Annotated in this window: 43 protein-coding genes and 1 riboswitch; of the genes, 28 read left to right on the plus strand and 15 right to left on the minus strand. The window is 71.8% G+C overall.

Features of this window, described 5'->3' with window-relative positions:
- The first annotated feature begins 100 nt into the window (after positions 1–100).
- A complete protein-coding gene (locus EUA98_RS14000; protein ID WP_130103310.1) occupies positions 101–358 on the plus strand; it encodes a hypothetical protein in 258 nt (85 codons plus the stop codon).
- 41 nt (positions 359–399) lie between these two features.
- Here EUA98_RS14000 and EUA98_RS14005 read toward each other — a convergent pair whose 3' ends face one another.
- Positions 400–2,220 (minus strand): AMP-dependent synthetase/ligase, encoded by a 1,821-nt coding sequence (locus EUA98_RS14005; protein ID WP_130103311.1) that lies wholly within the window; start codon positions 2,218–2,220, stop codon positions 400–402.
- A 146-nt stretch (positions 2,221–2,366) separates the two neighbouring features.
- Here EUA98_RS14005 and EUA98_RS14010 point away from each other — a divergent pair, with 146 nt between their 5' ends.
- The gene (locus EUA98_RS14010) at positions 2,367–3,311 is read left to right on the plus strand and encodes an ROK family glucokinase (protein ID WP_130103312.1); all 945 of its coding nucleotides are present in this window, start codon (positions 2,367–2,369) and stop codon (positions 3,309–3,311) included.
- A gap of 18 nt (positions 3,312–3,329) precedes the next feature.
- Here EUA98_RS14010 and EUA98_RS14015 read toward each other — a convergent pair whose 3' ends face one another.
- Complete coding sequence (locus EUA98_RS14015; protein WP_130103313.1) at positions 3,330–3,866, minus strand: hypothetical protein; 537 nt, start codon at positions 3,864–3,866, stop codon at positions 3,330–3,332.
- Positions 3,867–3,933: 67 nt separating this feature from the next.
- On the opposite strand from EUA98_RS14015, the gene EUA98_RS14020 reads away from it, so the two are divergent.
- The 3 genes from EUA98_RS14020 to EUA98_RS14030 all read left to right on the plus strand — a co-directional run bounded on the left by EUA98_RS14020 (position 3,934) and on the right by EUA98_RS14030 (position 7,403).
- Positions 3,934–4,731 (plus strand): lysophospholipid acyltransferase family protein, encoded by a 798-nt coding sequence (locus EUA98_RS14020; RefSeq protein ID WP_130103314.1) that lies wholly within the window; start codon positions 3,934–3,936, stop codon positions 4,729–4,731.
- A gap of 87 nt (positions 4,732–4,818) precedes the next feature.
- On the plus strand, positions 4,819–6,036 hold the full coding sequence (locus tag EUA98_RS14025; protein WP_130103315.1) for a pyrophosphate--fructose-6-phosphate 1-phosphotransferase: 1,218 nt from the start codon (positions 4,819–4,821) through the stop codon (positions 6,034–6,036).
- Positions 6,033–7,403, plus strand: a complete 1,371-nt coding sequence (locus EUA98_RS14030) for a class II 3-deoxy-7-phosphoheptulonate synthase (RefSeq protein WP_130103316.1) — start codon at positions 6,033–6,035, stop codon at positions 7,401–7,403. The genes EUA98_RS14025 and EUA98_RS14030 overlap by 4 nt, the downstream gene beginning before the upstream one ends.
- An 88-nt stretch (positions 7,404–7,491) precedes the next feature.
- Here the strand turns inward: EUA98_RS14030 and pknB are convergent, their stop codons facing one another.
- Together pknB and EUA98_RS14040 are read right to left on the minus strand one after the other, a co-directional pair.
- Positions 7,492–9,498, minus strand: coding sequence for a Stk1 family PASTA domain-containing Ser/Thr kinase (gene pknB / locus EUA98_RS14035; RefSeq protein WP_130103317.1), 2,007 nt, complete (start codon positions 9,496–9,498; stop codon positions 7,492–7,494).
- Between the two features lie 36 nt (positions 9,499–9,534).
- The gene (locus EUA98_RS14040) at positions 9,535–10,965 is read right to left on the minus strand and encodes a LysM peptidoglycan-binding domain-containing protein (protein ID WP_130103318.1); all 1,431 of its coding nucleotides are present in this window, start codon (positions 10,963–10,965) and stop codon (positions 9,535–9,537) included.
- Positions 10,966–11,145: 180 nt separating this feature from the next.
- On the opposite strand from EUA98_RS14040, the gene EUA98_RS14045 reads away from it, so the two are divergent.
- Entirely contained in the window at positions 11,146–11,586 is a 441-nt protein-coding gene (locus EUA98_RS14045; RefSeq protein WP_130103319.1) for an Rv2175c family DNA-binding protein, read from the plus strand.
- 28 nt (positions 11,587–11,614) lie between these two features.
- Here the strand turns inward: EUA98_RS14045 and EUA98_RS14050 are convergent, their stop codons facing one another.
- A complete protein-coding gene (locus EUA98_RS14050) occupies positions 11,615–12,724 on the minus strand; it encodes a polyprenyl synthetase family protein (RefSeq protein ID WP_350339504.1) in 1,110 nt (369 codons plus the stop codon).
- A 19-nt stretch (positions 12,725–12,743) separates the two neighbouring features.
- A complete protein-coding gene (locus tag EUA98_RS14055) occupies positions 12,744–13,376 on the minus strand; it encodes a hypothetical protein (RefSeq protein WP_130103320.1) in 633 nt (210 codons plus the stop codon).
- 143 nt (positions 13,377–13,519) lie between these two features.
- Between EUA98_RS14055 and EUA98_RS14060 the strand changes: the two genes are divergently transcribed.
- The 4 genes from EUA98_RS14060 to EUA98_RS14080 all read left to right on the plus strand — a co-directional run bounded on the left by EUA98_RS14060 (position 13,520) and on the right by EUA98_RS14080 (position 17,656).
- Positions 13,520–14,698 (plus strand): DUF4192 domain-containing protein, encoded by a 1,179-nt coding sequence (locus tag EUA98_RS14060; protein WP_130103321.1) that lies wholly within the window; start codon positions 13,520–13,522, stop codon positions 14,696–14,698.
- Between the two features lie 100 nt (positions 14,699–14,798).
- Entirely contained in the window at positions 14,799–15,218 is a 420-nt protein-coding gene (locus EUA98_RS14065) for a universal stress protein (protein WP_130103322.1), read from the plus strand.
- A gap of 134 nt (positions 15,219–15,352) precedes the next feature.
- Positions 15,353–16,939 (plus strand): RNA polymerase sigma factor, encoded by a 1,587-nt coding sequence (locus EUA98_RS14070; RefSeq protein WP_207219096.1) that lies wholly within the window; start codon positions 15,353–15,355, stop codon positions 16,937–16,939.
- 429 nt (positions 16,940–17,368) lie between these two features.
- Positions 17,369–17,444, plus strand: a riboswitch (cyclic di-GMP riboswitch).
- Positions 17,445–17,458: 14 nt separating this feature from the next.
- Positions 17,459–17,656 (plus strand): hypothetical protein, encoded by a 198-nt coding sequence (locus tag EUA98_RS14080; RefSeq protein ID WP_130103324.1) that lies wholly within the window; start codon positions 17,459–17,461, stop codon positions 17,654–17,656.
- 131 nt (positions 17,657–17,787) lie between these two features.
- Here the strand turns inward: EUA98_RS14080 and EUA98_RS14085 are convergent, their stop codons facing one another.
- Positions 17,788–17,997, minus strand: a complete 210-nt coding sequence (locus EUA98_RS14085; protein WP_207219097.1) for a DUF7455 domain-containing protein — start codon at positions 17,995–17,997, stop codon at positions 17,788–17,790.
- Positions 17,998–18,161: 164 nt separating this feature from the next.
- On the opposite strand from EUA98_RS14085, the gene EUA98_RS14090 reads away from it, so the two are divergent.
- From EUA98_RS14090 to EUA98_RS14100, 3 genes are all read left to right on the plus strand, one after another.
- On the plus strand, positions 18,162–20,291 hold the full coding sequence (locus tag EUA98_RS14090) for a DNA gyrase/topoisomerase IV subunit B (protein ID WP_130103326.1): 2,130 nt from the start codon (positions 18,162–18,164) through the stop codon (positions 20,289–20,291).
- Positions 20,292–20,363: 72 nt separating this feature from the next.
- Entirely contained in the window at positions 20,364–21,479 is a 1,116-nt protein-coding gene (locus EUA98_RS14095) for a GNAT family N-acetyltransferase (protein ID WP_130103327.1), read from the plus strand.
- 83 nt (positions 21,480–21,562) lie between these two features.
- Positions 21,563–22,294 (plus strand): lysoplasmalogenase family protein, encoded by a 732-nt coding sequence (locus EUA98_RS14100; protein ID WP_207219098.1) that lies wholly within the window; start codon positions 21,563–21,565, stop codon positions 22,292–22,294.
- On the opposite strand, the gene EUA98_RS14105 is transcribed toward EUA98_RS14100, so the two are convergent.
- On the minus strand, positions 22,260–24,758 hold the full coding sequence (locus EUA98_RS14105) for a DNA gyrase/topoisomerase IV subunit A (RefSeq protein ID WP_130103328.1): 2,499 nt from the start codon (positions 24,756–24,758) through the stop codon (positions 22,260–22,262). The two genes, EUA98_RS14100 and EUA98_RS14105, sit on opposite strands and share 35 nt — an antisense overlap.
- Positions 24,759–24,902: 144 nt before the next feature.
- Between EUA98_RS14105 and EUA98_RS14110 the strand changes: the two genes are divergently transcribed.
- The 4 genes from EUA98_RS14110 to EUA98_RS14125 are packed head-to-tail and all read left to right on the plus strand — an operon-like array spanning position 24,903 to position 30,303.
- Positions 24,903–27,794: a GNAT family N-acetyltransferase gene (locus EUA98_RS14110; RefSeq protein ID WP_130103329.1), complete on the plus strand. Its 2,892-nt coding sequence runs from the start codon at positions 24,903–24,905 to the stop codon at positions 27,792–27,794.
- A 40-nt stretch (positions 27,795–27,834) separates the two neighbouring features.
- A complete protein-coding gene (locus EUA98_RS14115; RefSeq protein ID WP_130103330.1) occupies positions 27,835–28,410 on the plus strand; it encodes a DUF5998 family protein in 576 nt (191 codons plus the stop codon).
- On the plus strand, positions 28,407–29,642 hold the full coding sequence (locus EUA98_RS14120; protein ID WP_130103331.1) for an alkaline phosphatase family protein: 1,236 nt from the start codon (positions 28,407–28,409) through the stop codon (positions 29,640–29,642). The genes EUA98_RS14115 and EUA98_RS14120 overlap by 4 nt, the downstream gene beginning before the upstream one ends.
- Positions 29,643–29,658: 16 nt before the next feature.
- Positions 29,659–30,303, plus strand: a complete 645-nt coding sequence (locus EUA98_RS14125; protein WP_130103332.1) for a thymidine kinase — start codon at positions 29,659–29,661, stop codon at positions 30,301–30,303.
- A gap of 7 nt (positions 30,304–30,310) precedes the next feature.
- On the opposite strand, the gene sepH is transcribed toward EUA98_RS14125, so the two are convergent.
- Positions 30,311–31,417: a septation protein SepH gene (gene sepH, locus EUA98_RS14130; protein WP_130103333.1), complete on the minus strand. Its 1,107-nt coding sequence runs from the start codon at positions 31,415–31,417 to the stop codon at positions 30,311–30,313.
- A gap of 129 nt (positions 31,418–31,546) precedes the next feature.
- Here sepH and EUA98_RS14135 point away from each other — a divergent pair, with 129 nt between their 5' ends.
- The 3 genes from EUA98_RS14135 to EUA98_RS14145 all read left to right on the plus strand — a co-directional run bounded on the left by EUA98_RS14135 (position 31,547) and on the right by EUA98_RS14145 (position 33,597).
- Complete coding sequence (locus EUA98_RS14135) at positions 31,547–32,230, plus strand: trimeric intracellular cation channel family protein (RefSeq protein ID WP_130103334.1); 684 nt, start codon at positions 31,547–31,549, stop codon at positions 32,228–32,230.
- Positions 32,231–32,319: 89 nt separating this feature from the next.
- The gene (locus EUA98_RS14140) at positions 32,320–33,114 is read left to right on the plus strand and encodes an inositol monophosphatase family protein (protein ID WP_130103349.1); all 795 of its coding nucleotides are present in this window, start codon (positions 32,320–32,322) and stop codon (positions 33,112–33,114) included.
- A gap of 183 nt (positions 33,115–33,297) precedes the next feature.
- Positions 33,298–33,597, plus strand: a complete 300-nt coding sequence (locus EUA98_RS14145) for a DUF4193 domain-containing protein (RefSeq protein WP_130103335.1) — start codon at positions 33,298–33,300, stop codon at positions 33,595–33,597.
- A gap of 38 nt (positions 33,598–33,635) precedes the next feature.
- Here EUA98_RS14145 and EUA98_RS14150 read toward each other — a convergent pair whose 3' ends face one another.
- Positions 33,636–34,121 carry a DUF3093 domain-containing protein gene (locus EUA98_RS14150; RefSeq protein ID WP_130103336.1) on the minus strand — a complete coding sequence of 162 codons (486 nt, stop codon included), beginning with the start codon at positions 34,119–34,121 and terminating at the stop codon, positions 33,636–33,638.
- Between the two features lie 40 nt (positions 34,122–34,161).
- Between EUA98_RS14150 and dut the strand changes: the two genes are divergently transcribed.
- The 4 genes from dut (at position 34,162) to EUA98_RS14170 (ending at position 36,743) form a co-directional block, all read left to right on the plus strand.
- A complete protein-coding gene (gene dut / locus EUA98_RS14155; protein WP_130103337.1) occupies positions 34,162–34,632 on the plus strand; it encodes a dUTP diphosphatase in 471 nt (156 codons plus the stop codon).
- 115 nt (positions 34,633–34,747) lie between these two features.
- Positions 34,748–35,560 carry a DUF3710 domain-containing protein gene (locus tag EUA98_RS14160; protein ID WP_165372842.1) on the plus strand — a complete coding sequence of 271 codons (813 nt, stop codon included), beginning with the start codon at positions 34,748–34,750 and terminating at the stop codon, positions 35,558–35,560.
- 87 nt (positions 35,561–35,647) lie between these two features.
- Complete coding sequence (locus EUA98_RS14165; RefSeq protein WP_130103338.1) at positions 35,648–36,013, plus strand: OB-fold nucleic acid binding domain-containing protein; 366 nt, start codon at positions 35,648–35,650, stop codon at positions 36,011–36,013.
- The gene (locus EUA98_RS14170; RefSeq protein ID WP_242511532.1) at positions 36,006–36,743 is read left to right on the plus strand and encodes a DUF3159 domain-containing protein; all 738 of its coding nucleotides are present in this window, start codon (positions 36,006–36,008) and stop codon (positions 36,741–36,743) included. Before EUA98_RS14165 ends, EUA98_RS14170 begins: the two co-directional genes overlap by 8 nt.
- Here the strand turns inward: EUA98_RS14170 and EUA98_RS14175 are convergent.
- Both EUA98_RS14175 and EUA98_RS14180 read right to left on the minus strand, forming a co-directional pair.
- Positions 36,676–37,350 (minus strand): potassium channel family protein, encoded by a 675-nt coding sequence (locus EUA98_RS14175; RefSeq protein ID WP_130103340.1) that lies wholly within the window; start codon positions 37,348–37,350, stop codon positions 36,676–36,678. The two genes, EUA98_RS14170 and EUA98_RS14175, sit on opposite strands and share 68 nt — an antisense overlap.
- Positions 37,350–37,997 (minus strand): potassium channel family protein, encoded by a 648-nt coding sequence (locus tag EUA98_RS14180; RefSeq protein WP_130103351.1) that lies wholly within the window; start codon positions 37,995–37,997, stop codon positions 37,350–37,352. Before EUA98_RS14180 ends, EUA98_RS14175 begins: the two co-directional genes overlap by 1 nt.
- A gap of 141 nt (positions 37,998–38,138) precedes the next feature.
- Between EUA98_RS14180 and EUA98_RS14185 the strand changes: the two genes are divergently transcribed.
- The 4 genes from EUA98_RS14185 to EUA98_RS14200 all read left to right on the plus strand — a co-directional run bounded on the left by EUA98_RS14185 (position 38,139) and on the right by EUA98_RS14200 (position 44,836).
- Positions 38,139–40,139: an APC family permease gene (locus EUA98_RS14185; protein WP_130103341.1), complete on the plus strand. Its 2,001-nt coding sequence runs from the start codon at positions 38,139–38,141 to the stop codon at positions 40,137–40,139.
- A 40-nt stretch (positions 40,140–40,179) separates the two neighbouring features.
- Positions 40,180–41,496 (plus strand): class I SAM-dependent RNA methyltransferase, encoded by a 1,317-nt coding sequence (locus EUA98_RS14190; RefSeq protein ID WP_242511533.1) that lies wholly within the window; start codon positions 40,180–40,182, stop codon positions 41,494–41,496.
- A gap of 112 nt (positions 41,497–41,608) precedes the next feature.
- Complete coding sequence (locus EUA98_RS14195) at positions 41,609–41,779, plus strand: translation initiation factor 2 (protein ID WP_242511534.1); 171 nt, start codon at positions 41,609–41,611, stop codon at positions 41,777–41,779.
- Between the two features lie 225 nt (positions 41,780–42,004).
- The gene (locus EUA98_RS14200; RefSeq protein ID WP_130103343.1) at positions 42,005–44,836 is read left to right on the plus strand and encodes an aconitate hydratase; all 2,832 of its coding nucleotides are present in this window, start codon (positions 42,005–42,007) and stop codon (positions 44,834–44,836) included.
- Between the two features lie 96 nt (positions 44,837–44,932).
- Here the strand turns inward: EUA98_RS14200 and EUA98_RS14205 are convergent, their stop codons facing one another.
- From EUA98_RS14205 to EUA98_RS14215, 3 genes are all read right to left on the minus strand, one after another.
- The gene (locus EUA98_RS14205; RefSeq protein WP_130103344.1) at positions 44,933–46,111 is read right to left on the minus strand and encodes an acetyl-CoA C-acetyltransferase; all 1,179 of its coding nucleotides are present in this window, start codon (positions 46,109–46,111) and stop codon (positions 44,933–44,935) included.
- Positions 46,112–46,136: 25 nt separating this feature from the next.
- The gene (gene fabG, locus EUA98_RS14210; protein ID WP_130103345.1) at positions 46,137–46,883 is read right to left on the minus strand and encodes a 3-oxoacyl-ACP reductase FabG; all 747 of its coding nucleotides are present in this window, start codon (positions 46,881–46,883) and stop codon (positions 46,137–46,139) included.
- A gap of 35 nt (positions 46,884–46,918) precedes the next feature.
- A partial coding sequence (locus EUA98_RS14215; RefSeq protein WP_242511535.1) for an FGGY family carbohydrate kinase occupies positions 46,919–47,845 on the minus strand: 927 nt, incomplete at its 5' end.

Consider the following 47,845-nt stretch of genomic DNA (forward strand, 5'->3'; position numbering starts at 1 on the left):
GCACAAGACAGTCCACAAGAACGTCAGTGGGTGGCTGAGTCACACCTTGAACGAGGTGTTGCCATCATCACCGTGGGTGGGTCTGGCTAGCGTGGCGCGCATGATCATCGACTGTGGAAGGTGCGCCGTCCGCGGCGCTGCCTGTGCCGACTGCGTGGTGACGTTCCTGACGATCGAGGTCCGCGAGCCGATCGAGGTGGACCGCGACTGCGTTGTCGTGGACCTCGACGCCGCCGTCGCGGGCCTCGACGGCGCTGCCGTGGATCTCGACGGCGCCGAGCAGGCGGCGCTCGAGGTGCTCGCTTCCTCGGGGCTCGTGCCGCCGCTCCGGCTGGCGATCCTGGGTCAGACCGGATAGCCGCGGGCCGACCCCGAAGGGCCGGCCCACCCGGATGCGAGCTACTCCTTCGGCCCACTGGACGGCGGTCCGCCGTAGAGCGCGTCGATCTCCCCGGCGAAGTCCTTGAGGACCTCCATCCGGCGCACGCTCAGCTTCGGCGTGAGGTAGCCGTTGGCGATCGTCAGGTCCTCGGGGAGGATCCGGTACTTGCGGATCGACTCGGCGCGCGACACGGCACGGTTGGTCCGCTCGACCGCCTTGTCGAGCGACGCCAGGACGGCCGGGTCCTTCGCCGCCTCCGCGGGACTCATCTCGGGGTGCCCGTGCGCGGTCAGCCACCCGGGCAGGCTCTCGACGTCGAGCGTGAGCAGCGCCCCGATGAACGGGCGCTGGTCGCCGACGACGACGACCTGGCTCACCAGCGGGTGCCCGCGCAGCCGGTCCTCGAGCACGGCCGGTGCGACGTTCTTGCCGCCGGCGGTCACGATGATCTCCTTCTTGCGACCGGTGATCCGCAGGCAGCCGTCCTCGTCGAGCGTCCCGAGGTCTCCGGTGCGCAGCCAGCCGTCGTGGAACGTGTCGATGTTCGCCTGGGCGTTGTTGTGGTAGCCCTTGAACACCTGCGGGCCCTGCACCTCGACCTCGCCGTCCGTGGCGATGCGCACGGCCGCGCCGGGGAGCGGCTGGCCGACGGTGCCGATCTTGGTCAGCCGCGGCGTGTTCACCGTGGCCGGTGCGGTCGTCTCGGTCAGCCCGTAGCCCTCGAGCACGTGCAGGCCGAGGCCGCGGTAGAAGTGGCCGAGGCGCTCCCCGAGCGGTGCGCCGCCCGAGACGGCCCACACGGCCTGCCCGCCGAGAAGCTTGCGCATCTTGGACAGCACGAGCACGTCGGCGACCTTGTGCTGCAGCCGCAGCCACAGGCTCGGGCCGTGCGGGTTGTCCAGCGCCCGTGAGTACACGATCGCCGTCTTGGCCGCGCGCTCGAAGATGCCCTGCTTGCCACCCGACACGGCCTTCTGCTCGGCCGAGTTGTAGATCTTCTCGAAGACCCGGGGGACCGAGAGGATGAACGTCGGCTGGAACGTCGCCAGGTCCGCGATCAGGTTCTTGGGGTCCGACGTGTGGCCCAGGACGGCCCCGCCGGGGATCACCAGCACCTCGATGAACCGCGCGAACACGTGCGCGAGCGGCATGAACAGCAGCGTGCGCGGGTTCGGGGTGGAGAAGACCTCGTGCAGGCTCTTGACCGCGTTGACCGTGAGGACGTAGAAGTTCGCGTGCGTGAGCTCGGCGCCCTTGGGTCGGCCCGTGGTTCCCGACGTGTAGATGATCGTCGCGACGTCCTCCAGGTTCGCCAGGCCGCGCCGCCGGACGATCTCCTCGTCGCTGACGCCGGCGCCGTCGGCGATCAGCGTGGCCACGGCGCCCTCGTCGATGAGCAGCACGTCGCGCAGGTGCGGCACCTCGCTGCGGACCTCCGCCACCGTGGCTGCGTGCTGGACCTTCTCCACGATCAGCAGGCTGACCTCCGCATCCGTGAGGATCCAGTGCACCTGCTCGGCCGACGACGTCTCGTACACCGGCACCGAGATCGCGCCGGCCGCCCAGACGGCCCAGTCGAGCAGCGTCCACTCGTACCGGGTGCGGGACATGATGCCGACGTGCGCACCGGGTTCGACCCCCCGGGCGACGAGTCCCTTGGCGACGGAGACCACCGCCGCGTCGAACTCGCGCGCGCTGAGGGGGATCCACGGGCCGTCGCCGGTCTTGTGCTCGACCACCGTCCGGTCCGGGGTGGCGGTCACACGCGCCGCGAGCAGGTCGTTGAGGTTGTGCCCGGGATCGACGTCCACGAGCAGAGGCGTGCGGAACTCGTCCATTACTGACTCCAGTGGCAGGTGGTGGCGGTGCAGCGATGATAAGGGACCTTCGGGATATGGCGCGAGGGTTTGACGTGGGTACCCTTCGGCGGGGGCATCTGTTCGTGATGCAGCCCACTCATGCCCGCCTGACGCAAAGGACGTACATGCACGCCATCGGTGTGGACATCGGCGGGACGAAGATCGCGGCCGGGGTCGTCGATGAGGACGGAAACATCCTCGCCCAGACCCGCAGGGTCACCTCGCCGGACGATCCCGCCAGCATCGACCGCGCGGTCTGCGACGTGTACGACGAGCTCTCCCAGAAGTACGACGTCGGCGCCATCGGGGTCGCCGCGGCGGGATTCGTGAACTCGGCCCGGTCGACCGTGCTGTTCGCGCCCAACATCGCCTGGCGCGAGTACCCGTTGCAGGATCGGGTGCAGTCCCTGCTGAAGAAGAAGGTGCGGGTCGTCGTCGAGAACGACGCGAACGCCGCCGGCTGGGCCGAGTTCCGTTTCGGGGCCGGCCGCGAGGTGCAGGACATGCTGCTGCTCACCGTCGGGACGGGCCTGGGTGGCGCGATCGTCGTCGGCGGCAACCTGGTGCGCGGCGCCTGGGGCGTGGCCGCCGAGGTCGGGCACATGCGCGTGGTCCCCCACGGGCACCTCTGCGGCTGCGGCAACGAGGGGTGCTGGGAGCAGTACACGTCGGGCAGCGCCCTCGTGCGCGACGCCCAGGCCGCAGTCCTCACCGAGCCGGAGCGTGCGCACCGGCTGGTCGAGCTGGCCGGTGGCGACAGCGCCCGGCTCACCGGTCCGCACGTGACCCTCGCCGCTCAGGAGGGCGACCCCTTGGCGATCGAGCTGCTCGCCGAGCTCGGCCGGTGGATCGGCGAGGGCTCGGCGTCGGTCGCCGCGCTCCTGGACCCCGCGCTGATCGTCATCGGCGGGGGAGTGGGAGCGGCGGGCGAGCTGCTGCTCGGTCCCGCACGGGACGCCTTTGCGAACAACCTCTCGGCGCGGGGCTTCCGGCCACTGGCCGGGTTCACCCTCGCGGCGATGGGCAACGAGGCGGGCATCGTGGGCGCTGCGGACCTCGCCCGCATCTGACCGCCCGCGTCGAGCTGCTCAGACCACCGCGCCGGGATCGTCGTCCGACTCGTCGCGGTGGTGCGGCAACCGCCACACGAGCAGCATGCAGCTGAGCGCGAAGGCGACCCCCGCGATCTGCAGGAAGATCAGCGGGGCGTCCCGCCACGCGACGATCATCACGAGCAGTCCGATCGGGATGCCCGCCGCGCCGAGCCAGGCCATCGTGAGCAGCGGGTCGCCGCCGAAGATCGGCCCGGGATCGCCCGGGACGAAGTGCTCGACGTCGTCCATCTCGGCTTCGGCGGCATCGATCTGGTCGGTGCCGTCCCAGTCCCGCCCGGACAGCTCCCGTGGGGCCCGGATCGGTGTCGGCGCGGGCACCCACGGCGCAACCGGGTAGGTTACGGCCGGGCCGGTGCCGCCGGTCGGGTCGGCAATCTCGGTCGCTTCTTCGGTGATGTCCGGTTTGCCGAGCTCGGCCACGATCTCGGCCCAGCGTTCGGCGAAGTCGTCCTCCGGCGCCCGATCGCCGTCGTCGGGAGGAATCCCGGTGTCGTCGTGACGTGGCGTCATACGGAGCACTCTAGAGTCGGATCAGTCGGTGCGCGGATTGCCCGTTGCGCTGTGGCGAGGAGGCACGTTGTTTTACTGGTTCCTGAAGCGGGTGCTCTTCGGCCCGATCTTGAAGGTGTTGTTCCGCCCCTGGGTGCGAGGGATCGAGAACGTCCCTGCCGAGGGTGGGGCGATCTTCGCCTCCAACCACCTCGCTGTCGTCGACTCGTTCTTCCTTCCGCTCGAGCTCAATCGAGAGATCGTCTTCATCGGCAAGGCCGACTACTTCACCGGCTCCGGCCTCAAGGGCCGCCTCATCGCCGGCTTCATGCGCGGGGTGGGCACGATCCCGGTCGACCGGGCCGGGGGGCGTGCGAGCGAGGCCGCGCTGCGTACCGGGCTGCGCCGGCTCGAGGAGGGCAAGCTCTTCGGGATCTATCCCGAGGGCACCCGTAGCCCCGACGGTCGCCTCTACCGGGGCAAGACCGGCGTCGCGCGGCTCGCGCTCGAGTCCGGTGCCCCGGTCATCCCGGTGGCGATGATCGACACCGACAAGGCCCAGCCGATCGGCCAGCGCCTGCCCAAGCCGATGCGCATCGGGATCGTCATCGGCGAGCCGCTCGACTTCAGCCGGTACAAGGGCATGGAGAACGATCGCTTCATCCTGCGCTCGGTCACCGACGAGATCATGTACTCGCTCATGAGCCTGTCCGGCCAGGAGTACGTGGACGTCTACGCCGCCACCCAGAAGGCGCGGATCGCGGCAGGCAACGCCGTCCCGCCCGTGCCCGGCGTCCCCAGCCCCGCCGCGCCCGGTGGTCGGCCCGTTCCCGACGTCCATGTTCCGGTCCCACCCGAGGACTCACCCGAGCCGTCGGTAGAGTAGGGACGCGTCGCCGAGCGGGAGCACTCCCGGGCGACCACCCGTTCAGCATCACCTGACCTGCACACAGATCTACGAGAGGCGTGTCCCATGTCGGTTCGTCGCGTTGCCCTCCTTACCGCAGGGGGCTTCGCTCCGTGCCTCTCCTCCGCCGTCGGCGGACTGATCGAGCGGTACACCGAGCTGGCTCCGGAGATCGAGATCATCGCCTACCAGCACGGCTACCACGGCCTGCTGACCGGCAACAAGATCGTGGTCGACGCCGAGACGCGCGCCAAGGCCGGCCTGCTGCACAAGTTCGGCGGCTCGCCGATCGGCAACTCCCGCGTCAAGCTCTCGAACGCGGCCGACCTGGTCAAGCGCGGCCTCGTGGCCGAGGGCCAGAACCCGCTGCAGGTCGCCGCCGAGCAGCTCAAGGCCGACGGCGTCGACGTGCTCCACACCATCGGTGGCGACGACACCAACATCACGGCCGCCGAGCTGGCGGCCTACCTCGAGGAGCACGGCTACCACCTCACGGTGGTCGGCCTGCCCAAGACGATCGACAACGACGTCGTGCCGATCAAGCAGTCCCTCGGCGCGTGGACCGCCGCGGAGGAGTCCGCGAAGTTCGCGCAGAACATCATCGGCGAGCACCGTTCGGGCCCGCGCATGCTGATCGTGCACGAGGTCATGGGCCGGCACTGCGGGTGGCTCACCGCGGCGGCCGCCGCCGAGTACCGCAAGTGGCTGGCCCTGCAGGAGTGGGTTCCGGGCATCGGCCTCACCAAGGAGCGGTGGGACATCCACGCCGTCTTCCTGCCCGAGCTCGCGCTCGACATCGAGTCGGAGGCGGCTCGCCTGCGCACGGTGATGGACGAGGTCGGCAACGTCAACATCTTCCTGTCCGAGGGCGCCGGCACGCACGAGATCGTCGCGCAGCTCGAGGCCTCGGGCGCCGAGGTCAAGCGGGACGCGTTCGGCCACGTGCGCCTCGACACGATCAACCCCGGCGCGTGGTTCGCCAAGCAGTTCGCCGAGCTGCTCGGCGCCGAGAAGGTCATGGTGCAGAAGAGCGGCTACTACTCGCGGGCCGCCGCCGCCAACGCGGAGGACCTGCGCCTGATCAAGTCCATGACCGACCTCGCGGTCGAGTGCGCCCTCAAGGGCGAGTCGGGCGTCATCGGCCACGACGAGGAGGACAGCGACCGCCTCAAGGCCATCGCCTTCCCCCGGATCGCCGGTGGCAAGGCATTCGACGTGTCGCAGCCCTGGTTCGGGCAGCTGCTCGCCGACATCGGCCAGCAGCTGGTCCCGGCAGCTTCATGACGTACTCGTCCGACGCGTCCGTGGCCCCGGACCCGGCCGTCCTCGCGGGGCTGGACCACTGGCGCACGTTGCCCGTGGCGCAGCAGCCGACCTGGCCGGACGCCGAGCACGTGAACCGCGTCACCACGCGGCTGTTGACCCTGCCGCCGCTCGTGTTCGCGGGGGAGGCCGACGTGCTCAAGAGCCGGCTGGCCGCTGCGGGCCGTGGCGAGGCGTTCCTGCTGCAGGGCGGCGACTGCGCCGAGACGTTCGCGGAGGCGACCGCCGACAACATCCGCAACAAGATCAAGACGATCCTGCAGATGGCGGTCGTGCTCACGTACGGCGCGAGCCTGCCGGTCATCAAGATGGGGCGGATGGCGGGGCAGTACGCCAAGCCGCGCAGCTCGAACGACGAGACGCGCGACGGCGTGACCCTGCCCGCGTTCCGGGGCGACACGATCAACGGCTACGACTTCACGCCCGAGTCGCGGATTCCCGACCCGGAGCGGCTGCTGCAGGCGTACCACACGTCGGCGTCGACCCTGAATCTCCTGCGCGCCTTCACGACCGGCGGTTTCGCGGACCTGCGCCGCGTGCACGAGTGGAACCGCGGCTTCATGGCGAACCCGTCGTACGCCCGCTACGAGGAGACCGCCGCGGAGATCGACCGCGCGATCCGCTTCATGGCGGCGTGCGGTGCGGACTTCGATGCGCTGCGCACGGTCGAGTTCTTCTCGAGCCACGAGGCGCTCCTGCTCGACTACGAGCGGCCGCTCACGCGGATCGACTCGCGCACCGGGCTGCCGTACGACTGCTCCGCGCACTTCCTGTGGATCGGGGAGCGCACGCGCCAGATCGACGGCGCGCACGTCGACTTCCTGTCCCGGGTCCGCAACCCGATCGGCGTCAAGCTCGGGCCGACGACGACGGCGGACGAGGCCCTGGCGCTGATGGACCGGCTCAACCCCGCGGGCGAGGCCGGTCGGCTGACCTTCATCACCCGCATGGGTGCCGGCACGGTGCGCAACGTCCTGCCGGGCCTCGTCGAGAAGGTGTCTGCGGTCGGCTCGCCGGTGACGTGGGTGTGCGACCCGATGCACGGCAACACGATCAACTCCGAGAGCGGCTACAAGACGCGCCGCCTCACGGACGTGCTCGACGAGGTCCGTGGCTTCTTCGAGGTGCACCGCGCGTTGGGCACGGTGCCCGGCGGGCTGCACATCGAGCTCACGGGCGACGACGTCACGGAGGTGCTGGGCGGGAGCGAGGAGATCGACGACGCCGGCCTCGCGGTGCGGTACGAGACGCTCGTCGACCCGCGGCTGAACCACCAGCAGTCCCTGGAGATGGCCTTCCAGGTCGTTGAGCTCATGCGCGGGGTCTGACCCCGCGGGCACGCGCGCACAGAGACACAGCAGAACCGCCCCGTCGGAGTGATCCGGCGGGGCGGTTCTTGCTGTATCGAGGGGATTGCTAGAACACGTTGATGACGATGGTGCTCCCCTTTGGTGCGGTCTTCCCCGCGCCGCCGGCTGGTGTCTGCGAGTACACGATATTCAGGGGAGAGAAGCCCTGCGGGTTCCGTACCTCGACCTTGAATCCGGCCGCCGTGATCGCCTCCGAAGCCTTCTTCGAGTTCTGGCCGTACACGTCAGGCACTTCGATCATCTCCGGCCCCTGCGACACCGTGATCGTCACCGTGTCCAGCCGGTGCCCCGCGACCCCCTGCTTCGGGTCCTGGTCGATCACGCGGCCGGCGTCGACCGTGTCGCTGAACGCGGGCACCGCCGCAACCGCCAGGCCCAGCCCTTCGAGGTCCTTGGTGGCCTGCTCCTGGGTGGCGCCGATCACGGAGATGATGGTCAGCGGCGCTCGGCCCTGCGAGACGGTCAGCACGATCTCGGTGCCGACCTCGAGGCTGGCGTTCGGCTCGGCCGAGACGGCCATCACCGACCCGACCGCGGCGACGTCGTCGTATGGCGTGATCGAGTCGCCGACCGTGAAGCGTGCGGCCACCAGGGCCGCGGAGGCGTCGTCGAAGCTCATGCCGACCAGGCCCTCGGGCACGGTCGTCATCTCCGGACCCTGCGAGACCCTGAGCTCGACCGAGCCGTCCTTGCGGATGCGCGCGTCGGCGCCGGGATCGGTCGAGACGACCACTCCCGGGACGGCAGTGTCGAAGACCGAGACCGCGGTCGTGTCGAGCCCCGCCAGGGTGAGGACCGACTCCGCGCTCTCCTGCTGGGTCCCGATGACGTCGGGCACCGCGGTGAACGCGCCCGGCCCGATCTTCACGAACCACCACGTCCCGGCGGCGAGCAGAGCAGCCACGAGCAGGGTGATCGCCGCGACCCGCAGGTTCCGCCGTCGTCGGGCAGGCGCGGTCGCGGCCCGCTCCTCGGCCACGATCTGCGCCGGGGTGCGGACGCCGGTCCCGATGGCGAGCGCGATCGTGCCGCCCGAGGAGGCGACGTCGAGGCGCGCCGTCGCGCCGGCGTCGGGATCGCTCGCGAGCGGACCGCTGCCGGACGACTCCGCGGGAGCGCCGTCGTCGTCGGGTGCCTCGGTCGCCGTGGGCAGGACGAAGGACGGCGGGATGTCTGCGTGGCGTGCGAGGGTCTCGTCGTCGAGCAGGGCGTGCGTGCGCCGGACGAGGTCGAGGGCCGCGGCGGCGTCGACCGGCCGGTTCTCGGGTTCCCGCGCGGCGAGCGCGCTGACGAGCCCGTCGATCTCCGGCGGAAGCCAGTGGACCAGGTCGGACGGCACGGGGATGTCCGAGTTGACGTGCAGGTACGCCACCTGGATGGGGGTCTCGCCCGTGTACGGCTGGCGACCCGTGATCATCTCGTAGAGCAGGATGCCGGCCGAGTAGATGTCGGTGCGAGCGTCGCACACGCCCATGGCCACGAGCTCGGGCGCGAGGTACGCGACCGTGCCGAACACGGTGCCGGTGGTGGTGGACGTGACCTCGGTGACCGCGCGGGCCAGTCCGAAGTCCGCGAGCTTGATGCGCCCGTCGGTGGCCAGCAGGACGTTCTCCGGCTTGATGTCGCGATGCACCAGCCCGGTGCGGTGCGCGGCGGCCAACCCGTCCAGCACCCGCTCGAGGATGGTGAACGACTCCGCCACGGTCAGCGCGCCGCGCTCGCCCAGGTGGCGGCGCAGGTTCACGCCGTCGACGTACTCCATCGTCAGGTAGCTGGTCTCGCCGTCGACCCCCTGGTCGAGGACGCCGACGAGGGCCGGGTGGGTGAGGCGGGCCGCGGCCCGTGCCTCGCGCCGGAACCGGGCGATGAACGCGGCGCCGGCCGTTCCCTCGGCGAGGTGCGGGTGCATGACCTTGAGCGCGACCTCACGGTCGAGCCGGCGGTCGACTGCGAGATAGACGGTCGCCATCCCGCCCCGGGCGATGCGGGAGACGACTTCATAGCGGCCGTCGACCAGGCGGCCGACGAGCGGGTCGGTGATAGTGGCTCCCACGGGTGCCATCCTACGGTCGGGGCTCGACAACGCCCGTCAGCGGAACCGCGACATGTGGGTCTGGATGTTGGCGACGTAGACCCGGGTGTCCGAGAACATGCCGTTTCGCCGCACCGACGACGACCCCTGGTAGTAGCCGGCGATGGCGGTCGGGAGGTCGGCGCCCGTGCGCACCAGCTGGCGCAGGATGGCGACGCCGGCGGTGACGTTGTCGTCGGGGTCGAGCAGGTTGAGGTGGCGGCCGACCAGCTGGGACGCCCACTCACCCGAGGTCGGGATGACCTGCATGGTGCCGATGGCGTTGGCGGGGGAGACCGCGGTGTGGTTGAACCCGGACTCCTGGAAGGCGATCGCCTGAGCCAGCGCCGGGTCGACGCCCATGGCGCTGGCCGTGGCGGCCACCTTGGCCTGCATCTGCGCCTTGGACGGGACACCGAGGCTGAGCAGGGTCGCCTTGTTGAGGTTGGCGGACGCGACCACCGCTTCCGGGTACGTGCGGCCGGCGAACGTGCTGCCGACCAGCTTGACCGTCGGCGCTGCGGTCGAGGCCGAGGCGCCGGGGATCGTCAGCTGCTGGCCGATGCGGATGAGCGAGCGGGCGCCGAGCGAGTTGGCGCTGGTGATCGCCGCGACGGTGGTGCCGTGGCGGGTGGCGATGCTGGAGACGGTGTCGCCGGACACGACGCGGTAGGTCGCGGTGGCGGCGACGGGGTTCGAGACCGCGACGGCGGTCGGGGCGGCGCCGGTCGCGGAGCCACCGGTGACGGACAGCTGCTGGCCGACGCGGATGAACGCGCGGGCGTCGAGCCCGTTCGCGCTGATCAGTGCCGCGACCGTGGTGCCGTGGCGGGCGGCGATGCCGGAGACGGTGTCGCCGGACACCACGCGGTACGTGGCGGCCGTCGCGGCGGGCGCGGCGGCGACCGCGGCGGTGGCGGTGCTCCCGGCGGCGCCGGGGATGGACAGCTGCTGGCCGACGCGGATGAACGCGCGGGCGTCGAGCCCGTTCGCGGTGACGATCGCGGCGACCGAGGTGCCGTACCGGGCGGCCAGGTGCGAGACCGTCTCTCCGGACGCGACGGTGTGGCCGGCCGCCTGGGTGGACGCGGGAGCGGCGGCAGCGACCGGAGCGGCGGGTGCGCCGCCCGCCGTGGGGATCGTCAGCTGCTGACCGATCCGGATCTTCGCGGCGTTGGCGAGATTGTTCGCGCGCGAGATCGCGCTGACGGACGCTCCGGTGCGGGCGGCGATGTGGCTCACCGTGTCGCCGGTGCGCACCACGTAGGTCTCGTCGGCGTGCGCGGCACCGCCGACGGCGACCGAGGCGACGGCCAGGGCGAGCGTGGCCCCGGTTCCGGTCGCGACGCGGCGTCGGGTGCGCGTCGAGGGGGCCGGTCGTGCGCCCGCGGGCTGCGCGTCGTCGAGGTGCCCGGGGGCGCCAGGGCGGACGTTGCCGTGCTGGGTCATGGTCGGACCTCTGTGACGTGAGTGATGAATGGGGCCTGTGTGACTGATGTGACTGGTGTGACAACAACGAACGTACTGCGTCGCGGCCGAGGGCGAAAGGCAGGCAGGGAGTTCGACCCGGCGACGCCGCTTTGTCCCGGTCCGTTCGGCTCAGCCGGGCCTGTGCGTACTCTGTCCTTCGTGACGGACAACTCAGCTCTTGATTCCCTGGTGGGCGAATGGCTCACCGTGCCCGAGGTCGCCGACCGGCTCGGTATCGACGCCGGCAAGGTGCGCCGCCTGGTCCATGAGGGCCGCCTGGCGGTCGTCCGGCGTGGCCGTTCCTCGGTGGTGTCGGTCCCGGCGGACTTCCTCGTGCCTGAGCACCTGGAGAACCCGGCCAACTCGACCCTGAACAAGCCGGAGCCGGAGCCCGACGAGTATGGCGTCCCCGCCCCGCGGTGGGCCGTGCTGGCCTCGCTCTACGGCACCTTCACCTTGCTGCGCGACGCCGGTTTCGCGGACGATGAGGCGATCGAGTGGCTCTTCACCCCCGATACGACCCTCGGTGAGACTCCGATCAGCGCGATGCGGACGGGACGGAAGACCGCGGTGCGTCGCATCGCCATGACCCTGCTGTAGGGCGTCGCGCACGGCCCCGGGCGCACGCTCAGGCGCGACGATCGATCGCCGCGTGACCGAGCCGCGCGAGCATCTCGGCGCCCGGTTCGTCGAGCGTCGCCGCCGCCAGGGCGGTGAAGGCTCGTGACGACAGCTCCGCGATGAGCGTCTCCACCTCGTCCGGCGCACCCGTCGCGGCGATCGCGGCCGCGACGGTCGCGACGTCGTCGTCGGCCAGGTCGCGAATCCCGAGCCGCTCGCGCAGCAGCGCGCGCTGCGCCTCGTCGCCCGCGGCCATCGCGCGGGCGACCAGCACGGTCCGCTTGCCTTCGCGCAGGTCGTCGCCGGCCGGTTTGCCGGTGGTGGCCGGGTCACCGAACACCCCGAGCAGGTCGTCGCGCAGCTGGAAGGCCTCACCGAGCGGGAGGCCGAACGCAGACGACGACGCGAGCGTGTCGGCGTCGGCCCCGGCGAGCGCGGCGCCGAGACCCAGCGGGTGCTCGACGCTGTAGCGGGCCGACTTCGCCCGGATCACCTCGCGCGCGCGGGCCTCGTCGGCCACCGGGTCCATGCCCCAGGGCAGCACCTGCGCGAGCATGTCGAGGTACTGGCCCACGGTGACCTCGGTGCGCATCCGGTCGAAGATCCGCCGGGCGACGGGTCCGACCTCGGCCGGGAACTCGGCCAGGGCGCGATTGAACTCCGCGTCGCTGGCGACCAGGGCGAGGTCGCCGAGCAGGATCGCGGCGGCTTCCCCGAACCGCCGGGAGTCACCGGTCCAGCCCGACCGCTGGTGCAGCGCCTCGAACGTCCGGTGGGCGGTCCGGTGGCCGCGCCGGGTGTCCGAGTCGTCCATGACGTCGTCGTGGAAGAGCGCGGCCGCCTGGAACAGCTCGAGGGCGGCGCCGACGCGCAGCACGGCGCCGGCGAGCGGGGAGTCCGGTCGGCCGCCATGGGCGCGCCACGACCAGTAGCAGAACGCCGCCCGCAGCCGCTTGCCGCCGGACAGCATCTCGGCGACGGCGTCCGCGAGCACCGCGCTGTCGACCCCGAGACAGGCGAGGACGGGCCGCTGTTCGGCGATGTGCTCGGCCAGCAGGGCGTCCACCCGACGGCGGACGTCCTCGACATCGACCGGTGCGTTCAGAGTCGGGATCACGGTGGCAGCCTAGGTCGGCTCAGCCGGCGGTGCGGAGCCGGCCGCCGATCGTGACCGTTCGGACGCCGTCCCGGTCGAGCACGCCGATGACCAGCACCTCGTCCCCGGCGGACCGGGTGAACGTCGTCTGGGCGGCCAGGGCCGCATCCGGCGTCGTCTGCTCGGCCTCGGCGAACCCGCCGGCGGTCAGGGTCTGGCGGTAGACGTCGACGATCTGCGTCGCGGACAGCACCGTCCGCAGGTTGAGGCTGACCTGATAGGCGCTCGAGTCGCCGACCGGGTCGACCGACGAGACGAGCACCTCCACGCCGGCGGGGACGGGCAAGAGGTCGCTCGGGAACCCCGGCGCGAGGCCGCCGACCGTGGAGTTCGGGTCGGGCTCCTCGTTGAGCAGGGGGGTCGGGGCCGGCGTGGGGGGCAGCAGCGTCGGGTCGGCAGCCTTCGACGCGGCAGCGCTCGACGGGGTGGCTGACGCGCTGGTGTCGGCCGCCGGTCCGCCCGATGCGCAACCCACGAGCACCGCGCACACCAGCACGCCCAGCGCCGCGGTGCGGGCTCGGCGGGTCGGGCGGGCAGCGCTGGATCCGACGGGGAGGTCCGCCGGGAGCCGACGACCGACCGCGCCGACCGTCAGGTTCCCGTCGATTCGCACCCCGCAACCGTAACCGCGCCGGCAGGGGGGATCGGAGCGTTTCCCTGCTTCTCACCCGACCACAGCCCGGGCACGCGTGGCACCGTCCACATCTGGGCGCGGGGACCTCCCCGCACCGCTCACTGGTGCGGTCTCCTGCGGTCATGGATGCCACCACGATTCGGGTTCGCGAGCCCCGAGAGCTGCTCGCCCTGCTGCCCCACCAGCTGGGGTTCCGTCCACAGGAGAGCGCCGTCGCGGTCTCGCTGCGACACCCGCGCGGCCGGGTCGGACTGATCGCGCGGGTGGATCTCGACGACCTGGGCGATGTCGTGGGTGGCCCCCAGCTCGCGCGGGGGCTCGTCTCCCACCTCGTGTCCGACGGCGCCATCCGGGCCGTGCTCGTGCTCTACACGGCCGAGGACCCGCGGTACCCCGCAGCGGGCCGACCGTGGGCCGCCGGCTCCGGCGTGCCCCGACGAGCCACGCTCGCGCGGGCCGCCGCCGAGCAGTTCCGGGAGTCGGCAGTGCCCTTCCTGCCGGACGTCGCGGTCTGGGTGGTCGCGCGCTCGGGGTACCTGTCGCTGGACTGCGCCGATGAGGCCTGCTGCCCGCCGGGGGGACGCCCGCTGCGCGACCTCGACGAGACGATGGTCTCCGCGCACATGGTGCTCGCGGGCTCGCTGGTCGCGGACTCGCGCGACGACCTCGCCCGGATCAGCCCCGCCGCCGCGCAGGCGCGGCACAACACCGCGCGGGTGGCGCAGCGGTCGAGGGCGCGCCGGGTCGAGGCTCGGGCCGCAGGGGCCTGGGCGGAGCACCGGTGGCGCGCCGAGGGCCTGGCCTCCTGGCGGGATGCGATGGAACGGAGCCTGGCCGGCGTCGCGGGCGCACCGCCGGCCGTCCTCGGGCGGATCGAGGCAGCGCTCACCGACGTGCGGGTCCGGGACGCGGTGCTCCTCGCGCTCGTACCCGGCACCGGCGACCTGCCGGAGCGGACGCTGGTCGGCCCCACGGAGCGCGCCGTGGGGGAGGTGGCGGCGAGCACGTCCGACGCGCTGGGGGTGATCCTGGATCCGCATCGAGGGGTGCCGCCCGACGACGAGCTCGTCACGGCGGGGGTCGACGTGCTCGAGCGGGTGGTCGCCCACACGCGGACCCCCGACCAGGCCGCGGCGCTCACGCTGCTCGCCCTGATCGCCTGGTGGCGGGCCGACGGCGCCCGGGCCGGCGTGCTGCTGGACCGTGCGCTCGGCGTCGATCCGGACCACCGGCTGGCCCGGCTGCTCAACGATGCGGTCACCAGGGGGCTCTCTCCGGGGTGGATGCGCAAGCCCGCCTGAGCGCCGCGAGACGACCGGACCTCCGTCCCCGGCGGTACCTGACCCGCTCAGGTACCGTCGGATGAGCGGCTGGGGCCGGCAGCAGTGCAATGGAGGACACATGAGCATCGTCGTGGGCTACCTCGCCACTCCGGAAGGCAGAACGGCACTCGAGGCGGCCACGGTCGAGGCGCAGAACCGCTCGACCCACCTCGTGGTGGTCACGAGCCACCAGGGCAACGGTCGGGACGAGCGCGTTCGGCTCGACGAGGAGCGGGAGCTCGACGAGGTCAGCGTCGGGCTCGAGCTGCGCGGCGTCTCGCACGAGATCCGGCTGGTCGCCCGCAGCAAGGACGTCGCGGACGACCTCATCGCAGCGGCGCAGGAGAACGACGGCTCGCTCATCGTGATCGGACTGCGTCGTCGCAGCCCGGTCGGCAAGCTCATCCTCGGGGTGAATGCCCAGCGGATCCTGTTGGGCGCACCGTGTCCGGTGCTGGCCGTGAAACCGGCACTTGCCGTCAAATCACCCGAGGAATGATCCGCCGGTCCCGTTCGTTGGGCAGGTCTAGCCTCCTCGAGGCAGTCTTCGGCCGAGCGCAACGCGACCCGGCCGGTACAATATCGAAGTACCCGGACCTCGTCTCCGGGCTAGGCGCTGCCGAAAGGTCGTTCGTGTCGTCCCTCCCCACAAGTCCTTCACTTCCGCGCGAGTTCGAGCACCCTGCCCTGCAGGACCTCGTCGTGCGCGGCCGCACCCACGGAACCGTGGACGCAGAATCGTTCCGCACCGCATGTGAGTCCGCCGAGGTCAACGACGCGAAGCGGCTCAAAGCCGTCTACCGCGGCCTGTCCTCCGCGGGCATCGTCGTCTCGGAGCCCATCGTGGCAAAGACCAAGATCAAGGCACGGGTGGCGGCCGCAACCACCACCGCACGCAAGACCACCAAGGCCACCGTCGACCCCGAGACCGGTGAGTCGGTCGAGTCCACGAGTGCCGCGAAGCCCGCCACCAAGCCGGCCGCTGCGAAGCGGGCACCCGCCGTCAAGCGGATCCCCGGCGCGAAGAAGGCCGTGGCCCCCGCCGAGACCGACGAGGCCAGCCCCGCTCCGGCGGTTCGCAAGCCGGCCGCCAAGAAGGCCGTCTCTGCGCGGGCCGCCAAGGCCGCCGCGACCCGCGAGGCGAAGGCGGATGCCGAGTCCCGGGAGAACGACTCCGAGCGGGCCACCGACAACCACGCGGATGACGTCGTGGTCGTCAAGAAGCCCGAGGACGAGTCCGAGGATGCCGGGTACACCTACTCCGACGCCGACGACGACGACGCGCCCGCCCAGCAGGTCGTCACCGCGGGCGCGACCGCCGACCCGGTCAAGGACTACCTGAAGCAGATCGGCAAGGTCGCCCTGCTGAACGCCGAGCAGGAGGTCGACCTCGCGAAGCGGATCGAGGCCGGCCTGTTCGCGGAGGAGCGTCTCAACGCCGGGATCAAGCTCGAGCCCAAGGTCAAGCGCGAGTTCGAGTGGATCGCGTCGGATGGTCGGCGCGCGAAGAACCACCTGCTCGAGGCGAACCTGCGGCTCGTCGTCTCCCTCGCCAAGCGGTACACCGGGCGCGGCATGCTCTTCCTGGACCTGATCCAGGAGGGCAACCTCGGCCTGATCCGTGCGGTCGAGAAGTTCGACTACACCAAGGGATACAAGTTCTCGACGTACGCGACGTGGTGGATCCGCCAGGCGATCACCCGCGCGATGGCTGACCAGGCGCGCACCATCCGCATCCCGGTGCACATGGTCGAGGTCATCAACAAGCTGGCGCGCGTGCAGCGGCAGATGCTCCAGGACCTGGGCCGCGAGCCCACCCCGGAGGAGCTCGCCAAGGAGCTCGACATGACCCCCGAGAAGGTCGTCGAGGTCCAGAAGTACGGCCGTGAGCCCATCTCCCTGCACACCCCGCTCGGCGAGGACGGTGACAGCGAGTTCGGTGACCTCATCGAGGACTCCGAGGCTGTTGTCCCGGCCGATGCCGTCAGCTTCACGCTCCTGCAGGAGCAGCTGCACCAGGTTCTGGACACGCTCTCCGAGCGTGAGGCGGGCGTGGTGTCCATGCGCTTCGGTCTGACCGACGGTCAGCCCAAGACGCTCGACGAGATCGGCAAGGTCTACGGGGTCACGCGCGAGCGCATCCGCCAGATCGAGTCGAAGACGATGTCGAAGCTGCGCCACCCGAGCCGGTCGCAGGTCCTGCGCGACTACCTCGACTAGAGCGCGAGCGCGACGGCGGATGCGGTGTCATCCTCCGGCCAGAGGAGCCTTCGGGTGCCTCGCCGGAGGACGGCACCGCATCCGCTTTTTGTTGTCCTCGGGCCTGCGCCCTCCGGCGGTGGGTTGCGAGGCCGATCTGCCTCGAGAAGCCCGCGGCCGACTGCCCGGCGGGCGACGCCCCGACGCGCTACTTTGGTCATGCCCATGGCGTCGTGGGTAGACGGTTAGCACCGGCGTGCCGGGGACGACTAGATCAATGAATCGTCTCGGGCGTCGCCTGCGGACCGCGCGGCGGTGCGTTCCCCACGCGACGCACCGCCGCTCCGCAGCTCGACGGACTTCACGGGCGAACAGGTCGGCTTAGGCCAAATGGGGCATACCTGCCGGAAATCGGCTTGTTGCGCCGATCATGGGCTACCTTTGCGTCGTCAGCGAGAAGTGCAAACCCGCCGCGAGGCGGGGACGCAAAGCCACGGGACCCACCAGGGCCAGCCGGGCTGCCGAACGACAGGAGCAATCATGAGCAACCTCAGCGGCGCCCTCCCCGAGAACGGCGCGAGCGGTCCTGCCTCCCACGGCGAGACGATCCCTGCTGACACTGCGGCCAGCGTCCCGGCTCGACCCCGGGCCGGCTCGTCCCTCGACGCGCTCGTGCGGCGCCAGGCGGCGGTCCGCACGGGTCAGCGGCTCGGCTTCGTGCCCGCCCAGGTCCGCTAGCGCGGTCGACCCCACCTCACTCGTCGACTGAGCTCGGTCGTCACCCAGACCTCAGGCAGCAGAAGGGCCCCCTCCCAGCGGAGGGGGCCCTTCTGTCTGAGTCAACAGGGGTTAGCGCACTGGCTTCGTGCTCAGTGCGCGCTGCCGATTCCCGCGCCGTGCTCCTCAAGGAGCCGGGCGCTCTCGTCTTGCACGTGGGTCGCGAGCGCCTTGAACTTCGGCTCGTGCTCACGCGCGTGGTGGGCGCAGAAGAGCAGCTCGCCACTCGACATGAGGACGCGCACATACGCCTGCGCGCCACAGCGGTCGCAGCGGTCGGCTGCGGTCAGGGGCTGAGTCATTGTCGCGTTCACAAACACATGTAACCATCCGCCGGGAGATCCGATGCCACCCAACGGGTCGAGTTCGCTACCCGCGAAGCGAAATCGGGATATTCACCCGAAAACGACACCGAGACGGCACGGCGCCGCGGGTGTGTCGGTACGAGCGATTACGCTCGGGCCTCGTGTCGACCGTATCCACGCAGTCCAGCTACACCGCCCGGCATCTCTCCGTGCTCGGGGGGCTCGAGGCGGTCCGCAAGCGCCCCGGGATGTACATCGGCTCGACCGACTCGCGCGGCCTCATGCACTGCATGTGGGAGATCATCGACAACGCGGTCGACGAAGCCCTCGCGGGCCACTGCGACCGGATCGAGATCGTGCTGCACGCCGACTCGTCGGTCGAGGTCAAGGACAACGGCCGCGGCATCCCCGTGGACATCGAGCCGAAGACGGGCCTGACCGGGGTCGAGGTCGTCTTCACCAAGCTGCATGCCGGGGGCAAGTTCGGCGGCGGTTCCTACGGGGCCTCGGGCGGGCTCCACGGCGTGGGCGCGAGCGTCGTCAACGCCCTGTCGTCCCGGCTGGACGTCGACGTCGAGCGTGGCGGCAAGGTCCACCGGATGACGTTCCATCGGGGCGTCCCGGGTACGTTCACCGACCCGGCGTCGGGCCCGTCCCCGGACTCCCCGTTCGCGCCCTTCGTCTCGGGGTCGGAGCTCGTCGTCGTCGGGCGTGCCGCCAAGGCCCGCACGAGCACCCGCGTGCGCTACTGGGCCGACCGTCAGGTGTTCCCGGCGAACGCCGTCTTCTCCTACGACGAGCTCGTCACCCGCGTGCGGCAGACGACGTTCCTGGTGCCGGGCCTGGCGGTGACGGTGCGCGACGAGCGTCGGCTGGCGGGCACCCCCGGCGCCGAGGAGTCGCACACCGAGACGTTCCAGCACTTGGGTGGGACGGTCGACTTCGTCGACTTCCTCGCCCCCGATGCCCCGCTGACGGGCACCTGGCACCTGACCGGTGCCGGGACCTTCGTGGAGACCGTGCCGGTGCTCGACGAACGGGGCCATCTCACCCCGCAGGCGGTCACCCGTGAGTGCGAGGTCGACATCGCACTGCGGTGGGGAACCGGCTACGAGACCGAGGTACGCACGTTCGTCAACATCATCGCGACGCCGAAGGGCGGGTCGCACCTGGCCGGGTTCGAGGCCGGGCTGCTACGGACGTTGCGCAAGGCGGTCGAGGCCAACGCCCGTCGGCTGAAGATCACCGCGCGCGGGGACGCGGAGCGGATCGAGAAGGACGACGTCCTCGCCGGGCTCACCGCGGTGCTCACCGTGCGCCTGGCCGAGCCCCAGTTCGAGGGGCAGACCAAGGAGCTGTTGGGGACCGCCCCGGTGCGTGCGATCGTCGCCAAGGTGGTCGACGTCGAGCTCGCCAAGCTCCTCAACGCCACGACGCGGGACCAGAAGACGCAGGCGACGATCCTGCTGGACAAGGTCGTCGCGGAGATGCGCGCCCGGCTCAGTGCGCGCAAGCAGAAGGAGATCTCGCGTCGCAAGAACGCGCTCGAGACCTCGTCCCTGCCGGCCAAGCTGGCCGACTGCCGCAGCGACGACGTCGAGCGCAGCGAGCTGTTCATCGTCGAGGGCGACAGTGCGCTCGGCACGGCCAAGCTCGCGCGGAGCTCGGACTTCCAGGCCCTGCTGCCCATCCGCGGCAAGATCCTCAACGTCCAGAAGGCGTCCATCACGGACATGCTCAAGAACGTCGAGTGCGCGGCGATCATCCAGGTGCTCGGGGCCGGATCCGGCCGTTCGTTCGAGCTGGAGGCCGCCCGCTACGGCAAGATCGTGCTGATGACCGACGCCGACGTCGACGGCGCGCACATCCGGACCCTGCTGCTCACCCTGTTCTTCCGGTACATGAAGCCGATGGTCGCCGCCGGACGTGTGTATGCGGCGGTGCCCCCGCTGCACCGGGTCGAGGTGATCGGCGCCGGGTCGCGGAAGAACGAGTACATCTACACCTACTCCGAGTCGGAGCTCGTGGCGACGCTGAAGAAGCTCCAGCGCGCGGGGAAGCGCTACAAGGAAGACATCCAGCGGTACAAGGGGCTGGGTGAGATGGATGCCGATCAGCTGGCCGAGACGACCATGGACCCGCGCCACCGCATGCTGCGGCGCGTCACGATGGACCACGCCATCGATGCCGAGAAGGTCTTCGAGCTGCTGATGGGCAGCGACGTCGCACCGCGCAAGGACTTCATCGTCGCGGGTGCCTCGGAGATGGACCGCAGCAACATCGACGCCTGAGGCTCGGCCGACGACCGCGGGTGGCCGGAAGCTCGGAGGCGACCCGCGCGGGTGCCTGGCTACCGTGGGCGGATGGTCCCCTCGCCCGGCTCGACGACTCCGCCTGAGACGACTCCGCCCGAACTGACTCCACGCGACGTGCCCGTGCCGCTCGCTGCCCGGGCCCAGGCGCCCGCCGTCGTGCCGCTCCCCGGGGCGGCCCTCGGGCTCGCGTGGCGATCCCTCACCCCCGCGGACGCGCCCGAGCTCGCGGCGCTCGTGGCGCGCATCGAGGAGGTCGACGGCGCGCCGTTCCGGACCACCCTGGTGGAGGTCGGGGAGTGGTTCACGGGGTCATGGAAGGACCCGTCGCGTGACACCGTCGGTGGATTCGCGCCCGGCGGCGCGCTGGTCGCGTACGCGTTCGCCGAGGTGGCACCGGGTGACGTCACGATCATCCGGGCGAACCTGCGCGGCGGGGTCCACCCGGCGTACCGCCGGCGGGGGATCGGAACGGCGCTCGTGCGGTGGATGGACGCCCGCGGGCGGCAGCTGCTGGCGGCCTCGGGCAGCTCGGCCGCGGGCTGGCTGACGACGTTCCTCGAGGGGGAGTCGGGCGCCGAGCACCGGCTCTTCGCGGCGGCGGGGTTCACGCCGGCCCGGTGGTTCACCACGATGCGTCGTGACCTCGCCGAGCCGTCGCCCGAGCGGGCGGTCCCCAGCGGGCTGACGCTGGTGCCCTGGAGCATCGAGCTCGATGACGCGATCCGGGTCGCGCACAACGAGGCCTTCGCGGACCACTGGGGCAGCCAGCCACGGACCGCCGAGCAGTGGCGCGGGAGCCGTTCCAGCTTCGTCCCGCGGTGGAGCTTCGCGATCGTGGCCGACGCCGACGCCGACGCCGACGCCGACGAGAGCCCGGCGCCGGTCGTCGCGGGCTATCTCATGGCCGAGAGCTTCGTCGACGACTGGCCGGTGCTCGGCTACTCGTTCGGCTACGTGCACCAGCTCGGGGTACGCCGGCCCTGGCGACGGCAGGGGCTGGCGGTCGCCCTCCTGGCCGCCGCGATGGACGCCTTCCGGTCCGAGGGGGTGGCGTACGCCGTCCTCGACGTGGACACCGAGAACCCCACGGGCGCGCACGGCGTGTACTCACGGGTGGGATTCACCCCGGTGCACCGGTCGGTCGCCTACACGATCGAGCTCTAGCGCGGACCTCCGCGACCGGGCCCCCGACCGCTACCATCGCGCAGGCGGCACGACGACGTGCGGCCCGGGTCGAGGGGGTACGGATGACCGGAACGATGCGGGCCGCAGGACCGGACGACGGCCGGGTCGCGCGACGTCCCACCGCGCTCGCCGCCGGGGTCGCGGTGGCCGGCGTCACCGTCGCCGTCGTGCACCTGGTCGCGCTGCTGGCCGACGCCGACGGGCTCGCGATGGTCACCAAGGCGCTCCTGATGCCGACGCTGGCCGCGTTCCTGGTCGCCTCGACCGCGGGGCCACGCCCCCGGATCGTTCGCCTCACGCTGGTCGCGCTGGGGTTCTCCTGGCTCGGTGACACCGCACCGTTCGCCGTGCCCGACGACCTGGCGTTCCTCGTCATGGTCGGCTTCTTCCTCGTCGCGCAGCTCGCCTACATCGCCGCGTTCGCGCCGGCGGCACGCACCGGGCCGCTGGGCCGCCGACCGGCACTCGCGGTCCCGTACGTGGCCGCCCTCGTGCTGCTGCTGGTCGCCTGCGTGCCGGGCGCGGGCACGCTCGTGGTGCCCGCCGTGGTCTACGGCGTGTGCCTGGTGACCATGGCGGCCCTCGCCGCCGGGGTGCACCCGCTGGCCGCCGTCGGCGGGGTCGTCTTCCTCTCCTCCGACGCGATGATCGCGCTCGGCGAGTTCACGACGTGGTTCACCCCGCCCGCCGCCGGGTTCTGGGTGATGCTCACCTACATCGCCGGTCAGGTCCTGCTGGTCACCGGGGTCCTCGCGTCGGTCAGCCGATCGCGTGCACCGGTGCCGGCAGCGTGATCCCCGAGCCGTCCCGGCGCGGGTCGACCGGCGGCAGCTCGAGCGGCTGACCCGCCGACCCGCTGGCCCGCGGCGGCGCGATCCCGACCCAGGCCAGCTGGAGGGAGTCTTCGCCCTTGAGGAACCGGTGCGCCCGCACCCCCATCCCGCCGCGGTTCTTGGGCGGGTAGGCCGCGAACGGCGTCGTCTTGGCGGAGCCGGGGACCGTGCCGGGCAGCGCCGACTGCGAGCCGGCGATCGTGACCACCGCGTACTCGCGCCCGCCCGCTCCCAGCAGGTCCAACGTGCCGTCGCCGTCGCCGTCGGCGGCGGTGGTCGCGCCGAAGAACACCACCCGCTGGTCGTCGGCGAGCTTGATGCCGAGCATCCCGCCGGCGGTGCGGCCCTGCGGTCGGACGGCCGAGGCGCTGAAGCGGAGCAGCGACGCGTCCGAGCTGATCAGGACGAGCTCGTCGTCGTCGCTCACCGCAACGGCACCGACGACCTCGTCGCCGTCCTTGAGGGCGATGACGTCCCACGCGTCCTTGTTGTTGGGCGGGTCGCCGGCGGCGACGCGCTTGACCACGCCGGACGCCGTCCCGAGCGCCAGGGTGGGCGCGGTCGCCGCGAGCGAGGCGAGCGCGAGCACGCTCTCGCCGGGCAGCAGCGCCACGACCTCGCTCACGGGCACCCCGCCGGACAGGCTCGGCGCGCCGTCGGTGCCGGGGAGCGCGGGCAGGTGCAGCACCTGGACGCGGACCATCCGACCCAGCGAGGTCACCGCGCCGATCTCGCCGCGGGTGGTGGCGGGGATCGCCGTGCGCACCACGTCGTGCTTGTGCCGAGCGCCGGCGCGGAGCGGGGTGCTCTCATCACCGGTGCGTGCGAGCAGACCGGTCCCGGACAGCAGCGCCCAGCACGGCGAGTCCTCGATCTGCAGCGGGGTCGCGTTCTTGAGCGAGGCGGCCGGGGAGCCCGAGCCGTCGGAGTCGAGCAGGATCGTGCGCCGCGGCGTGCCGTGCACGCGGGCGACGTCGGCCATCTCGGCCGACACGATGCCGCGCAGCCGGACGTCGTCGGCCAGGATCGCGGTGAGCTCGGCGATCTCCTGGGCGAGCTGCGACTGCTCCTTCTCGAGCTCCATCCGGGAGAACTTGGTCAGCCGTCGCAGCCGCAGCTCGAGGATGTACTCCGCCTGGAGCTCGGACAGGTCGAACACGTCGCGCAGGCGGCCCCGGGCGGTCTCGGCGTCGTCCGAGGTGCGGATGACCTGGATGACCTCGTCGATGTCGACGATCGCGAGCAGCAGGCCTTCGACCAGGTGCAGGCGCTCGGAGCGCTTGGCCAGGCGGTACGCGCTGCGCCGCCGCGCGACGTCGATCCGGTGGTTGACCCAGACCTCGATCAGCTCGCGGAGGCCGAGCGTGCGCGGCTGACCGTCGACGAGGGCGACGTTGTTGATGTTGAACGAGTCCTCGAGCGGGGTGAACCGGTAGAGCTGCTCGAGCACCGCCTCGGGGTTGAACCCGGTCTTGACCTCGATGACCAGGCGCAGCCCGTGCTCGCGGTCGGTGAGGTCGACGACGTTCGTGATGCCGGTGAGCTTCTTGGCCTGCACGCCCTCCTTGATCTTCTCGATCACCCGCTCCGGCCCGACGAGGTAGGGCAGCTCGGTGACGACGATGCCCTTGCGCTTCGCGGTGACGTTCTCGATCCGGCTCGTCGCGCGGGTGCGGAACTGGCCGCGACCCGTGCGGTAGGCCTCGCGCACGCCGTCCAGGCCGACGATCTTCCCGCCCGTGGGCAGGTCCGGACCGGGCACGAACCGCATGAGGTCGTCGAGCGTCGCCTGCGGGTGGTCGACGAGGTGGCGCGCCGCGGCGATGACCTCGACCAGGTTGTGCGGCGCCATGTTCGTGGCCATGCCGACGGCGATCCCGGCCGCGCCGTTGACCAGGAGGTTCGGGATCGCGGCGGGGAGGACCTCGGGCTGGACCAGCTTGTTGTCGTAGTTCGGGACGAAGTTGACGACGTCCTCGTCGAGGCCGACCGTCATCGCGAGCGCGGCGGGCGACTGGCGGGCCTCGGTGTAGCGGGGCGCGGCCGGGCCGTCGTCGAGCGAGCCGAAGTTGCCGTGCCCGTCGACCATGGGCAGCCGCAGCGAGAAGGACTGCGCGAGGCGCACGAGCGCGTCGTAGATCGACGCGTCCCCGTGCGGGTGCAGCTTGCCCATCACGTCGCCGACCACGCGCGCCGACTTCACGTGGCCACGGTCCGGGCGCAGGCCCATCTCGGACATCTGGTAGAGGATCCGACGCTGTACCGGCTTGAGGCCGTCGCGCGCGTCCGGCAGGGCCCGCGCGTAGATGACCGAGTACGCGTACTGGAGGAACGAGCCCTGCATCTCGTCGGCGACGTCGATGTCGACGATGTTCTCGATGTAGTCCTCGGGTACCCCCGGCGGGGTGGCGGTGCGGCGCGCCATGGTGATCCGGCTCCCTTGAGTTTCACGTGATCGAACGTGCGGTCGTGCCTGCCGAGCGCGCGGTGCGTGCGTGGCCCCGACATTCTCCCCCGTCGCGGGTGGAACACGGCCCGGGACGCGGCGAGGACCGCCTAACCTGGGCGGATGGCTGGCCCCGACGACGTGAGCAGCGCGCTGGGCGCGTCCTACCCCGGCGACTGGGAGGCCGACGTCGTGCTGCGCGACGGCGCGACGGCGCACCTGCGCCCGATCGCCCCGACCGACGCGGACGCGCTGCAGGCGTTCCACGTCGGGCAGTCCGAACGCTCGACCTACCTGCGGTTCTTCGCCCCGCTGCAGCGGCTGTCGGAGCGTGACCTCGCCCGGTTCACGAACGTGGACCACCGCGACCGGGTCGCGCTGATCATCGTCCAGGATCTCCCGCCCGACCCGGGCGTCGACCCCGCGGGTGCCGGGCCGCGCGAGCAGATCATCGGCGTCGGCCGGTACGACCGGATCGGCCCGGACGAGGCCGAGATCGCGTTCAACATCGCCGATGCTCACCACGGCCGCGGCCTCGGCTCGGTGCTGCTCGAGCACCTGGCCGCCGCCGCCCGCGAGCGGGGGGTCCGACGGTTCACCGCCGAGGTCCTGCCGCAGAACGGACGCATGATCGCGGTGTTCCGCGAGGCGGGCTTCGACGTGTCGCAGACGGTCGACGACGGCGTCGTGACGGTCTCGTTCGACATCGACCCCACGGACCGGTCCCTCGCGGTGATGGCCGACCGCGAGCACCGCGCCGAGGCCCGCAGCGTGCAGGGTCTGCTCGGAGCCCGGTCGGTGCTCCTCATCGGCCAGCCCGACGCGATCGCCGGCTCCGCGGTGGACCTGCTGTTCCGGCGCGGCTTCGAGAGCGTGACGAGCGGCGGGTTCGACGTCGTCCACGTGCTCGGGGCGGGCCGGCCGGCCGACGGCGACGAGGGTGGGGCCGTGCGGTACTGGGCGCGGCTCGAGGACGTGCCCGGGCCCGTCGATCTGGCGGTGGTGGCGCTCCCCGCGAGCCAGGTGGTCGCCGTCGTGCGCCAGTTCGCCCCGCTCAGCATCCGCGGCATCGTCGTGCTGTCGACGGGGTTCGCCGAGACCGGTGCGGCGGGCCTCGCCCTGCAGCGCGCGCTGGTGCGGACCGCGCACGCCGGGGGCATGCGGCTGGTGGGGCCCGCGTCCTACGGGTTCTTCTCCGCCACCGTCGAGCCGCCGGTCAACGCCTCGCTCGCCGAGCGCCTGCCGCCGCCCGGGAACATCGGGCTGTTCTGCCAGTCGGCGCCGATGGCGGTCCCGATCCTCGCCTCCGTCGAGCACCGGGCGCTCGGGGTCTCGTCGTTCTTCTCGTCCGGCCACCGGGCCGACGTCTCGGGCAACGACCTCATGCAGTTCTGGCACGAGGACCCGGCCACGCAGGTCGTCGGGATGGTGCTCGAGTCGATCGGGAACCCCCGGAAGTTCTCCCGGATCGCGCGCCGGCTCGCCGCCGTCAAGCCCGTGGTCGTGGTGACCGCGGGCCAGTCCGGGCATGTGGTGCCGCCCGGGCACGCGGTCCGGGCGACCCGTTCGCCGCGGCGCACGCTCGAGGAGATGTTCCGGCAGTCCGGCGTGATCCGGGCGCAGAACACCCACCGGATGCTCGACATCGTCCAGCTCGTCGCGCACCAGCCGCTGCCGTCGGGCGATCGCGTCGGGATCGTGGCGGGTTCGTCGTCGCTGGCCGCGCTCGTGGCCGAGGCGGCGGCCGCCGCCGGGCTCGACCACGAGGGTCGCGTGGTGATGGTCACGGAGGACACCGACGACGTGGCGCTGAACGCCGCGATCCGGGCGCTGTACGCGGACGGGAGCTGTGACGTCGTCGTCGCCGTGCACGTCCCGACCGTCGGGGCCGCCTCGCCGCGGCTGGCTCATGCGGTGGCCACGGCCGCCGCGGGGTCGGGGGTCACCACCGTCGCGTGCGTGCTCGGCCTGCACGGCGTGACCGCTGCGCTCACCGCGGTCGGCCCGGTCGGCCCGGTCGCGGCGGGCGACCCGGTCGCTGCCGACGGCTCCGCCGCCGTCGGCGATCCCGGCCCCGACCCGGACTCGGACTCGGACTCTGACTCGGCCTCTGCGGCCGTCCCCGAACCCGCGGCCGCCGCGAGCCGACCCTGGACCGTGCCGGCCTACTCGACCCCGGAGGCGGCCGTCGCCGCGCTCGGTGCGGTGGTGCAGTACGCGGCCTGGCGCGCGGTCGATCGGGGGCGGCTCGTGCGACCCCTCGGCACCGACCGACCCCGGGCGCGCGCCCTCGTCCGGCAGCACCTGCCGGCCACGCTCGGCACCGGGCCCGTGGACCTCGCCCCGGCCGTGGCCGTCGAGCTCGTCGCGTGCTACGGCATCGAGGTGTGGGCGGGGCGCATCGTCGCGACCGCCGACGAGGCCGTCGCCGCCGCCGAGGAGCTCGGCTGGCCGGTGGCGCTCAAGAGCACCTCACCGCTGCTGCGCCACCGGGCGGACCTCGGGGGGGTGCGGCTGGACATCGCCGACCCGGACGAGCTGCGGGTCGCCGTCGAGCACCTGTTCGGGCGCGCCCGCCAGATCGGCGCCGCCGGGGTACCGCTCGAGGTCCAGCGGATGGCGCCGTCGGGGGTGGCCTGCGTGGTGCGCTCGGCCGAGGACCCGCTGTTCGGGCCCGTCGTGTCGTTCGGGCTGGCCGGGGACGCGGTCGACCTCCTCGGGGACATCGCCTACGGGATCCCGCCCCTCACCGACGTGGACGTGGCCGACCTGGTGCGCTCGGCCCGGGCCGCGCCCCGGCTGTTCGGCTACCGCGGGCTGCCCTCGGCCGACGTCGCCGCGCTCGAGGACGTCATCGCCCGGGTGTCGGTGATGGCGGCCGACCTGCCGGAGCTGCGCAGCCTCGAGCTGCACCCCGTCGTGGTGGGGGAGACCGGCGCCGCCGTGCTCTCGGTCACGGTCCAGCTCGAGGAGGCGACCCGCGCCGACGGCACGCGGCGTGCGTTGCCGGCATGACGCGTGAGGACCCGCCCGCCAAGGATGGGAGAATGCTCCCGTGACCGGAGCTACCACTGACCTGCGCCAGGACCTGCATCGCGCGGGCTACTACCCCGAACTCGTCTCGGACGTGCTCGACCTCGCGATCGCCGACGAGGTCGTCGTCGCGCACCTCGTGCACCCGGAGACCACCTTCGACGCCAACGAGGTCCGACGGCACGTGACGGTGCTGGTGCTCACGCCCACCCGGCTCGTCGTCGCGCACGTGGACGATCACCCCGCCGACAGCGAGCACCCCGCGTCGAGCGCCTCGGCGACCACCGAGTCCGTCCCGCTGACCGAGCTGCGCTCCGTCGCGCTGACCCACGTGATCGAGTCCCCGGCCACGCACAAGGCCGGCACGGTGCCGCTCGAGCTGACCCTCGCCATCGGCTGGGGCGCGGTCTCCCGGATCGACCTCGAGCCCGCGACCTGCCCGGACCCCGCGTGCGAGGCCGACCACGGGCTCACCGGCTCGATCACCCCCGATGACATCGTGGTGCGGATCAGCGCCCAGGCCGAGGGGCCGGGTGCGGTTCGCGCGGCCTCGGACTTCGCGCGCCGGCTCTCGGCTGCCTCCGCCCGGACGCGATGAGCGCGACCGGGTCGCCCCACGTCGCGACCGAACCGCTCGCTCCGCTCGAGCCCACGCAGGTCGACGGTTTCGCGCGGGCGGGGTTCGTGTCGCCGCAGTACGACGGTGCCGGGTTGGGTGCCGTGCTGCCCGCGGTCGCCGATGCGCTGGGCGTCGAGGTCACGGTCGACGGGCGTTCCGGAGCGCGGGCACGCGCGACCCTGGGCCTGCCGAACGCGAAACGCGCGTGCGTGGTCCTCATCGACGGGCTCGGTCACAGCAACCTCTCCGAGCGGTCCGGCCACGCCCCGTTCCTGCGCTCGTTGCTCGCGGACGGCCAGGTGCTGACCGCCGGGTTCCCCTCGACCACCGCTGCCTCGATCGGGCTCTTCGGCACGGGAACCGGTCCCGGCCGCACCGCGATGGTGGGCTACACCGCCCGCAACCCCGCGACCGGCGGCCTCGCGAACCTCGTGTCCTGGCAGGGTGCCGGCGACCCCCGCGACTGGCAGCACGAGCCCACCTTGTTCGAGTCGGTGGCCGCCGCCGGGATCCCCGTGACGACGATCGGGCCGGCCAAGTTCGCCGGGTCGGGCCTGACCGAGGCCGCCCTGCGCGGCGGCGGCTACCACCGCGCCGAACGGCTCGACGACCGGATCGACGCCACCGTCTACGAGCTCATGGGGCCAGCCCTCGTGTACCTGTACTGGGGCGACGTCGACAAGGTCGGTCACCACCACGGCTGGGGCTCGTGGCAGTGGGGCGACGAGCTCACCGCGATCGACCGCGAGCTCGCGCGGCTCGAGCGGTCGCTGCCGCCGGACACCCTGCTGATCGTCACCGCCGACCACGGCATGGTCGACGTCGACCGCTCGCAGCGCTGGGACGTCGCCCGCACCCCCGCCCTGGCCGACGGCGTCGAGCTCATCGCCGGCGAGCCCCGCGCCCTGCATGTGCACACCCTGCCCGACGCCCCCGGCGGTGCCGACGAGGTCGCGGCGCGCTGGCGCGCGACGCTCGGGGACGCGGCCGTCGTCGCGACCCGGGACGAGGCGATCGGGGCCGGCTGGTTCGGGCCCGTGTCCGACCACGTCCGATCCGTCCTCGGCGACGTGGTGGTCGCCATGGCCGGCCGTGCGACCGTCGTCGACTCGCGCACGCAGACCAGCGGTTCGATGGATCTCGTCGGGGTGCACGGCTCGTTCACCCCCGAGGAGATGCACGTGCCGCTCCTCATGGTCCACCGACGCTAAGGACGGATCCCCCCGCATGGCAGAGCTGGCCTTCTTCTCCGGCACCATGGACAGCGGCAAGTCCACGCTCGCCCTGCAGATGGACCACAACCACCGGGCGCGCGGGCGCGGTGGCGTGATCTTCACCCGGAACGACCGGGCGGGCACCCACCTGCTGTCCTCTCGCCTCGGCCTGCAGACCGCTGCGCACGAGGTCACGGACGACACCGACTTCTGGTCCGAGGTGGCCGCGCGGCGGATCCACGGCGAACGCGTCGACTACCTGATCTGCGACGAAGCCCAGTTCTACTCGGCCGCCCAGGTCGAGCAGCTCGCGCGGCTCGTCGACGAGATGGGGGTCGACGTCTTCGCGTTCGGGATCACGGCCGACTTCCGCACCAGCCTGTTCCCCGGCTCGCAGCGCCTGATCGAGCTGGCCGACCGGGTCGAGGTGCTCCAGGTCCAGGCCCTGTGCTGGTGTGGGGCCAGGGCGACCCACAACGCGCGCACCGTGAACGGGATCATGGTCGTCGAGGGCGCCCAGGTCGTCGTCGGCGACACCGCGAGTGCCCCCGAGGTCGCCTACGAGGTGCTCTGCCGTCGGCACCACATGCGGCGCATGACGGCGATCGCGGCCCGGGCGGCGAGCCCGTCGCCCGACACGCTCACCCTCGACCTGTAGGCGCCGACTACTCCGGCTTGGCCCCGAACACGATCTCGTCCCAGCTCGGCACGCTGGCCCGGCCCCGGCGGCCGCTGCGCGGGCGCTCGGAGAGGGTGACAGCTTGCTCGCGCTCGTCCGGGTGAGGTTCGTTCGGCTCCAGGGCCACCGGAGTCTCCGGTTCGATCCGCCGCAGCCCGGAGGGCCGGGACGGGTCGTGCGCCGGTCGCGGCAGGACATGGGTGTCCTGAGCCGCGGTCGGATCGGAGTGGGCCGGGTGCGCTGCGGGCGGCTCGCTGGCCGCACCGAAGTCGAACGCCCGCGGCGGTCCGAAGCCCTCGAAGGCCTCGCCGTCGTCGTCGTCGTCGGGCAGGTCGAGCTGCTGCCGCACGCCCCGCTTGGTGCGCAGGTCGTCCAGCAACGCGTCCGTGGGGTCGCGCGGCTCGGGTTCGCTCGCGGGTAGGGGTGCGTCGACGAAGGCCAGCACCGGACGGACGGAGCCGTCGGCCTGGACGTCGAACACGGCGTCGCGCACTGCGGCGAGGTGGCGACGGGGGATCGGCTCGTCGGCGAGCTCGGTCTCGGAGAGCCACCGGGCCTCGTCGTCGAGCGCGAGCACGGAACGGGCCTGGGTGTCGAACGACCACAGCGCCTCGCTCGGGTCGTCGCCGGCGCGGAACCGCACCACGACGGTCCACGGGCCGCTGCCTTCGCGGTAGGCGTCCCACTCGATCGAGTCGACGTCGACCCCGCGAGCGGCGAGCCGGTCGGTGACGAGGTCGCCGAGCACGGGCGCGCCGGTCTCGCGGCCGACCCGGGTGACGCGCGCCTGACCCGAGATGAACTCGCGCTCGGCGAGCACGGGGCCCTCGTACCGGCGGACGTGCTCCACGGCGATCCCGGCGGAGTCAGCCACGTCCTGCGCCGAGCGTCCGGACCGGATGCGCGTCTGGATCTCGCGCGGCGACGGCGTTCCCGCGCGCTCGGCGCGCAGCTGCTCCAGCTGCGGACGATCGCGGCGCACCGCGGCGCGCAGCGGCTCGTCGATCCGCAGCCGGAACCGTTGACCGTCCGGGCCCATCAGGACGAGGTGTTCCCCGTCCTCGTGCAGACCCACTAGCTCCAGCTCACCCATGCGACCTCCTCGTACCTCAAAGAAGAGGGTGCCACCTCGACGACCCGATCTCCGGTAGCCACGCGGTGCGCCGCGGTGGCCGCCTCCTGTGTCGCAGGTCGCATCTGCCCGTGGTGGGAGACTGGGGCCGTGCCGCCAGACATCGCCATCGCTCCCGTGATCGAGCTCAGCGGAGTCTTCGTGGGGGCGCTCTCGGGCGGCCTGGCCGCCGTCCGCAAGCAGTTCGACCTCTTCGGCATCCTCGTCCTCGCGTGGGCCGCCGGCCTCGGCGGCGGGCTGATGCGCGACCTGCTCATCGGTGCGACCCCGCCCGTCGGCATCGCCGACTGGCGCTTCATCGCGGTCGCCTGCCTGGCCGGCGCCGTCATGTACTTCTTCAACCCCCGGCTCGAGCGGGCGCGGCGGATGATCCTGGTCCTCGACGCGGGCGCCCTGGCCCTGTTCGCCGTCTCCGGCACGCTCAAGGCCCTCGAGCTGGGCCTCAACGGCGTGGCCGCCGTGTCCGCCGGGATCATCACGGGCATCGGCGGCGGGGTCCTGCGCGACCTGCTCATCGGGGAGGTCCCGGTGGTGCTGCACCAGCGCCAGCTGTACGCCGTGCCGGCCGTCGTCGGGGCCGTGCTCACGGCCGGGCTCTGGGCGGCCGGCATCCTCACCGCGCTCACCGCGCTGGGGGCCGTCGGGGTGGTGTTCGCCCTGCGGGTCGCCGCCCTGAGGTTCCGGCTCCAGGCGCCCGGTCCCTGGGTCGCCGGGGCCAGGACCCGGAAGGTGGGGGCCAGGCGCCGGAACGTGTCAGGCAGGATGGAACGGTGAGCCACCCCTTCGCCGTGCCCGAGTCTGTCCGCCCCGACCCGGCCCTCCCGGCCACCGTGCTGCCCGACCCCGATGCGACCACGGTGCTGATGGAGCTCGCGGCGCGGCTCGCGCGGGAGGCCGGCGACCTCGTGCGGGAGGGGCGCCCGGACCGGGTCCTGGTGGCCGCCACGAAGTCGAGCGCGTCCGACCCCGTCACGGAGATGGACATGGCGGCCGAGGCGCTGCTGCGCGAGGCGCTCGGCCGGCTGCGGCCCGACGACGCGATCCTCGGCGAGGAGGGGGCGTTCCGGCCCGGTACGTCCGGGCTCACGTGGGTGCTCGACCCCATCGACGGCACGGTCAACTATCTCTACGGCATCCCCGCCTACGCCGTGTCGGTCGCCGTCGTCGCGGGCGGGCCGGACCCGGCCACCTGGACCGCCGTGGCCGGCGCCGTCCACGCTGTGCCGGACGGTCGCACCTGGACGGCCGGCCGCGGGCTCGGCGCGTTCCTCGACGGACGGCGCCTGAACGTCAACGCCGCGCGCCCGCTCGCCGAGTCGCTCGTCGGCACCGGCTTCGCGTACACGCTGCAGCGCCGCACGGAGCAGGCGCAGCTGGTGGCGCAGGTGCTGCCGCGCGTCCGCGACATCCGTCGGATCGGGGCGGCGTCGCTCGACCTGTGCTCGATCGCCACCGGCGGGCTCGACCTGTACTACGAGCGCGGGCTCAAACCGTGGGATCACGCCGCCGGCGGGCTGGTGGCGATGGAGGCCGGTGCGGTCGTCACCGGGCTGCACGGTGCGACCGCGGGGGAGCAGATGACCGTCGCCGGGCCCCCCGCGAGCGTGCTGGAACTGGTCGCGCTGCTCGAGGAGCACGGGGCCGCGAGCGGAGCCTGACCGCCGCGGCCGACCGGCGTCGGCCGCGCTCACGCACGCCTGTGACGTGCGACTCACCGCCTTCGCGTGCAACCGGCCCGAAAATGGTGCACAATCCAGCCGCCTGGGGAACATCTCGGGCCAGTTGCGCATTGAGCACCCAGGCCCCCCGCCCGCAATATGACACGGAGTGTGACCACACAGATGGCAACCGACTACGACGCCCCTCGAAAGACCGAGGAGGACCTCAGCGAAGACTCGCTCGAGGAGCTCAAGGCTCGACGCTCGGACAAGAGCTCCGGCGTTGTGGATGAGGACGAGACCGAAGCGGCCGAAGGGTTCGAGCTCCCGGGCGCGGACCTGTCGGGCGAGGAGCTCTCGGTCCGCGTCCTGCCGCGCCAGGCTGACGAGTTCACCTGCTCGAGCTGCTTCCTTGTCCACCACCGCAGCCAGCTCGCCTACGAGAAGAACGGCAAGCCGGTCTGCACCGAGTGCGCCGCCTGACCTGAATCTCGTTCCACGACGGCGGTCGGTCGGGCTGCTCAGCCCTGGCCGATCGCCGCTTCGCGTCCGCGCACGACCGCCGTGGCCAGTGCGGCCGGGTGGCGCGTGGACACCAACCAGTACGGGGTCGAGTCCGCGGCGTCCCGCACCTCCACGCGCACCGCCGTGTGCGCGCCCGCGCGCAGGCAGATGTAGGCCCGCGCGTCGAGGCCCGTTCCGAGCTCGACCCGGGTCTGCTCGGCGGTGAGCTCGCGAACCTCGCCGAGCAGGGCGAGCGGGATGTGCGCGCCACCGGCCCGCAGCTCGCCGCCGGCGACCGCGACGCGCGGTGCCGTCACGATGGACACCACGGCCCCCACCACGAGCACGAGCACCCCGGCGACGGCGGCGACCACGGGGCTCACCGGATAGAGCGCGAGACCGGCGAAGAGGCCGAAGACGACGACGGCGGTCCAGCCGAGCGGCCCCGACCACAGGCGTTCCGCGTAGGCGGGGTGGTCGGATCCGGGCGGTGTCGTGGTCATCGGTCCAGCATCCCAGGTGTCGGCACTAGAGTCGTCGGCCATGGCCGCCCGTGATTCGGACCTCGAGGTCCTCCTGCTCCTGCTCGATGACGACCTGCCCGAGCCCGCGTACTCGCACCCGGGCGACGCCGGCGCCGATCTGGTCACCCGGATCGACGTCGTGATCCCGCCCCAGGGCCGCGTCACCGTGCCCACCGGGGTCGCCATCGCGCTGCCCGACGGGTATGCCGGCTTCATCCACCCGCGCTCCGGCCTCGCGCGCAAGCACGGCCTGACGATCATCAACGCCCCCGGCACCGTGGACGCGGGCTACCGCGGGGAGATCCAGATCACGCTCCTGAACACCGATCCCACCGAGGCCCTCACCCTGCACCGGGGCGACCGGATCGCGCAGCTCGTGGTGCAGCGCGTGGAGCGCGCGCGGTTCATCCGGGCCGAGCGGTTGCCGGGATCGCACCGCGGCGAGGGTGGATTCGGGTCCAGCGGGGGATGGCAGGCCGCGAGCTCGTAGCGTCCACTCGGTCGCCGGACTACTGTTCGCCGGATTACTGTCGTCCTATGTGCCGCGCCCCATCGCGCCCGAACGGGTGTGCGCTGGAGGATGCGGCCCGAGAAGGAGAGCACACGTGGGTCTGTTCCGACGGGGCGCGAGCAGTCGCGCCACGGATGACGCCGTTCTTGACGGCGAGGTCGCCGTGCCCGACGACGAAGCCGCTGTCACCAGCGACAACGACGAGGTCCCGGCCGCGGACTCCCCGGAGGCGGCCGAGCTCGCCACGTCGACCGGGGCCGACGACGCCGCGGTCGCCCTGACCCGTCCCGGTGCAGGCGGGCCGTGGGACGAGAGCGAGGTCGACGGCATCGGCCGCCGGGTGGACCTCGGGGCGCTGTGGCTCCCCGGCGTCCCCGGCATGGAGCTCCGGATGGAGATCGACAAGGCCAGCAACCAGGTCACGGCCGTCGCGCTGAACCTGCAGGGCTCGGCGCTCCAGGTCCAGGCGTTCGCCGCGCCCCGCACCGAGGGGATCTGGGCCGAGATCCGGGCCGAGATCGCCGAGTCGGTGACCAAGCAGGGCGGTTCGGCCGACGATCTGCCGGGGCCGTTCGGCCGCGAGCTGCTCGCCCGCCTGCCCGTGCGCACCGCCGAGGGGCGCACCGGGCACCGGCCGGCCCGTTTCATCGGGCACGACGGACCGCGGTGGTTCCTGCGGGGCGTGCTCACGGGCAAGGCCGCAGTCGACCCCGAGGCCGCGCGGGCGCTCGAGGAGATCTTCGCCGACATCGTCGTGATCCGCGGGTCACAGGCCCGTGCACCGCGCGACCTGCTCGCGCTGCGGCTCCCGGGCCAGGCCGGACCCGTCCTGACGGACGTGCCCGCACCGGCCGCCGTGCTGGACCCGCTGGTGCCCCGCGGTCCCGAGATCACCGAGATCCACTGAGATCCACCAGACGCCACCGAGCGGAAGTCGCACGTCCATGAACGCGTTACACCTGATGAACCGCAACCTTGTGAGACGAGACCTTCCATGAGCCTTCGCACCGCTCTCCACCATGTCTTCGCGTCGCAGGCCGAGCTCGAGGCCGACGACGAACGCCTCGAGTCCATGAAGGACGGCTGCACCTGCGTCGACCAGCTCGACAACCGCAAGCGGGCCACCGTGAACGGGGTGCTCCGCTCGGTCACGCTGCGGCCGCGGCAGGGTGTCGCCGCCCTCGAGGCTGAGCTGTACGACGGGACGGGGACGGTGGACCTCGTGTGGCTCGGACGCCGCGAGATCAGCGGGATCGAGCCCGGTCGACGGGGCGCCTTCGAGGGCCTCGTGTGTGCGACCGATGGGCGCGCGAAGATCTACAACCCGCGCTACGAGCTTCTTCCCCGACCCGGTGAGTGAGCCCGTCGGGTCGGACGCCTCGTCGGCCACCGGGCCGTCGACGCCCGTCGCGGCCACGGACGTCACCCCAGGAGGTGCCCCAGAGGGCCGTGGGCTGCGTGCGCTGACCGCGACGGACTTCTCCCTCGCCGAGGCCACCGGGGGCGTGCGGGGCCTCGTGGAGTCGATCGCCCCCGGGCTCGTCTTCGTGATCGTCTATCTCGTCGCCCGCGAGCTGACGCCGGCGCTCGTGGCCGCGTCCGCGGTCACCGTGCTCGCGGTCATCGTCCGGCTCGCCCAGCGCACCCCGGTCACCCAGGCCCTGTCCGGTGCCATCGGCGTCGCGATCGGCGTGTTCTGGGCGGCGCGGTCCGGCCAGGCGGAGGACTACTTCGTCGTCGGGCTCTGGACCAACGCGGGGTACCTCGCGCTGTGCCTCGTCTCGGTGGTCGCCGGCTGGCCGCTCGTCGGCCTGATCGTCGGCCTGCTGCGCGGCGAGGGCACCACCTGGCGCCAGGACCGCGCGCTCCGCAGCCGCTACGCGCTCGCGACCTGGTGCTGGGTCGCGCTGTTCGGTGTGCGGCTCGCCGTGCAGCTTCCGCTCTACCTGGGTGCCGAGGTCGGCTGGCTCGGCACCGCACGGCTCGCCATGGGCGTGCCGCTGTGGGCGCTGACCCTGTGGGTCACTTGGTTGTTGGTCCGGACCCCAGCAGCCGCTCGAGATCCTGCTCGTCCGCATCCCGGCCCGTGACCAGCAGCAGCTCGTCGCCCTCCTCGAGGGTGTCGTCCGGGCTCGGGGCGATGGGCTGGTCGCCCCGGATGACGCAGGCGAGCACGGTGTCGTGCGGCCAGACCACCTGACCGACGCGGACCCCCGCGAGCGGTGAGCCCACCGGCAGGGTGAGCTCGAGGATGTCCGCACCCGACTGGTGGAACGTGAAGATCCGGACGAGGTCGCCGACGGCGACCGCCTCCTCGACCATCGCCGTCATGATCCGCGGCGTGGACACCGCGACGTCGACGCCCCAGGCCTCGTCGAACATCCACTCGTTCTTCGGGTTGTTCACGCGGGCCACGGTGCGTGGGACGCCGAACTCCGTCTTGGCGAGCAGCGAGATGACCAGGTTGGCCTTGTCGTCTCCCGTCGCCGCGACGACGACGTCGCACTCGTCGACCTTGGCCTCGGTGAGCGTCGGGAGCTCGCACGCGTCGGCGAGCAGCCACTCGGCGTCCGCGACCTGCGCGATGCGCATGGCGCTCGGCTGGCGGTCGACGAGGGTGACCTCGTGACCGTGGGCGAGGAGCTCGCGGGCGATCGACCGGCCGACGGACCCGGCTCCGGCAATGACGACGCGCATCAGGAGACCTCCGGGGCCCGGGTCATCGTGCGTTCGACGGCGTCGGAGTCGACGGTCCGCACGAGCATGTGGAGCAGGTCGTTCTCCTGCAGGACGCCACCGGGGGCGGGCAGCACGCCGTCGCCGTAGCGCAGCACGTACGCCACGCGGGCACCGGTCGCCTCCTCGATCGCGCGGAACGGGCGGCCGATCCACTGCGGGTGGACGTCCATCTGGAGGAGCCGGATCTGGCCGGACGGGTCCCGGTACTCGTCGGTCGCGCCCATGGGCAGCAGCCGGCGCATCACCTGGTCGGCGGTCCAGCGCACGGTCGCGACCGTCGGGATGCCCAGGCGCTGGTAGATCTCCGCGCGGCGGGGGTCGTAGATGCGCGCGACGACGTGATCGACGCCGAACGTCTCCCGGACCACCCGCGCGGCCAGGATGTTGGAGTTGTCGCCGTCGGACACCGCCGCGAACGCGTACGCGTCGTCGATGCCCGCCTGCGCGAGCGTGTCCCGGTCGAAGCCGAGGCCCGTGACCTTGCGACCCGAGAACGAGGCGTCCAACCGGCGGAAGGCCTCGGGGTTCTGGTCGATCATCGCGACCGAATGGCCCTGGCGCTCGAGGTTCTGCGCGAGCGTCGCGCCGACGCGTCCGCAACCCATGATGACAAAGTGCACAGGCCGAGACGCTATACCGTCCCGGGCGCCGTAACAGCAACCGGTCGGCTGCCACCGGGCGCCGACGGACGAATACGCGCTCGGTGTGCACTCGGCAGGGCGAACCAGTGCCTAGCATTGACTCTCGTGCCGGATATCTCAGATGCTGCCAAACGCTTGCTGCTCGGACGTCCCGTCCGCAGCGACCGCCTCGGGCACACGTTGCTCCCCAAACGCATCGCGCTCCCGGTGTTCGCCTCGGACGCGCTGTCGTCCGTCGCATACTCCCCGGACGAGATCATGCTCACCCTGTCCCTCGCGGGGGTCAGCGCGCTGGCCATCTCGCCCTGGGTCGGGCTCGTGGTCGCGATCGTCATGCTCACGGTCGTGGCGTCCTACCGGCAGAACGTGCACGCCTACCCGTCCGGTGGTGGCGACTACGAGGTCGCCACGGTCAACCTGGGGAAGAACGCCGGCGTCACCGTCGCGAGCGCCCTCCTGGTCGACTACGTGCTCACCGTCGCGGTGTCGATCTCCTCGGGTGCGCAGTACGCGGCGAGCGCGCTGCCGGCGCTGCGCGGGCACGAGACCACCTTCGCGGTCATCCTCGTGGTCCTGCTGACCCTGGCCAACCTGCGCGGGGTCAAGGAGTCCGGAACGGCGTTCGCCATCCCGGTGTACCTGTTCATGCTGGCGATCGGGACGACCGCGGTGGTGGGCTTCGTGCGGTTCGCGCTCGGCACCCTGCCGATGGCGGAGAGCTCGAACTTCGCCCTCGCCAACGAGGCAGGCTTCGAGCACGGCCTGACCGGGCTGGCGGGCGGGTTCCTCATCCTGCGGGCGTTCGCCTCGGGGAGCGCGGCCCTGACCGGGATCGAGGCGATCAGCAACGGCGTCCCGGCGTTCCAGAAGCCCAAGAGCAAGAACGCGGCCACGACGCTCGCCCTGCTCGGCAGCATCTCGGTGACCATGATCCTGTCGATCCTCGTGCTCGCGAACCTCACCGGGGTCCGGTACGCCGAGGACCTCTCCCAGCTCACGCTCGACGGCGTCCCCGTGGGGCCCGACTACGTGCAGCACCCGGTGATCGGGCAGCTCGCCGAGACGGTGTTCCAGGGCTTCCCGCTCGCGTTCTACTTCGTGTCCGCCGTGACCGGGCTGATCCTCGTGCTCGCCGCCAACACCGCGTTCAACGGGTTCCCCGTGCTCGGGTCGATCCTCGCCAAGGACGGCTTCCTGCCGCGCCAGCTGCACACGCGCGGTGACCGGCTCGCGTTCTCCAACGGCATCCTCACGCTCGCGCTCGCGGCGATCGCCCTCATCGTGGCGTTCGATGCCCAGGTCACCCGACTGATCCAGCTGTACATCGTCGGGGTGTTCGTGTCGTTCACGCTCAGCCAGCTCGGGATGGTCCGGCACTGGGGCCGGTTCCTGCGCACGGAGCCGGATCCGGCCGCGCGTCGCCGGATGAAGCGGTCGCGGGTCATCAACGCGATCGGGTTCGGCATGACCGCGGTCGTGCTCGTCGTCGTGCTCATCACGAAGTTCCTGCTGGGCGCGTACATCGCCATCCTCGCCATGATCGCCGTCTTCATCGTCATGAAGGCGATCCGCAAGCACTACGACCTGGTGCGCGCCGAGCTCGCCCTGGGTGACGACCCGGCCTCCACGCGCGCGCTGCCGAGCCGGGTGCACGCCATCGTGCTGGTGTCCCGCCTGCACAAGCCGACGATGCGGGCCATCGCCTACGCCCGTGCCTCGCGCCCGCAGCTGCTCGAGGCCGTCACGGTCGGGGTCGACCGCGAGGACGTCGAGGCGCTGCGGATCGGCTGGGAGGCGCTGGACCTGCCGGTGCCGCTCAAGGTGCTCGACTCGCCGTTCCGCGAGGTCACCCGCCCGATCATCAACTACGTCCGGTCGATCCGCCGGGAGAGCCCGCGCGACATCGTCGTCGTCTACATCCCGGAGTACGTCGTCGGGCACTGGTGGGAGCAGCTCCTGCACAACCAGAGCGCCCTGCGGCTCAAGGGCCGGCTGCTCTTCACCCCGGGCGTGGTGGTCGCGTCGGTGCCGTGGCAGCTCGCCTCGACCGAGGGGCAGACAGGGCTCGAGGACAACCTTCGGGGTACCGTACCGCGTGGACTCTGACCGTTCTTCCTCCGTAACTCCCGCTCCCGTCGACCGCGCCGTGCGGTCCACCCGTCAGCCCGTGGTGACCGGCCTGGTCGCACCCGGTGCCGTCGTCGAGCTGGAGATCGGCCCGGTCGCGCACGGCGGGCACTGCGTGGCCCGGCTCGCGCTCGACGGCGACGCCGCGGGCTCCGGTGGCCGTCCCGGTGGGCGGGTCGTCTTCGTGCGGCACACCCTGCCCGGTGAGCGCGTACGCGCCCGGCTGACCGAGTCCGGCGACGACGCGACGTTCTGGCGCGCCGACGCGATCGACATCCTCGAGGCCTCACCCGACCGGGTGCCGTCCGCCTGGCCCGCGGCCGGGCCCGACGGCGTCGGTGGCGGCGAGCTCGCCCACGTCGCGCTGCCCGCCCAGCGGGCCTGGAAGGCGACCGTGGTCGCCGAGCAGCTCCAGCGGCTCGCGAAGATCGAGCGCGAGGTCGTCGTCGAGGCGGCCCCGGGCGACGACGAACGCGGCGGGCTGGGCTGGCGGACCCGGATCGACCTCGTGGTCGACGACGCCGGCCGGGCCGGCATGCGGGGCATCCGTTCGCACGACGTGCACGCGCTGACCGACATGCCGCTCGCCAGCGAGGCGATCGCGAACCTGGGCCTGTTCACGCGCAAGTGGCGGCCCGGCTCGCACGTCGAGGCGGTGGCGCCGGCCAACGGGCAGACCCCGATCATCCTGGTGGACGGCATGCCGTTCGCCGGGGGCAGCGCGGACAACCGCCCCAACGCCCGCACCAGCGTGCGGGAGACCTTCACCGTCGGCGGGCGCGAGTACTCCTACCGGGTCACCGCCGACGGCTTCTGGCAGGTCCACCGCGAGGCCCCGAGCATGCTCACGGGCGCGGTTCTCGAGGGGCTCGGCGACGTCGACGGCGCGACGGTGCTCGACCTGTACGCCGGCGCGGGCCTGTTCACGCTCCCGCTCGCCGACGCCGTCGGGCTCACGGGCGAGGTCGTCTCGGTAGAGGGCGACGCCCGCGCCGTCCACGACGCGCGGCGCAACTCGCACGACCGGCCGAACATCGAGCTCCACCACGGCGAGGTCGCCAAGGTGCTGGCCGGGACGATCGACTCCGACTCCGACGTCATCCACGCGGACGCCGTCGTGCTCGACCCGCCCCGCGCCGGTGCGGGTCGCAAGGTGATCACCTCGATCGCCGAGCTTCGCCCCGAGCGGATCGTCTACGTGGCCTGCGACCCCGCGGCGCTGGCTCGGGACGTCTCGTACCTCGCGGAGGCCGGGTACGGCCTGACGGGGCTGCGGGCGTTCGACCTGTTCCCGATGACCCACCACGTCGAGTGCGTGGCCGTCTTCACCCGCTGACCCCGGACGACACCGGCCCTCACCAGACACTGGCCCTCGGCGCGGCTGCGGCATAGCGTCGAGGTGCGGCGCGTCCCGACCGGGGCCGCCCGGTGGACGAGAGGGGTGCATGGTGACTGGCCAGAGCGAGGCGGCCAAGCGGTACATCGAGGCCGGTCGGGTGGCTGCCGCAGAGGCGCGCAAGACCGGGACCCCGGAGTACGACCCGCGGGCCCATGAACGCGCCGTGGAGCACGAGCGCAAGATGGCCGAGGAGCTCGCCAAGGAGCAGGCCGCGACGTAGGGCGAACGTCCGGCGGCGGCAGCGATCGGCACGGACGGACGCGACCGATCGCTGCCGTCGCATGCCATCTGGCCACGCCGAAGCGGGCGCCGCGCGCCCCGTCGGCACGCTAGGATGTATGTTGACGTCGAGATACTTGGTGGCGCCCCTCCGCATGCAGGGGAGCCCCGTCGTCGTCCGGCGACCTCCTAGTCGTCGGCACCCGCCAGACGAAGGAGTTCACCTGTGAGCAACGTCGACACGTTCGGGTCCAAGGGGATCCTGGAGGTCGGCGCGACCTCCTACGAGATCTACCGCCTCGCCGCGGTCCCGGGCCTCGAACGACTCCCGTACAGCCTCAAGATCCTGGCCGAGAACCTCCTGCGGACCGAGGACGGCGCGAACATCACCGCCGCCCACGTGCAGGCGTTCGCGGACTGGGACCCGGCAGCGCAGCCGGACACCGAGATCCAGTTCACGCCCGGCCGGGTCGTCATGCAGGACTTCACCGGCGTGCCGTGCGTCGTCGACCTCGCCACGATGCGCGAGGCCGTCGCCGACCTCGGCGGCGACCCGGACCAGATCAACCCGCTCGCGCCGGCCGAGCTCGTCATCGACCACTCGGTCCAGATCGACATCGCGGGCCGCGCGGACGCGTTCGAGCGCAACGTCGCCCTCGAGTACGAGCGCAACCACGAGCGCTACCAGTTCCTGCGCTGGGGCCAGACGGCGTTCGACGACTTCAAGGTCGTGCCGCCGGGCACCGGCATCGTGCACCAGGTCAACATCGAGTACCTGGCGCGGGTCGTCATGACCCGCAAGGTGCCTGGCGCGGTCGACGGGGACGGCGCCGTGCTGCGGGCGTACCCCGACACCTGCGTCGGCACCGACTCGCACACCACGATGGTCAACGGGCTCGGGGTGCTCGGCTGGGGCGTCGGCGGGATCGAGGCCGAGGCGGCCATGCTCGGGCAGCCGGTCTCCATGCTCATCCCGCGGGTGGTCGGGTTCAAGCTCTCCGGCGCGATCCCGCCGGGGGTGACCGCGACCGACGTCGTGCTCACGATCACTCAGCAGCTGCGCGCGCACGGCGTCGTCGGCAAGTTCGTGGAGTTCTACGGCGAGGGCGTCGCGCAGGTCCCGCTCGCGAACCGGGCCACGATCGGCAACATGTCGCCCGAGTTCGGCTCGACCTGCGCGATCTTCCCGATCGACGACGTGACCCTCGGCTACCTGCGCCTGACCGGGCGGGACGAGGCGGCGGTCGCGCTGGTCGAGGCGTACGCCAAGGAGCAGGGCCTGTGGCACGACCCGAGCGTCGAGCCGGTGTTCTCGGAGTACCTCGGGCTCGACCTGTCCACCGTCGTCCCGTCGATCGCCGGCCCGAAGCGGCCCCAGGACCGGATCGCGCTGTCCGAGGCCAAGGAGTCGTTCGCCACGACGATCCTGGACTACGTCGACTCCGTGCCGCCCGCCCCGGTCGTCGGTCTCGACGAGGCCGTCGTCGAGACGTTCCCGGCGTCCGACCCGATCGCACCGGGGGAGCACGCCGACACGTCCACCGGGCCGGCGCACGTGGCCGGCGGCGACGTCGCCCACCGCCCGCACCGCCGGATCCCGGTGACCCTCGCCGACGGGACCGTGACCGAGGTGGACCACGGCTCCGTGGTGATCGCGTCGATCACGTCCTGCACCAACACGTCGAACCCCTCGGTGATGCTCGCCGCCGGGCTGCTCGCGCGGAACGCCGTCGAGAAGGGGCTGACCGCCCAGCCGTGGGTCAAGACCTCGATGGCGCCGGGCTCGAAGGTCGTCACCGACTACTACGAGAAGGCGGGCCTGTGGCCCTACCTGGAGAAGCTCGGGTTCCACCTCGTCGGCTACGGCTGCGGCACGTGCATCGGCAACTCGGGCCCGCTGGCCGAGGAGATCACCGCCGTGGTCAACGAGCACGACCTGTCGGTCGTCTCGGTGCTGTCCGGGAACCGCAACTTCGAGGGCCGGATCAGCCCCGACGTCAAGATGAACTACCTCGCCTCGCCGCCGCTGGTGATCGCCTACGCGCTCGCCGGCACGATGGACTTCGACTTCGAGTCCGAGCCGTTGGGGCACACCGACTCCGGTGCACCCGTGTTCCTGCGTGACATCTGGCCGACGCCGGCAGACGTCCAGTCCACGATGGACTCGGCGATCGACCGCGCGATGTTCACCACCGACTACGCCGACGTCTTCGCGGGCGACGAGCGGTGGCGCGGGCTCCAGACGCCGGCGGGCTCGATCTTCCAGTGGGACCCCGAGTCCACCTACGTGCGCAAGCCCCCGTACTTCGACGGCATGGGTGCGACGCCGGAGCCGGTCACCGACATCGCCGGGGCACGCGTGCTGGCCAAGCTGGGTGACTCGGTGACCACCGACCACATCAGCCCAGCCGGTTCGATCGGGGCCGACAGCCCGGCGGGGGTCTATCTCGCCGAGCACGGCGTGCAGCGCCGGGACTTCAACTCCTACGGCTCGCGCCGGGGGAACCACGAGGTCATGATCCGCGGGACGTTCGCCAACATCCGGCTGCGCAACCAGCTGGTCCCCGGGGTCGAGGGCGGGTTCACGCTCAACCACCTCACCGGCGAGCAGTCCACGATCTACGACGCCTCCCACGCGTACGCGGCGGCGGACGTCCCGCTCGTGATCCTCGGTGGCAAGGAGTACGGCTCCGGCTCGTCGCGGGACTGGGCAGCCAAGGGCACCTCGCTGCTCGGGGTGCGCGCGGTCATCACGCAGAGCTTCGAGCGGATCCACCGGTCGAACCTCATCGGGATGGGCGTGCTGCCGCTGCAGTTCCCCGCGGGCGCGTCGGCCGACTCGCTCGGCCTGGACGGCACCGAGACGTACGACATCTCGGGCGTGACGGTGCTCAACGAGGGTGTGACTCCCAAGACGGTCGCGGTCCGCGCCACGCGGGCCGACGGTTCGGTCGTGGCGTTCGACGCCGATCTGCGGATCGACACCCCCGGCGAGGCGGACTACTACCGCAACGGCGGCATCCTGCAGTACGTGCTGCGGTCGTTGGTCGCCGCCTAGCGGCGCCCGCCCCCCGCCGGCCCGGCGGGGGACGCACGAAGGCCCGTGGCCTCGGATCGCTCCGAGGCCACGGGCCTTCGTGGTGCTAGCTCAGTCTCAACGTTCGACGACGAGCGCCGTTCCCTGGCCGCCACCGATGCAGAGCGTCGCCAGGCCGTGCTTGGCGTCCCGACGCTTCATCTCGTGCAGCAGCGTGACGAGGATCCGGGCGCCGCTCGCACCGACCGGGTGGCCGATGGCGATCGCGCCGCCGTTGACGTTCGTCTTCTCCGGGTCGAGCTTGAGGTCCTGGGCCACGGCGAGCACCTGCGAGGCGAACGCCTCGTTGGCCTCGACCAGGTCCATGTCCTCGATCGTGAGGCCGGCCTTGGCGAGCGCCTTGCGGCTGGCCGGGATCGGGCCGGTGCCCATGATCTTCGGGTCCACGCCGGCCGAGGCCCACGAGGTGAGGGTCGCGAGCGGGGTGATCCCGAGCTCGAGGGCCTTCGCCTTGGACATGACGACCAGGGCCGCCGCGCCGTCGTTGATGCCGGACGCGTTGCCGGCGGTGACGGTGCCGTCCTTCTTGAACGCACCGCGGAGCTTGCTCAGGCCCTCGATGGTCGTGCCGAACCGGGGGAACTCGTCCTGGTCGAAGACGACCGGGTCGCCCTTGCGGCGCGGGATGACGACGGGGACGATCTCCTCGACGAACTTGCCGGCCTTGATGGCCGCCTCGGCCCGGTTCTGGCTCTGGACGGAGTAGTTGTCCTGGTCCTCACGGGAGAGGTCGTACTGCGCGGCGACGTTCTCCGCGGTGACGCCCATGTGGATGTCGTTGAACGCGTCCCAGAGGCCGTCCTGGATCATGGAGTCGACCATCGTGGCGTTACCCATGCGGTAGCCCGTGCGCGCCTTGTTCAGCAGGTACGGGGCCAGGGACATGTTCTCCATGCCGCCGGTGACGACGATGTCCGCGTCGCCCGCGAGGATGGCCTGGGCGGCCAGCTCGAGGGTCTTGAGGCCGGAGCCGCACACCATGTTCAGCGTCCAGGCCGGCACCTCCTGGGGGATGCCGGACTTGATGGCCGCCTGGCGGGCCGGGTTCTGGCCGAGGCCCGCCTGGATGACGTTCCCCATGATGACCTGGTCGACCTGCTCCGGCGTGATGCCGGCGCGGGCGATGGCCTCCTTGATGACGAGGGCGCCCAGCTCGACGGCCGGGACCTCTCCGAGGGCGCCGCCGAACGATCCGACGGCCGTGCGAACTGCACTGGCGATGACAACGTCGCTCATGTGTGTTGCTCCCTTGCAAGTAGAATTAGATGAAGCTTCCGCCGTTGATGTCGAGCACCGCGCCGGTGATGTAGCTCGAGGAGTCCGAAGCCAGGAAAAGGGCCGCGTCGGCCACCTCTGTCGGCTCGGCGAAACGGCCCACCGGAATCGTCGCAATGAGCTTTGCATTCTGCTCGGCGGGGTACTTGTTCATCATGTCCGTGTTGATGTAGCCGGGCGCCAGGGCGTTGCACGTGATTCCCTTGGTGGCGTTCTCGACCGCGGTGACCTTGGTGAGGCCGATCAGGCCGGCCTTGGTGGTCGCGTAGTAGCCGGTACCGAAGATGCCGATGCGAGCCGTGAGCGAGGACATGTTCACGATCCGACCGTAACCCTGCGCGCGCATGCCGGGAAGCACGGCCTTCGTGCAGTTGAACGGACCGGTGAGGTTGACGGCCACGACGGCAGCCCAGTTTTCGCCGCTGGCCTTGTGGAGCAGCCCGTCGCGGTTGATTCCAGCGTTGTTGACGAGGATGTCGAGACGGCCGAACCGGGCCTGGACATCGGCCACCATCTTCGTCACCTCGTCCTCCTTGCTGACGTCCGCGAGGAAGAGCTCGGCTTCGACGCCCAGGGCGCGAAGCTCCTCGACGGTCGCCTTGGCCTTCTCCTCATTGAAGGGAATGTCGTTGACAGCGATCGAGGCGCCTTCGCGTGCAAAGGTGAGGGCAATTGCCTTCCCGATTCCCTGGCCGCTGCCGGTAATCAGGGCGATACGCTTTTCAATCTTCATCTGGCTGCGCTTCTCTCGTCGGGGTCGGTGGTACGTCAGGTGGAATACTTCGAAAATAATGCAGGATCAGGGTCGTCGACCCAGCCGAAGGTCCTAGTGACCGCCTTCTTCCACATCCGGTACTGCCGGGCACGCTCGTCCGAGTCCATCATGGGCGCCCAACGCGTGTCCTCGCGACGACGGTCGATCACGTCCTGCACGCCGGACCAGAACCCGACGGCGATGCCCGCGGCGTAGGCGGCACCGAGGGCGACCTGGTCGCCCGCCCGGGTGCGCACGACGGGGACGCCGAGGATGTCGGCCTGGAACTGCATGAGCTCCTCGTTGGCGACCATCCCGCCGTCGGCCATGACCTCGGTCAGGTCCACGCCGGAGTCGGCGGTCATGGCGTCGAGCACCTCGCGGGTCTGGAAGGCGGTGGCCTCCAGGACCGCGCGGGCGATGTGGCCCTTGTTCACGAACCGGGTCAGGCCCACGAGCGCACCGCGGGCGTCCGCGCGGTCGTACGGGGCGTCGAGGCCCGAGAACGCCGGCACGAAGTACGCGCCACCGTTGTCCTCCACCGTCGCCGCGAGCTGCTCGATCTCGGCCGCGGACGAGATCATCTCGAGGTTGTCGCGCAGCCACTGCACCAGGGCGCCGGTGACCGCGATCGTCCCCTCGAGCGCGTACACGGCCGGCTGGTCGCCGATCTTGTAGGCGACGGTGGTCAGCAGCCCCTGCTTCGAGATGACCGGCACGGCGCCGGTGTTGAGGAGCATGTCGTTGCCGGTGCCGTAGGTGTTCTTCGCGTCGCCGACCTCGAAGCACGCCTGGCTGAACAGCGCGGCCTGCTGGTGCCCGAGGACGCCGGCGATCGGCACCCCGAACAGCAGCCCGCCCCGACGGCCGGTGCCGTAGACCTCGGACGACGAGCGGATCTCGGGGAGCATCGACAGCGGGATGGTCATCTCCGCCGCGAT

This window comes from Pengzhenrongella frigida (genome assembly GCF_004168625.1).
Lineage (GTDB): Bacteria > Actinomycetota > Actinomycetes > Actinomycetales > Cellulomonadaceae > Pengzhenrongella > Pengzhenrongella frigida.

What these genes read in the sequence shown, in the direction of transcription:
- EUA98_RS14000 (WP_130103310.1), top strand. Translation starts at nt 101, where the DNA reads ATGATCATCGACTGTGGAAGGTGCGCCGTCCGCGGCGCTGCCTGTGCC.
- EUA98_RS14005 (WP_130103311.1), bottom strand. Translation starts at nt 2,220, where the DNA reads ATGGACGAGTTCCGCACGCCTCTGCTCGTGGACGTCGATCCCGGGCAC.
- EUA98_RS14010 (WP_130103312.1), top strand. Translation starts at nt 2,367, where the DNA reads ATGCACGCCATCGGTGTGGACATCGGCGGGACGAAGATCGCGGCCGGG.
- EUA98_RS14015 (WP_130103313.1), bottom strand. Translation starts at nt 3,866, where the DNA reads ATGACGCCACGTCACGACGACACCGGGATTCCTCCCGACGACGGCGAT.
- EUA98_RS14025 (WP_130103315.1), top strand. Translation starts at nt 4,819, where the DNA reads ATGTCGGTTCGTCGCGTTGCCCTCCTTACCGCAGGGGGCTTCGCTCCG.
- EUA98_RS14030 (WP_130103316.1), top strand. Translation starts at nt 6,033, where the DNA reads ATGACGTACTCGTCCGACGCGTCCGTGGCCCCGGACCCGGCCGTCCTC.
- EUA98_RS14040 (WP_130103318.1), bottom strand. Translation starts at nt 10,965, where the DNA reads ATGACCCAGCACGGCAACGTCCGCCCTGGCGCCCCCGGGCACCTCGAC.
- EUA98_RS14060 (WP_130103321.1), top strand. Translation starts at nt 13,520, where the DNA reads ATGGATGCCACCACGATTCGGGTTCGCGAGCCCCGAGAGCTGCTCGCC.
- EUA98_RS14065 (WP_130103322.1), top strand. Translation starts at nt 14,799, where the DNA reads ATGAGCATCGTCGTGGGCTACCTCGCCACTCCGGAAGGCAGAACGGCA.
- EUA98_RS14080 (WP_130103324.1), top strand. Translation starts at nt 17,459, where the DNA reads ATGAGCAACCTCAGCGGCGCCCTCCCCGAGAACGGCGCGAGCGGTCCT.
- EUA98_RS14085 (WP_207219097.1), bottom strand. Translation starts at nt 17,997, where the DNA reads ATGACTCAGCCCCTGACCGCAGCCGACCGCTGCGACCGCTGTGGCGCG.
- EUA98_RS14095 (WP_130103327.1), top strand. Translation starts at nt 20,364, where the DNA reads ATGGTCCCCTCGCCCGGCTCGACGACTCCGCCTGAGACGACTCCGCCC.
- EUA98_RS14100 (WP_207219098.1), top strand. Translation starts at nt 21,563, where the DNA reads ATGACCGGAACGATGCGGGCCGCAGGACCGGACGACGGCCGGGTCGCG.
- EUA98_RS14105 (WP_130103328.1), bottom strand. Translation starts at nt 24,758, where the DNA reads ATGGCGCGCCGCACCGCCACCCCGCCGGGGGTACCCGAGGACTACATC.
- EUA98_RS14110 (WP_130103329.1), top strand. Translation starts at nt 24,903, where the DNA reads ATGGCTGGCCCCGACGACGTGAGCAGCGCGCTGGGCGCGTCCTACCCC.
- EUA98_RS14120 (WP_130103331.1), top strand. Translation starts at nt 28,407, where the DNA reads ATGAGCGCGACCGGGTCGCCCCACGTCGCGACCGAACCGCTCGCTCCG.
- EUA98_RS14125 (WP_130103332.1), top strand. Translation starts at nt 29,659, where the DNA reads ATGGCAGAGCTGGCCTTCTTCTCCGGCACCATGGACAGCGGCAAGTCC.
- sepH (WP_130103333.1), bottom strand. Translation starts at nt 31,417, where the DNA reads ATGGGTGAGCTGGAGCTAGTGGGTCTGCACGAGGACGGGGAACACCTC.
- EUA98_RS14140 (WP_130103349.1), top strand. Translation starts at nt 32,320, where the DNA reads ATGGAGCTCGCGGCGCGGCTCGCGCGGGAGGCCGGCGACCTCGTGCGG.
- EUA98_RS14145 (WP_130103335.1), top strand. Translation starts at nt 33,298, where the DNA reads ATGGCAACCGACTACGACGCCCCTCGAAAGACCGAGGAGGACCTCAGC.
- EUA98_RS14150 (WP_130103336.1), bottom strand. Translation starts at nt 34,121, where the DNA reads ATGACCACGACACCGCCCGGATCCGACCACCCCGCCTACGCGGAACGC.
- dut (WP_130103337.1), top strand. Translation starts at nt 34,162, where the DNA reads ATGGCCGCCCGTGATTCGGACCTCGAGGTCCTCCTGCTCCTGCTCGAT.
- EUA98_RS14165 (WP_130103338.1), top strand. Translation starts at nt 35,648, where the DNA reads ATGAGCCTTCGCACCGCTCTCCACCATGTCTTCGCGTCGCAGGCCGAG.
- EUA98_RS14175 (WP_130103340.1), bottom strand. Translation starts at nt 37,350, where the DNA reads ATGCGCGTCGTCATTGCCGGAGCCGGGTCCGTCGGCCGGTCGATCGCC.
- EUA98_RS14180 (WP_130103351.1), bottom strand. Translation starts at nt 37,997, where the DNA reads ATGGGTTGCGGACGCGTCGGCGCGACGCTCGCGCAGAACCTCGAGCGC.
- EUA98_RS14205 (WP_130103344.1), bottom strand. Translation starts at nt 46,111, where the DNA reads ATGAGCGACGTTGTCATCGCCAGTGCAGTTCGCACGGCCGTCGGATCG.
- fabG (WP_130103345.1), bottom strand. Translation starts at nt 46,883, where the DNA reads ATGAAGATTGAAAAGCGTATCGCCCTGATTACCGGCAGCGGCCAGGGA.